The organism is Parabacteroides sp. CH2-D42-20 (assembly GCF_003670185.1).
Lineage (GTDB): Bacteria > Bacteroidota > Bacteroidia > Bacteroidales > Tannerellaceae > Parabacteroides > Parabacteroides distasonis.
Window position 1 is genome coordinate 1 of the sequence record NZ_RAYG01000009.1, and the last position, 57,671, is coordinate 57,671.

General features: G+C 42.7%; 49 protein-coding genes and 1 pseudogene (1 of these 50 running past the window's edge). 20 read left to right on the plus strand and 30 right to left on the minus strand.

Annotation, left to right across the window (positions count from 1 at the left end; translation table 11 throughout):
* Positions 1-107: 107 nt before the first annotated feature.
* From D7V92_RS06920 to D7V92_RS06945, 6 genes are all read right to left on the minus strand, one after another.
* Entirely contained in the window at positions 108-1,676 is a 1,569-nt protein-coding gene (locus D7V92_RS06920; RefSeq protein WP_121772593.1) for a PAS domain-containing sensor histidine kinase, read from the minus strand.
* A 141-nt stretch (positions 1,677-1,817) separates the two neighbouring features.
* Complete coding sequence (locus tag D7V92_RS06925) at positions 1,818-2,699, minus strand: helix-turn-helix domain-containing protein (protein ID WP_005855873.1); 882 nt, start codon at positions 2,697-2,699, stop codon at positions 1,818-1,820.
* A gap of 680 nt (positions 2,700-3,379) precedes the next feature.
* On the minus strand, positions 3,380-4,069 hold the full coding sequence (locus D7V92_RS06930) for a hypothetical protein (protein WP_005868012.1): 690 nt from the start codon (positions 4,067-4,069) through the stop codon (positions 3,380-3,382).
* Positions 4,070-4,088: 19 nt separating this feature from the next.
* Positions 4,089-5,051, minus strand: a complete 963-nt coding sequence (locus D7V92_RS06935; RefSeq protein WP_005868009.1) for a glycosyltransferase family 2 protein — start codon at positions 5,049-5,051, stop codon at positions 4,089-4,091.
* Between the two features lie 245 nt (positions 5,052-5,296).
* Positions 5,297-6,172 carry an NAD kinase gene (locus D7V92_RS06940; protein ID WP_005855867.1) on the minus strand — a complete coding sequence of 292 codons (876 nt, stop codon included), beginning with the start codon at positions 6,170-6,172 and terminating at the stop codon, positions 5,297-5,299.
* A 15-nt stretch (positions 6,173-6,187) separates the two neighbouring features.
* Positions 6,188-6,847, minus strand: a complete 660-nt coding sequence (locus D7V92_RS06945) for a CBS domain-containing protein (protein WP_057318866.1) — start codon at positions 6,845-6,847, stop codon at positions 6,188-6,190.
* Positions 6,848-6,931: 84 nt separating this feature from the next.
* On the opposite strand from D7V92_RS06945, the gene D7V92_RS06950 reads away from it, so the two are divergent.
* The 5 genes from D7V92_RS06950 to D7V92_RS06970 all read left to right on the plus strand — a co-directional run bounded on the left by D7V92_RS06950 (position 6,932) and on the right by D7V92_RS06970 (position 10,322).
* Positions 6,932-7,648: a pyridoxine 5'-phosphate synthase gene (locus tag D7V92_RS06950; RefSeq protein ID WP_121772566.1), complete on the plus strand. Its 717-nt coding sequence runs from the start codon at positions 6,932-6,934 to the stop codon at positions 7,646-7,648.
* 46 nt (positions 7,649-7,694) lie between these two features.
* Positions 7,695-8,405 (plus strand): MotA/TolQ/ExbB proton channel family protein, encoded by a 711-nt coding sequence (locus D7V92_RS06955; RefSeq protein WP_005855862.1) that lies wholly within the window; start codon positions 7,695-7,697, stop codon positions 8,403-8,405.
* Between the two features lie 91 nt (positions 8,406-8,496).
* Complete coding sequence (locus tag D7V92_RS06960) at positions 8,497-8,907, plus strand: biopolymer transporter ExbD (RefSeq protein WP_005855860.1); 411 nt, start codon at positions 8,497-8,499, stop codon at positions 8,905-8,907.
* 5 nt (positions 8,908-8,912) lie between these two features.
* A complete protein-coding gene (locus D7V92_RS06965) occupies positions 8,913-9,767 on the plus strand; it encodes an energy transducer TonB (protein ID WP_008771765.1) in 855 nt (284 codons plus the stop codon).
* A 9-nt stretch (positions 9,768-9,776) separates the two neighbouring features.
* Complete coding sequence (locus D7V92_RS06970) at positions 9,777-10,322, plus strand: DJ-1 family glyoxalase III (protein ID WP_008771764.1); 546 nt, start codon at positions 9,777-9,779, stop codon at positions 10,320-10,322.
* A 127-nt stretch (positions 10,323-10,449) separates the two neighbouring features.
* Here D7V92_RS06970 and D7V92_RS06975 read toward each other — a convergent pair whose 3' ends face one another.
* Positions 10,450-11,526, minus strand: a complete 1,077-nt coding sequence (locus D7V92_RS06975) for a linear amide C-N hydrolase (RefSeq protein WP_121772594.1) — start codon at positions 11,524-11,526, stop codon at positions 10,450-10,452.
* 99 nt (positions 11,527-11,625) lie between these two features.
* Here D7V92_RS06975 and D7V92_RS06980 point away from each other — a divergent pair, with 99 nt between their 5' ends.
* Entirely contained in the window at positions 11,626-12,558 is a 933-nt protein-coding gene (locus D7V92_RS06980) for a DMT family transporter (RefSeq protein ID WP_036613685.1), read from the plus strand.
* Here the strand turns inward: D7V92_RS06980 and D7V92_RS06985 are convergent.
* On the minus strand, positions 12,544-13,434 hold the full coding sequence (locus tag D7V92_RS06985) for a 1,4-dihydroxy-2-naphthoate polyprenyltransferase (protein ID WP_036613683.1): 891 nt from the start codon (positions 13,432-13,434) through the stop codon (positions 12,544-12,546). The genes D7V92_RS06980 and D7V92_RS06985 overlap by 15 nt on opposite strands.
* A gap of 93 nt (positions 13,435-13,527) precedes the next feature.
* Here D7V92_RS06985 and D7V92_RS06990 point away from each other — a divergent pair, with 93 nt between their 5' ends.
* The 3 genes from D7V92_RS06990 (at position 13,528) to D7V92_RS07000 (ending at position 14,516) form a co-directional block, all read left to right on the plus strand.
* Complete coding sequence (locus tag D7V92_RS06990; protein WP_121772567.1) at positions 13,528-13,929, plus strand: hypothetical protein; 402 nt, start codon at positions 13,528-13,530, stop codon at positions 13,927-13,929.
* A 138-nt stretch (positions 13,930-14,067) separates the two neighbouring features.
* Positions 14,068-14,280, plus strand: coding sequence for a hypothetical protein (locus D7V92_RS06995; RefSeq protein WP_036613678.1), 213 nt, complete (start codon positions 14,068-14,070; stop codon positions 14,278-14,280).
* A gap of 41 nt (positions 14,281-14,321) precedes the next feature.
* On the plus strand, positions 14,322-14,516 hold the full coding sequence (locus tag D7V92_RS07000; RefSeq protein ID WP_008771760.1) for a hypothetical protein: 195 nt from the start codon (positions 14,322-14,324) through the stop codon (positions 14,514-14,516).
* Positions 14,517-14,662: 146 nt separating this feature from the next.
* On the opposite strand, the gene D7V92_RS07005 is transcribed toward D7V92_RS07000, so the two are convergent.
* Complete coding sequence (locus D7V92_RS07005; RefSeq protein ID WP_005867995.1) at positions 14,663-16,027, minus strand: MFS transporter; 1,365 nt, start codon at positions 16,025-16,027, stop codon at positions 14,663-14,665.
* 127 nt (positions 16,028-16,154) lie between these two features.
* Entirely contained in the window at positions 16,155-17,168 is a 1,014-nt protein-coding gene (locus tag D7V92_RS07010; RefSeq protein ID WP_005855821.1) for a LacI family DNA-binding transcriptional regulator, read from the minus strand.
* Positions 17,169-17,368: 200 nt separating this feature from the next.
* Here D7V92_RS07010 and D7V92_RS07015 point away from each other — a divergent pair.
* From D7V92_RS07015 to D7V92_RS07025, 3 genes and pseudogenes are all read left to right on the plus strand, one after another.
* Positions 17,369-20,337 (plus strand): annotated as a pseudogene (locus tag D7V92_RS07015) (SusC/RagA family TonB-linked outer membrane protein).
* Positions 20,338-20,357: 20 nt separating this feature from the next.
* Positions 20,358-21,905, plus strand: coding sequence for a RagB/SusD family nutrient uptake outer membrane protein (locus D7V92_RS07020; protein WP_121772569.1), 1,548 nt, complete (start codon positions 20,358-20,360; stop codon positions 21,903-21,905).
* A 28-nt stretch (positions 21,906-21,933) separates the two neighbouring features.
* Positions 21,934-23,043 (plus strand): SusE domain-containing protein, encoded by a 1,110-nt coding sequence (locus D7V92_RS07025; RefSeq protein WP_005855818.1) that lies wholly within the window; start codon positions 21,934-21,936, stop codon positions 23,041-23,043.
* A gap of 275 nt (positions 23,044-23,318) precedes the next feature.
* Here D7V92_RS07025 and D7V92_RS07030 read toward each other — a convergent pair whose 3' ends face one another.
* Positions 23,319-23,540 (minus strand): winged helix-turn-helix domain-containing protein, encoded by a 222-nt coding sequence (locus tag D7V92_RS07030; protein ID WP_005855817.1) that lies wholly within the window; start codon positions 23,538-23,540, stop codon positions 23,319-23,321.
* Positions 23,541-23,735: 195 nt separating this feature from the next.
* Between D7V92_RS07030 and D7V92_RS07035 the strand changes: the two genes are divergently transcribed.
* The gene (locus D7V92_RS07035; RefSeq protein WP_008778253.1) at positions 23,736-24,605 is read left to right on the plus strand and encodes an AraC family transcriptional regulator; all 870 of its coding nucleotides are present in this window, start codon (positions 23,736-23,738) and stop codon (positions 24,603-24,605) included.
* Between the two features lie 7 nt (positions 24,606-24,612).
* On the opposite strand, the gene D7V92_RS07040 is transcribed toward D7V92_RS07035, so the two are convergent.
* Together D7V92_RS07040 and D7V92_RS07045 are read right to left on the minus strand one after the other, a co-directional pair.
* Positions 24,613-26,205 (minus strand): alpha-galactosidase, encoded by a 1,593-nt coding sequence (locus D7V92_RS07040; RefSeq protein ID WP_121772570.1) that lies wholly within the window; start codon positions 26,203-26,205, stop codon positions 24,613-24,615.
* A 146-nt stretch (positions 26,206-26,351) separates the two neighbouring features.
* The gene (locus tag D7V92_RS07045; RefSeq protein ID WP_121772571.1) at positions 26,352-28,394 is read right to left on the minus strand and encodes a M13 family metallopeptidase; all 2,043 of its coding nucleotides are present in this window, start codon (positions 28,392-28,394) and stop codon (positions 26,352-26,354) included.
* Between the two features lie 182 nt (positions 28,395-28,576).
* On the opposite strand from D7V92_RS07045, the gene D7V92_RS07050 reads away from it, so the two are divergent.
* Positions 28,577-30,112 (plus strand): alpha-N-arabinofuranosidase, encoded by a 1,536-nt coding sequence (locus tag D7V92_RS07050; protein WP_121772572.1) that lies wholly within the window; start codon positions 28,577-28,579, stop codon positions 30,110-30,112.
* A gap of 82 nt (positions 30,113-30,194) precedes the next feature.
* Positions 30,195-31,097 carry a nucleotidyltransferase gene (locus D7V92_RS07055; RefSeq protein WP_005855808.1) on the plus strand — a complete coding sequence of 301 codons (903 nt, stop codon included), beginning with the start codon at positions 30,195-30,197 and terminating at the stop codon, positions 31,095-31,097.
* A gap of 215 nt (positions 31,098-31,312) precedes the next feature.
* On the opposite strand, the gene D7V92_RS07060 is transcribed toward D7V92_RS07055, so the two are convergent.
* On the minus strand, positions 31,313-32,587 hold the full coding sequence (locus D7V92_RS07060; protein WP_121772573.1) for an MBL fold metallo-hydrolase: 1,275 nt from the start codon (positions 32,585-32,587) through the stop codon (positions 31,313-31,315).
* A gap of 195 nt (positions 32,588-32,782) precedes the next feature.
* Between D7V92_RS07060 and D7V92_RS07065 the strand changes: the two genes are divergently transcribed.
* The 3 genes from D7V92_RS07065 to dinB all read left to right on the plus strand — a co-directional run bounded on the left by D7V92_RS07065 (position 32,783) and on the right by dinB (position 35,378).
* Positions 32,783-33,454, plus strand: a complete 672-nt coding sequence (locus D7V92_RS07065; protein ID WP_005867983.1) for a peptidylprolyl isomerase — start codon at positions 32,783-32,785, stop codon at positions 33,452-33,454.
* 7 nt (positions 33,455-33,461) lie between these two features.
* Entirely contained in the window at positions 33,462-34,226 is a 765-nt protein-coding gene (locus tag D7V92_RS07070; RefSeq protein ID WP_121772574.1) for a peptidylprolyl isomerase, read from the plus strand.
* Positions 34,227-34,292: 66 nt separating this feature from the next.
* Complete coding sequence (gene dinB, locus D7V92_RS07075) at positions 34,293-35,378, plus strand: DNA polymerase IV (protein ID WP_121772575.1); 1,086 nt, start codon at positions 34,293-34,295, stop codon at positions 35,376-35,378.
* A gap of 8 nt (positions 35,379-35,386) precedes the next feature.
* Here the strand turns inward: dinB and D7V92_RS07080 are convergent, their stop codons facing one another.
* Both D7V92_RS07080 and D7V92_RS07085 read right to left on the minus strand, forming a co-directional pair.
* The gene (locus tag D7V92_RS07080; protein WP_005867978.1) at positions 35,387-37,945 is read right to left on the minus strand and encodes a DUF5686 and carboxypeptidase-like regulatory domain-containing protein; all 2,559 of its coding nucleotides are present in this window, start codon (positions 37,943-37,945) and stop codon (positions 35,387-35,389) included.
* Positions 37,946-38,167: 222 nt separating this feature from the next.
* Complete coding sequence (locus D7V92_RS07085) at positions 38,168-41,080, minus strand: bifunctional fucokinase/fucose-1-phosphate guanylyltransferase (protein ID WP_080708864.1); 2,913 nt, start codon at positions 41,078-41,080, stop codon at positions 38,168-38,170.
* A gap of 145 nt (positions 41,081-41,225) precedes the next feature.
* Between D7V92_RS07085 and D7V92_RS07090 the strand changes: the two genes are divergently transcribed.
* The gene (locus tag D7V92_RS07090; RefSeq protein WP_005855789.1) at positions 41,226-41,855 is read left to right on the plus strand and encodes a master DNA invertase Mpi family serine-type recombinase; all 630 of its coding nucleotides are present in this window, start codon (positions 41,226-41,228) and stop codon (positions 41,853-41,855) included.
* A 224-nt stretch (positions 41,856-42,079) separates the two neighbouring features.
* The gene (gene ndk, locus D7V92_RS07095) at positions 42,080-42,541 is read left to right on the plus strand and encodes a nucleoside-diphosphate kinase (protein WP_036613649.1); all 462 of its coding nucleotides are present in this window, start codon (positions 42,080-42,082) and stop codon (positions 42,539-42,541) included.
* A 195-nt stretch (positions 42,542-42,736) separates the two neighbouring features.
* Here the strand turns inward: ndk and D7V92_RS07100 are convergent, their stop codons facing one another.
* The 14 genes from D7V92_RS07100 to D7V92_RS07165 form a co-directional block, all read right to left on the minus strand.
* The gene (locus D7V92_RS07100) at positions 42,737-43,927 is read right to left on the minus strand and encodes a glycosyltransferase family 4 protein (protein ID WP_121772576.1); all 1,191 of its coding nucleotides are present in this window, start codon (positions 43,925-43,927) and stop codon (positions 42,737-42,739) included.
* A complete protein-coding gene (gene wecB / locus D7V92_RS07105) occupies positions 43,924-45,084 on the minus strand; it encodes a non-hydrolyzing UDP-N-acetylglucosamine 2-epimerase (RefSeq protein ID WP_121772577.1) in 1,161 nt (386 codons plus the stop codon). Before wecB ends, D7V92_RS07100 begins: the two co-directional genes overlap by 4 nt.
* A 29-nt stretch (positions 45,085-45,113) precedes the next feature.
* Positions 45,114-46,319 (minus strand): UDP-N-acetyl-D-mannosamine dehydrogenase, encoded by a 1,206-nt coding sequence (gene wecC, locus D7V92_RS07110; RefSeq protein WP_121772578.1) that lies wholly within the window; start codon positions 46,317-46,319, stop codon positions 45,114-45,116.
* Positions 46,320-46,380: 61 nt separating this feature from the next.
* A complete protein-coding gene (locus tag D7V92_RS07115) occupies positions 46,381-47,958 on the minus strand; it encodes an alginate lyase family protein (RefSeq protein ID WP_121772579.1) in 1,578 nt (525 codons plus the stop codon).
* A gap of 18 nt (positions 47,959-47,976) precedes the next feature.
* The gene (locus D7V92_RS07120) at positions 47,977-49,119 is read right to left on the minus strand and encodes a glycosyltransferase (protein WP_121772580.1); all 1,143 of its coding nucleotides are present in this window, start codon (positions 49,117-49,119) and stop codon (positions 47,977-47,979) included.
* Positions 49,116-50,126: a polysaccharide deacetylase family protein gene (locus D7V92_RS07125; protein ID WP_121772581.1), complete on the minus strand. Its 1,011-nt coding sequence runs from the start codon at positions 50,124-50,126 to the stop codon at positions 49,116-49,118. Before D7V92_RS07125 ends, D7V92_RS07120 begins: the two co-directional genes overlap by 4 nt.
* 84 nt (positions 50,127-50,210) lie before the next feature.
* Complete coding sequence (locus D7V92_RS07130; protein WP_121772582.1) at positions 50,211-51,197, minus strand: glycosyltransferase; 987 nt, start codon at positions 51,195-51,197, stop codon at positions 50,211-50,213.
* Positions 51,194-52,447 (minus strand): hypothetical protein, encoded by a 1,254-nt coding sequence (locus tag D7V92_RS07135; protein WP_158598881.1) that lies wholly within the window; start codon positions 52,445-52,447, stop codon positions 51,194-51,196. The genes D7V92_RS07130 and D7V92_RS07135 overlap by 4 nt, the downstream gene beginning before the upstream one ends.
* 46 nt (positions 52,448-52,493) lie before the next feature.
* Positions 52,494-53,420, minus strand: coding sequence for a glycosyltransferase (locus D7V92_RS07140; protein WP_121772584.1), 927 nt, complete (start codon positions 53,418-53,420; stop codon positions 52,494-52,496).
* Positions 53,410-54,711, minus strand: a complete 1,302-nt coding sequence (locus tag D7V92_RS07145) for an O-antigen translocase (protein ID WP_121772585.1) — start codon at positions 54,709-54,711, stop codon at positions 53,410-53,412. Before D7V92_RS07145 ends, D7V92_RS07140 begins: the two co-directional genes overlap by 11 nt.
* Complete coding sequence (locus D7V92_RS07150; RefSeq protein WP_121772586.1) at positions 54,699-55,802, minus strand: DegT/DnrJ/EryC1/StrS aminotransferase family protein; 1,104 nt, start codon at positions 55,800-55,802, stop codon at positions 54,699-54,701. The genes D7V92_RS07145 and D7V92_RS07150 overlap by 13 nt, the downstream gene beginning before the upstream one ends.
* Positions 55,799-56,995 (minus strand): formyltransferase family protein, encoded by a 1,197-nt coding sequence (locus D7V92_RS07155; RefSeq protein ID WP_121772587.1) that lies wholly within the window; start codon positions 56,993-56,995, stop codon positions 55,799-55,801. Before D7V92_RS07155 ends, D7V92_RS07150 begins: the two co-directional genes overlap by 4 nt.
* Positions 56,992-57,408 carry an FdtA/QdtA family cupin domain-containing protein gene (locus D7V92_RS07160; protein WP_121772588.1) on the minus strand — a complete coding sequence of 139 codons (417 nt, stop codon included), beginning with the start codon at positions 57,406-57,408 and terminating at the stop codon, positions 56,992-56,994. The genes D7V92_RS07155 and D7V92_RS07160 overlap by 4 nt, the downstream gene beginning before the upstream one ends.
* Positions 57,408-57,671, minus strand: partial view of an FdtA/QdtA family cupin domain-containing protein gene (locus tag D7V92_RS07165; protein ID WP_121772589.1) — the 3' portion only. It continues 225 nt past the right edge of the window; 264 of the gene's 489 nt are visible here — the last part of the coding sequence; its start codon lies beyond the right edge, outside the window; its stop codon occupies positions 57,408-57,410. The genes D7V92_RS07160 and D7V92_RS07165 overlap by 1 nt, the downstream gene beginning before the upstream one ends.

The window sequence follows — 57,671 nt, forward strand, 5'->3', positions numbered from 1 at the left end:
AGGTTTTATGTTATGTAGCATAATATTTTATTTGCAAATCTCATTTTCTTAACCAGATTTAACAAAACCATGCTTTAAAACATATCCGTAAAATAATATATATCCCCTTAGAACTTAGGTTCATTCTCTTTAATCTCCTTCAAAGGCAAGGTAAACCAAAAAGTGGAACCTACTCCCAATGTAGATTCTACCCCGATTCGTCCCCCTAGTTTCTCGATAATATTTTTGCAAATCGCCAATCCTAATCCGGTACCTTGTTTGCAAGCGTTCAACTTAACAAAGCGATCGAATATAGTTCTACAATCGTCATCCGAGATTCCCATTCCCGTATCCGAGACCGAAACTCGTATTTCATCATTCGATACCTTATAGGCTAATTTGATCTCACCTTCCGAAGTAAACTTAATCGCATTTGTCAAGAAATTAGAAATAACCTGTACGACTCGTTTCGGATCTGAGAAAACGGTCACGGGTTGTGAGCCCCGGTCGAAAACAAATCGAACGTTTTTCGGAATCTTCAAGGCATGTACCGCATAAGTTTCCTCACAGATCTCCTTAAAATCAAAATTTCTCTTCGTAATGTCAAAGGTTCCCGCCTCAATCTTTGAGAAATCAAGGATATCCTCAATCAATTGCAGAAGCAATTCACTATTCTTGTCAATGATATCCACATAAAACTCTCGTTCCTCCTCCTCTATCTCCTTGGTCTCTGCCAGTATATTCGCGAAACCAACAATAGCATTTAAAGGCGTACGGATCTCATGACTCATATTCGCCAAGAACATAGACTTAAGCCGATTCGCCTCTTTAGCCTTAGCTAACTCATATTCTTTCCGTTGACGCTCTCGTTCCACCCAGCGCAATTTATCTTGCATGGCGGTCTCATCCGTTATGTCCATCAAGTAATAAAGGATTTTCGCAGGTCTTCCCGCCTCATCATATTTATAAGGGTACGCATACGCTCTCACCCAAACATATTGCCCCTCAAAAAGCTGTCGGTATTGAATACTATATTCACCGATCTCACCCGTAACAATCTTTTCAAAGCCTTGTACAAGTACCCTTTCCCGATCTTCCGGATGTACGATCTCACAAAAATCTTTTTTCGTTGTCAAGTTACTTGCTCTCAATCTGGATTTATTACCTAAAACACGTAAATCCAGATCGATATGCATCTTATCGGTTTCAACATCATATTCCCACAGCAAGGAATCACTGCAACGCATAACCGTTTTCAACTTCGTGAACAGTTCCTCTACTTTCTCCGACTTTTGATATTCTTCCGTCTCATCCGTAAACATTAGTACATATCCACAGATCTCTTCAGCCTCTCCTTTCAACGGCACACATTTAATAGACAGACGTAAATTTGTACCTTCCTTTTTTGGGTCTATGTTATAGTACTCATTCGTTTGTATATTATCAAATTCATAATTACAATCGAACACAACCATTTCTCCCTGTTTCAGACGAGCGATCTTGTCCTCTGGAAAATTAGGATTCTCGAAAAGATTTATTCCCATAATATCCTTCCGGCTTATAGCGAACAAATTCTCGTCCGTCCTATTGAGATCCACTAGCTGCCCCCTCTCGTCATAAACTTCAATTCCAACAGGTAATTTCTGGAATAGGGCATTAAAGCTCATTTCCTCTAGCATTTTATTACATTGTCCCATCGTCATATTAAATTATAACCACTAATTCCCAACTTTAAATCAATCAAGCAATCTCCTCTATTATTTATACAACAAATGAACTATAATAACGATTGCAGTAGAAGTTTAAAGTTATAGAAATAATATGAAAATCAAACATAATTATGTTGAAAATATATGTTTTCGATATTGAGAAAGAGTCATTCCCGTCCGTTGACGAAAAAAGCGATTCAATGTCGATTGAGACGGAAAATTAGTCAATATAGCGATCTCCTGTATATTTAATCGAGAGTCACGTAGCAACGACTTTACCTCTAACACTATATAGATAGATAAAAACTCCTTGGCTGAAATGCCACACCTTTCATTCATGATCGCACTTAAATAAGTTGTCGTTATATTCAATTTATCCGCATAAAATCCGACATTCTTGTGATTCTTGAAATTCTCTGCCACGAGACTACAGAAATCATAGATCAATTGCTCTTTTCTCAAACTAGTCCTGAAAGGGATTTTCTTACGCACTTTCACATAATAGTCGTAAACATCCATGTAAAAAATCCCCAAGTAACATATAATCCGCTCCCTCAGAAGCCCATTACCCCGATACCGCTCAAGCTCATTCTCTATCAATTTGCAAAATGATTGAAAACGCTCAATACCATTATTATCCTCTATATTATAGTAAAAATGATCCTTCACGAAAAAATGAAATCCCGGATCAAAATGACGTAAGGAACTTAATACATCCCCATGTAGTACATGTGGTATGATGATAAACTTCGCCGAGAAGTCCTCACTCACGTTCCGCATTGAGCATAACTGTCTCGGAAATAAGAAAATCAATTCATTCTTATTCCATACATGCTTATTATCAAGCAAATGAATGATCGCACTACCTCTATTACATACTGCTATTATCCCGTAATCCAAAAAAGAAGGTTCTGAAGTCAATGGACTATCTTCAATCTGTTCCGTAATAATAAAGTCTTTTTCTAATCCGCCTAAAAAACGATCACATGTATTATACCTATTCTCTTGCATACACTCTTATAAATTAAGGGAATACGAAATCTTACCTTCAACAACAATCAACAGAATAATATTATATTTTGTTCTGTCCGTTAAGGTCCCAAGTATATTCGTTTGATATTTTTCTTTCCTTACCCCCTCTTCTATTAGCCATCAAACCTTATATATCAATTGGTGCTAACAGCTAACCAAGGAAATCATAAAAAAACACAAGACAAAATTATATAATAAAAAATTGACTATTAAATGCATACCTAAACTAAAAGCGTACAAAAACACATCAATTGTATACAAAATCGAAACAGACAAAGAATAACCGAAAAAGATCATAAAAATACAGTTAGCTTCATTGACAAAGTAAGTTAACTGAAACACCAAAGCAAGTCAACTTACTTTGCTGATGAAATTAGCTTACTTTGAAAGTATGGATGTTACCCTCGGAAAGGGGCGCTTAAGCAGTGTTCTCAAAAATTCGTGCATTCATGCCTCTATACAAAAAAAGGCTATCCGTCACGGACAGCCAATCTCAATTGTTAACCTTAAATCTAATACCATGAAAAACACAGTGCAAATATAGGCGGTTTTATGTTATGTAGCATACTGAATTATTTGCAAAATTCTTTCACTTAACTCGATTTAACGAAATCATGCCCTAAAACATAGTTATTAACAAGAAAACTATTCGTTCAGATCTAATAGCTTCCCAAGAAATCGTCGAGGGAACGAGTATCATCATCTGGCATCAATTCTTTTTTCAAACGAAATTTGCGTTTATAGATAGCATCCTTCGTCACATTCAAGACTGACATCAGCTCCGCCGAAGTTAGCCGCAATTTGATCAAGCAACAAAAACGAATGGCATCCTCCGTCAAATCCGGATAAGCGACACGTAAACGACTTATAAAATCATCATAAAGAGTATTTACGATCTCGATCAAGTTTCTCCAATCTGAATCCGGCAATATCGTTTCCGATTTAGAAAGTATCTTCAGCTTCTTGAACGTATCCAACTGTTCCAGCAAACACTTCGCCAAACGCTCCTTTTCCTTGATCAAGGATTCCACGTCACGATGCGCTTTCCACTGAGCCGCATGCTGGTATTCCTTCAAACATTTCTCCTTCGCTTCCAATTGCTCCTTGATGTGCGACATCTCACGACTATAACGTTGTATCAAGATTTCATTTTTATCCACAAGACTCGCTATTTCTCTCAGTTCTTTCTCCTTTTTTGTCTTATAAAGGTGATAACGCAAAAAAGATAACAGAAGCAGGGTAAAAGCGACGATGATTAAAATGATCAGATAATAAATATCTACATAGAAATGCTCCGGCTCCTTTAGAACCGAGCTTATGGCAGTAGATGTGTGCAGCGCAAACTTCATATAAATAGTATTTATTATCTTAATACTTCTTTCTTAGAATTCCCTCTCTCCAAATCGCTTCCAAAAAGCCTGTCCCATATCCGATCAATTGGACAAAAGCCGCTATGATAGATAACAACGCAACGATTCCGTTCTTATTTCTCACTAAAGCGTCAAAAAAGATCAGCGAAATATAAAATAACAATAGCCCCCATACCTTTGGAACGAAAAAAGCGGAAATACATACCCCCAGCAGACCTACCACAAATAAGGCCGGCAGGCAATGTACCCATTTCAATGATTCCGGGTACTTCTGGTACAAGATAATCCTAGCGTACCCCGAATGCCATACTTGCCGGAAAAACTGGACGAAATTTGTTCTTCGCTTATGATAGACCCAAGCGCCCGGAAAATAACGGCATTTATAGCCTGCCGCAAAAATCCGGATACTAAAATCTATATCCTCTCCATAACGCATATCAGAGAAACCACCCAAGGCTTCATACACCTCTTTCCGCATTCCCATATTAAAACTCCGGGGATAGAATGCATCTAAATGCCTCCGGCTTCCTCGGATCCCTCCTGTCGTAAAAAAAGAAGTCATCGAGTAATTGACCGCTTTCTGTATAGCGGAAAAAGAAGAATGCGCCCTGTCAGCACCACCAAAGGCATCCACCTTATAACGCATTAAGGACTCGTGTACTTGTTCCAGATAGCTGGCCGGAACGATACAATCCGAATCCAAGACAATCACGATCTCTCCTTCCGCATAACGTACCCCTTGATTGCGAGCCAAGCCTGGACCTGAATTCTCTATATAGAAATAGCGAATCCTCAAGCGGTTATTATAGGCATTGACTATGGGCTCACAAGGTATAGAAGAACCGTCGTCCACTACGATAACCTCAAAATGTACATATGTCTGCCGGGTAAGGCTGTTTAATAAATCGTCTATCTCCTCCGGACGATTGTAGACAGGAATAATAATTGAAAATACTTCCATTAAGCTAGATTTAATCTGCCGACAAAAGTAAAGAGTTAAAAAGCGTGTGTCAAAAAAGGGCACTGGACAAATAGAGGACATAGCTGGACATCGAATACCCCCTATTTTTTACCCCATAATAGAAAAACTGGACAAAATCCATAAGATACGCTCAGTTTATCCATACGGAAAAGTCTATTTATCAACAGATTACAAAATACAATACTATCCGCTACTATTTGGACAAAGACTGGACGCACACAATATTATTTCATTCGCACATCTGCCCCCCACATTAATTTTTCCCGAAGCGTCTGATAAAAAGTATGGTTATAGCGTTTGATGACTTTCGTCGTATAATCGGCCTTGCTCATCTTTAATTCGATACCTGCCGGGAATATTTCCGAACGTCCATCCAAAGAGATCAGAAAATATTTATTCCGGCTCTCTACCCGAAGCGTTATTATATCTGAATCCGGAATCACCAACGGACGCACGTTCAAGGAATGCGGAGCGACCGGACTCAAGACAATGCTATTACTTTGCGGGACTATAATCGGCCCATTTACGCTCATCGAATAGGCTGTGGAACCGGTAGGTGTAGCCACTACCAAACCATCCGCCTGATAAGAAGTCAGATATTCCCCATTCAAGAATGTATGAATCGTAATCATCGAGGAACTATCACGCTTCAGCACGGCGATCTCGTTCAAGGCGTAATTATATCCGCGAAACGCACGGTCTTCCGTATATAAACGCAAGAGGGTTCGTTCCTCTACCTTATAGTAATTCTTAAAAATCTCGTCCAGCGTATCCTCAACCTCATTACTGCTGACATCCGCAAGGAAGCCTAGCCGTCCGGTATTAATACCTAAAATAGGAATATCTTGTTTATTTACCCGGGCCGCCGTACGAAGGAACGTACCATCTCCTCCCACGCTAAGCGCTATATCCAGATCAAACTCATCACCCACTAATAGCCCGCTCACCACTGGCTCAAAACCAAAAGCATCGGTAAGGAATGTATAAAAAGGGCTGTCCACATAAATATCAGCCTCTTGTTCACGAAGCTTCTCGAACAAGCGTTTAATCAGATTCTGTCTCTCGATCTGATATTCACTTCCAAATATTCCAACTTTCATTCTACGCTCCTTACTTTACATATTCATATAATGTAATAACTCATTCATCCGCTGCTGCAACATATCATCCACCATCCCCTTCTCCATAAAATGATAAAGCACCGTATAATTGAAACGCTCGAAACTACGGATCACGGGAGAGGCATCTTCCAAATCAATCTTAAGGGTTATAAGCAGACGGCCCGTATCTTTATCTTGATGGGATAGCAAATTAAGGACATGGGCATTATTCGCCTCTACCAAACGGGCGATATCCGTTAATGAATAATCCTGTGGCATCATTTCCAATACGATCACGCTTCCAGCCGCCTCCGCATTACATAGCTCGGATAAAGCATCCACCAAACGATCCCGGGTAATCGCCCCCAAATAAGTTCCGTCCACGGAAACCACAGGCAACAGGCTCAATCCATATCGGGTTATCATTGCCAACGCTTCATGTAAATGTCCATTTTCCGAAATCGCCGGAGCGAATAAAACCGGCTCACCGATCGTAGCCGAAGGATCCGGCATCGCCAATAAGTCTTTTTCCGACACTAAACACTGGTATGCGTTATCACTCAATAACGGAAGATGCTTGAGTTTAAAATCCTCCATTAACGCCAACGCATATTCCGCTGTGTCAAAACTTTTTAACACCGGAATTTCCTTTGTTATGAAATCTTTCACCAACATTATTCTGTTAATTCCCTAAATCCTGCTAAATTTGCCGATACTTTTGTGCAAATGTAATGAAAGAAAAAAGATATACGATATACAATGACAAATTTAAGTGTAAACATTAACAAGGTTGCTACTATTCGTAACGCGAGAGGTGGCAATATGCCAAACGTGCTGAAAGTAGCGCAAGACTGTGAATTATTCGGGGCACAAGGAATTACGGTTCATCCCCGTCCGGATGAACGACACATACGCTATAGCGATGTTTATGGACTAAAACCTCTTATCCGGACAGAATTTAACATAGAAGGTTATCCTTGTGATAAATTCATCGACTTGGTATTGAAGGTAAAACCGACCCAAGTCACACTGGTTCCGGACGCTCCGGATGCCATCACGTCGAACTCAGGTTGGAACGTAAAGGACAATTTCGATTACTTAAGCGAATTGGTAGACACTTTTACCTCACAAGGAATCCGTACATCCATCTTCGTCGGAACAGACTTGGCGAATATCGAACTAGCGGCGAAAACAGGTACGGACCGTATTGAATTATATACGGAACCTTATGCGACCTATTATCCGGAAGATCGTGACAAAGCGATCGCTCCTTTTGTCGAGGCCGCGCGATTAGCTAAAAACTTAGGATTAGGCGTAAATGCCGGACACGACTTGAGCTTAGAAAATCTGGCTTTCTTCAACAAGAATATCCCTTGGCTGGAGGAGGTTTCTATCGGCCATGCCTTGATTTGTGATGCGCTCTACCATGGTTTGCAAGAGACGATCGCTTTATACAAGGCATGCTTGAACAATTGAGAATTGAGAATTGAAAATTGAAAATTGAAAATTATAATTCGAAACGATGAGTATTTTACTTTCACTACAGGCCGTGGGCTCTCAAGCGGCAGATCAAATGCCGGATTTAACGGCTGTAACCCTTCCTACGGAAGCGGAAATCAACGTGATAGACCTTGCCTTTAAGGGAGGTTGGATTATGGTGGTATTGTTACTGCTCTCTCTGATGGCTATTTATATTTTTGTTCAACGTCTGATCATCATTCGCCGTGCGGGAAAAGAAGACGAGACGTTCATGAATCGTATCAAAGACTATATTCACGAGGGAAAAGTGGACTCGGCTCTCAATTTATGCCGGAGCACCAACACGCCTTCCGCCCGTATGATCGAGAAAGGTATTACCCGTTTGGGCCGTCCGATGAACGATGTACTCGTAGCGATCGAGAATGTCGGAAATTTGGAGATCGCCAAGCTGGAAAAAGGTTTCCCCTTGATCGCGACAACCGCCGCCGGCGCTCCCATGCTTGGTTTCCTTGGGACGGTAACCGGTATGGTACGTGCTTTCTTCGATATGGCAAACGCAGGCACCAATGTTGATGTCTCCCTATTATCCGGCGGTATCTATGAGGCCTTGGTAACAACCGTTGGCGGTCTGGTAGTTGGTATCATTACATTGTTCGCGTACAACTATCTGGTATCTCAAGTAGATAACGTCGTGAACAAGATGGAGGCTCGTACGATGGAATTCATGGATTTATTAAATGAACCGGCTAATTAATTGAAAATGGAGAATTGAAAATTGAAGATGAGCCAACTCTCCTCTATTTAATTTTCAATTCTCCATTTTCAATTTTCAATTATAAAAAATTATGGCTCTAAAAAGAAGAACAAAGGTAAACGAAGCGTTCAGCATGGCCTCTATGACCGACGTCATATTCCTCTTGCTGATCTTCTTCATGGTTACCTCTACCGTAGTAATCCCGAACGCCATCAAGGTTACCTTGCCGCAAGCGCAAAAGCAGACAGCGGCGAAACCTCTTACGAGGGTAACGATAGACGCGAACTTGAATTACTACGTGGCATTTGGAAAGCAAAAAGAGGTACAGGTCTCATTTGATGAGATCACTCCTTTCTTGCAAGATAGTTACGCGAAGGAACCGGAGATGTTCGTCGCCTTATATGCCGACGAGACCGTGCCTTACAAAGAGATTGTAAAGATACTGAATATAGCGAACGAGAATAAATTCAAGATGGTGCTTGCCACCCGTCCGCAGAAATAACAGATATGAGACTGAATAAGGATGACATATACAGTTTGATCGGTACCGTTGCTTTTCACGGTGTCATTCTACTGATACTTTGGTTTACCGTATTGAAAACCGAGGTACCGGACGAAGACGGGGGTGTACTCGTTAATTTCGGGAATGTAGATGCCGCCGCCGGAATGTTCGAGCCCAAGTATACCGGGCAAGAACCGCCTCAGGAAACGACCACTCCCCCTCCTCCCGTACCGGAGCCGCAAGTGGAAACGCCCAAGCAGGAACTCATCACTCAAGATATCGAGGAAAGCGTAGCCCTTGAGGACGCTAAAAAGAAGAAAGAGGAAGAGAAACGCAAGAAACAAGAGGCTGAGAAGAAACGGAAAGAAGAGGAGGAGAAAGAACGTATCCGCCGGGAAGAAGCCGAGAAGAAACGTCTGGCTGAGGAACGCCGCAAGAAGGAACAAGCCATTAGCAACAAGGTGGCCGGAGCTTTTGGTATGGGAAACGCCGAGGGTAACAGCCAAGGTGACGCTGAAAGCGGAACCGGTAACCAAGGAAGTCCGTTCGGTAACTCTGATCATGGGGCGAATGAAGGCGTAGGCGGTTACGGATCATTTAATTTGAACGGCCGTTCCATTGGTGCCGGAGGTCTCCCTCGTCCCGCTTACACGATCCAAGAGGAGGGGCGTATTGTTATCAATATAACCGTAGATCCGAAAGGCAACGTTATATTTGCCGAGGTAGGCCGGGGAACTAATATCGACAACGCCTCCATGCGTAAAAGCGCTTTGGACGCGGCTCGAAAGGCGAAGTTCAACAGTATCAGCGGCGCTAATAACCAGAGTGGTACTATTACTTACGTGTACAAATTTAAATAATTGAATCTTATGAAGAAAGCGATCGTATTCTTAGCGAATGGCTTCGAGGAAATGGAAGCCACGGGAACCGTAGACATTTTGCGTCGCGGAGGTATAGACACGAAAACAGTCTCCATCACAGACGACCGTAAAGTGGTGGGTGCCCATCATATGGAATATATGGCAGATGCCCTACTTTCCGAAACTGATTTTTCAGGTATAGACGCCTTGATCTTACCGGGAGGTATGCCCGGAGCATCCAATCTAAACGAGTCTGAGGCGGTAAAGGAGGCCTTATTGCAACAATATCGCCAAGGAGGTATCGTAGCCGCTATCTGCGCCGCTCCAATGGTATTGGGCGGTCTTGGCTTATTAAAAGGCCGTAAAGCGACTTGCTACCCCGGGTTCGAACCGAAATTGATTGGTGCCACGGTAACAGGCGAGGCTGTCGAGGTAGATGGAAATGTGGTAACCGGTAGAGGACCGGGCTTGGTATTCAATTTTGGCCTAGCTTTAGTATCTGTACTAAAAGGTGACGCGGTTGCGGAGGAAGTTGCGGCCGGATTACTATTATAAGATTTAGATCATCAGTCGAAACCCAATAGAATAGGGAACGTAATCCATTGAGTTATGTTTCCTATTCCATTGAGTTTTATCACCTATCCTATTGACTTACGAGATATCCCCCAAAGAGCTCCCTGCCCTATTCTATTTTGATCGTTTCAACCGCTTGTCGCTTCGTCCCATCCATGGATACCGCACGATAACGAACCGTCGAGAAATCAATGGAACGTAAATCTATATTCCGAATAACGCTATTGTACATCGTACGGTAATAAATCACATGGTTTCGCATATCCGTAGCCGAAGTCCATTGAGTAGCGCTCGGTATATCGCAAGGTACTTGCCCTAATGGGAATTCGATCCCTACGGGAATATCAAAATTATTCAATATCTGGAAACACTGGAAGACCGTTTCCAATGCGGTTTCTTGTTGTGGGGCCGAAGCTTGGTAAAAAGCCGCACGAACGAAACGTGACGGTGGAGTTACGTCGCCCGGAATCCCAAGGAAACCGCTTCCCGCACCAAATGAAGACAACTCGATATTTCCTAATTGTTGATTGGGGGCCGTACCCGGGAAAAGATTAACATAATTATTCAGGTTCGTCAGATGCCACTCGAAACTGGGAGAATTAGTCAGAACTCCTAACGTATTCTCATAGAAGTGTAGCTCACCCTTAATAATCTCAAGAACCAGTTGACGCCCCGACGGCTCGGCAAACCGCCAATGAACGGTAGACGCACGGGGATCTATATTGATAACATGCACTTTCTTAACAGCCTCTTTCACCTCCTCTACATTTGAACATTCCCCCAACAGCCAAGACACTAATTGCAGATCAGAGATACTTTTATCCCGAACTGCGGCATTATATTTCTCATATTCACCGTACTTTGGAAAATAAAACAATCCAGCCGATAACCCAACCTCATTGAGTCCTTCGGCGATAAATTCCTTTTGCTCCACTGCCAAGCCCACATATCCATAACGTGCCGTGAAAGTCATTCCATCAACCCCATCCGGGGTATACGATCGTTCGGTGTATCCTCTTGGAACCACGACATACTGGCTGTTCAAATTACTTCCACCCCATTCTATCGTACGTGCTACAATAGTCGTACTGTCCTTGCTTTTTAAGGTAATACCGGTGCAAGCCTCTGCAGCGGAAGGATTTATAAGCAAGCCGGCAATCGCAAATAAAATAAAGAAATGTCTCATAAACATCATTTTTGATAAAAACAAGCGACAGGAGAAGGTTGTTTTCAAGATTTCAAGACTTTTTTGTATGTTTGCGGTCATTTTATCAAAAAGTATAATATGAATAATAATCTAAAAGGTTTCGCTTATGGAATAGCGACTTCTGTTACATTCGGTTTAATCCCTTTGTTTACATTGCCTCTTATGGAGAAGGGTATGCGGTTTGATTCGATATTGTTCTATCGTTTCTTATTCGCAGCCATCGCCTTATCGGGTATGCTTCTAGCGAAAAAGGAATCTTTTAGAACAGAGATGCGAAACCTACCGATATTGATTTTATTAGGCGCTTTCTATACAGGTTCGGCTATGTTCCTGTTTTGGGGATATAATTTTATGGCGGCAGGAATCGCGACAACTCTACATTTTACATATCCAATATTTGTAACCCTTTTCATGCTTTTTGTATTTAAAGAAAAAACATCATGGATCACGCTTTTAGCGATCGGACTCGCTATTTGTGGAGTAGCCCGCCTATCAATCGATGGAGGCGAGATGCAATTAAACGGGTTAGGCGTGATCATCGTATTACTTTCCGCGGTCGCTTATGCCCTCTATATCGTAACCGTCAATAAATCAAGGGTACATGATATGCCGGGACGAAAACTTACGTTCTATGTATTTATCGTCAGTACCTCTTTATTTTTCATAAAAGCACAGGCAGGAACAGGAATCCAACCCATTCCAGACCTGCCCTCTTTTATTAACCTCGTCTTATTAGCCTTCTTGCCAACCGTAGTATCTAACATTACATTGGTACAAGCCGTACACCATATCGGTTCCACCCTAACTTCCGTACTGGGAGCAACAGAACCCGTGACAGCCGTCTGCGTGGGTGTTTTAGTCTTTGGAGAGCCTTTCACCCCTCACCTCGCTTTAGGAATCTTACTGATTATCGTAGCGGTTACATTGATTATCCTGTCCAAATACATACAGAAAAATCTCCATGAGGCCAAGCGATTGTTCAAAGCACGGCACATCTTAAGAACCAAATAACAATACAACTGAAAGCAATACGGCATAGATAAATACATTCCGTGCCGTATGCCCTAAAGTTCTATTAAGCTCACGGCCTTGATACTGTTTCATCTCCAGCCATGTGGCGGCAAACAGCACGCTAAAAGCCGCGAATAAACAAACAAGCCAAGGTGAGGCATCCATCAATAAAGGAAGAGTTATCAAGACAGCCAATATACCGTTCAGCAAATAAGTTACCAACCCGAACGTACGCCCGAATAGCACAATCGTAGTCCGTTTACGAGCCGCCTTATCTTGCTCATAATCCCGGTAATTATTCACGATCAAAATATTAGCGGACAACAACCCCAATGACAACGAAAGCAAGAATGACAATAAGGAAAACGATAATGCTTGTACATAATACGTAAAACAAACCGGAATAATCCCATAAAACAATACGACACACACATCCCCCAGCCCGTTATAAGCCAAAGGAAACGGCCCAGCTGAATAAGCCAAGACACAAATCGCGATAGCAATTCCTACACCGATGAGCTCCCAGCCGGCAAAGAACAACAAGAAACAGCCACATAGACAAGAAAGCCCCAACGTGATAAAAGTCCCCCATAGCATTGCCTTAGGAGTTATCCAACCGGAAGCCACCGCTCGCTCCGGGCCTAACCGGTCCTCCTTATCCGCCCCCTTCTTAAAATCAAAATAATCATTGGCAAAATTACTGGCTATCTGGGCGAGTAAAGCCACCAAAACACAAAGGATCGCCGGAGCCAATTTAAATACTCCATCCCTGTAAGCCAGCGCACACCCAACTAATACCGGACTAAATGATGCCGGCAACGTTTTCGGACGTGCCGCCTCTAACCAAGCTTGAATTCTCGATCTGTTATTCTCCATTCTATTGTTTTATTCTTAAAATAACTACAAAAATAAAAAACAAATAACATATACTGTTGTTATTATCTAAAGAAATACTTGTATATTTGCGCCATGAAGAATTTTCTATTCATATTAGGTCTGTTGATTAGCTTCATGCTGTTTGCTCCCGAAGAAGGGACAAAGAGTATGGATGAGGTTATGTCTGCGACTAAAGAGGCCGTTATGAAAGAAAAAAACACGGCAGATGCCCAACGTCGTTTCGAAGTATTAAGTAACGAGCTGAAAAGCAGCAACTGCTTAACTCCCCGCAGGATTTCACAAACGACAAACAACACTATCGAAATACGGATATGGAAAAATATGGAGAAATCCCTTCAAGACATGCGTTTGAGAGGAGTAAATCAACTTCATAGAGTATCTCAACATATATCCACTTATCAGATCATAAATTTATCCACACTTCTGTGCCGTATGGGAGAGCATATCTTTATCCTGCGGAAACTCATTATTTAGTTTTTAATTGTTTCATATTTTTATCTTTCGGTAAGTCATTGATATGTCTTATCGGTAGGAATATTGCATTTATTAAATCAATATTCCCAGGGAGTTATTGCCCATTTACATTATTATAAACAATTAAAAATTACAATTATGGCAACTAATAAATCAGGTAAAATACGTATATATCTTTATGTTCTTCTAACAATCGCAGGTTGTGTATTCGCATGCAGCTCCATCATCCCTAACGACTATATTAAATTAGTAGTAGTTATGGGCACTTTATGTGTTGGTCTATATGGCATAATGAAAGGACTGAGTAGTACCGGGACGTCATCGGAAGAAGAAGTCTTGGAAAAAGAATAATAAATACAACAATTATCGAACCCTAAAAAATCAAGAAGATCATGAAAATAAATAAAGACTTGGTAGATGCGGTCATGATGGTTTCATTTATCGTATTGGTATTAGTAGGAACCACGACATTTGACAATGAGGTTGCTAAAGATGTAACCATGGGATCCCTCGGTGTGATTACGGTAGCGATGTTAGTTCTTCGCGTCATAGGATCACGCCAAAAGGAAGAGGAAGAAGCCTTTTAGTAGTTAGTCCATTGGTTTCCTGTTGTTGTCCCGGGGTGACCCGGGATTATCTGAGATACGTTTTTCTACCTACATTATAATAACTTGCTGTTTGACTTGGGTATAGCGTTTTTACGCTTGACAACAGGAAACCGGACTTATATACCTTACACTTTTCGACTGAACTTTTTCTCTTTGACAAGACTAACTGCGGCAGCGGCGAAAAACAAGAAAACACCTCCCGTTAACAAAGCGAACACGGCATGCCCATGATAAACATTACGTACAATCCATCCATGAATGATTCCATTCGTGATCTGAGGTATCGTTATAAAGAAATTAAATATACCCATATAAGTACCCATCTTATCTGCGGGAAGACTATCGGAAAGAATAGCATAAGGCATCGCCAATATACTTGCCCACGCTATACCGATGCCAATCATGGAAAAGACCATCATCCCTGTACTATTCAACAAATAGAGAGAAACCAGCCCTGCCCCTCCTAGGCATAAACAGAGGGCATGAGTCATTTTCCGACCTAAATGACGGGCAATCGGGATCAATAATAAAGCGAATAACATCGCCACAAAATTATAGATACTGAATAACTCACCTACCTTATCGCCAGCCATCGCATATTCGGCGGAAGCAGGATCTGTTGCCCCATATACATGTTCAGCGATAGCAGGCGTAGAATAAACCCACATGGAATACAAGGCAAACCAAGCGAAAAACTGGCATAGACCTAACTGTAACATTATTTTAGGCATATGAAAGATATCATGCATGATCTCCATAAAGCCATTGCTATCCCGCCTTTTTTCAATGACCTCACCACCGGAAAGCCGAAACTCAGCCATCTCTTCCGGGGAATATTCCTTTGTCTTAAAAATTGTCCATAATACGCTCGCTAATAAAATCGCCGCACCGGCATAAAAGGCGAATTTAACATTATCGGCAACCTCACCAGCAACCGCCGTATTAGATAAACCAAACACCTTATTCATAATACTCGGCAACAAGGAACCAACGACAGCACCGATGCCGATCAAGAAAGTCTGGATCGAGAAGCCAGTCGTATGCTGCTCATCGGGTAGCATATCCCCTACCAAGGCACGGAAAGGCTCCATCGTTACATTGATGGAAGCATCCATGATCATCAACATACCCGCACCAATCAATACGGGAGATAAAATAGCCGTCTCTGTACCGGGTGACAAGAACAATCCCGCATTCGGCATCAATATCAAGGCAATCGTCGTAAAGATAGCTCCTACCAGAAAAAACGGACGCCGACGTCCTAAACGGCACCAAGTTTGGTCGGAATAATGACCAATGATAGGTTGTATGATCATACCTGTCAGCGGAGCCGCTAACCAAAATAAGGATAGTTGCTCTACATCCGCTCCATAGGTTTGAAGTATTCTACTTGAATTTGCGTTCTGAAGGGCGAAACCGAATTGAATGCCCAAGAAACCGAAAGTTAGATTCCAAATTTGCCAAAAACTCAAAAATGGTTTTGTTTTCATGAGAATTATGTTTTTTAAGGTATTTATTTGTTTGGTGACAAACATACGGAATTATTCCGAAACAGGACGTCGTCCCTATTCAAATTCATGCAAAGAAGTAGAGCAAACGTTTTCGGAAGCCACTTTTTTAACGGGTAGACTGTCTCACCACCAGATTTGTCTTGATAATCTTGCTCACGATACGATCCCCGTCACGCACGCCATTCAAACGTTCTATCAGTAAACGCATAGCGATAGCTCCCAACTCATAACCATGTTGATCCACGGAGGTCAGCAGGGGATCGCTAACTTCCGCTAAGCTATTATTCGTAAACCCACAAATCGAAACCTCATCGGGTATCCTCAATCCCTTGGCCTTTACAACATTCAGCACCCCAATAGCGGTCTCATCATTTACGGCGAAGAACGCATCCGGACGATTGGGTAACGACAATAATTCCGGGGTCAACCGAAGCGCCTCGGTATAATTATCACAAATCTTGATTAACTCTTTATCTACCGGTAATCCATTTTTACGCAAAGCATCCTCATACCCCATCCTACGATTATTAGAGATCGCTAAATGAGAAGGAGATCCGAAAAAGGCGATTCGCCGGCAACCGCTACGAATCAAGTATTCAACAGCGGAGCAAACCCCGGCATAATCATCAACGACCACCCGGTCTGTCAAGATCCCCGTGCATATACGATCGAAAAACACCATGGGTATATCGCTATCGATTAGTTCTTGAAAATGATTGTAGATCGTCGTCGTTTTAGCGACAGAAGCCAAGACACCGCAAACACGTGCTTCCAATAAAGCTTGCGCACCTTTTACTTCTTTCTCATAATTCTCATTACTTTGACAAATAATAACACGATACCCTCCCTTTTCCGCCTCATCCTCTATACCGGATAAAACAGAAGAAAAGAAATAATGTACGATCTGCGGTAAAATAACACCGATTGTTTTCGTATTATTTGTCCGTAAACTCAAGGCTAAGGCATTGGGCTTATATTTATGTTCACGAGCGTAAGCATTCACTATATTCTTGGTTTCTTGGCTGATATCCGGATGATCAGCCAAGGAACGAGAGACTGTTGACGGGGAAATATGCAAGGCTTTCGCTATATCCTTTATCGTGATTTGACGCTTTTTCATGGTTCTCTTTTTTATAAAATCAAAGATATGTATTTAGGTCATACAATGCAAACGTTTGCGAGAACGTTTGCGTAAATTTATAGGGGTATCGACAAACATTTTAACAACATGAGAGGTTTGATAAACATACATTTGCATTCATATACTATGGCTAAAATTCAATAAATATAATAGAGTATTAATCTTAAACTGTCTAATGCATGAAACAAAAAATGTATTCTTGCGACGCAAGAGTAATCTTATCTATCTTGATAGGATTGTTTCTCTCCTGCAATGTTTTCGCACAAGACGTCACGATCAAAGGCAACGTGAAAGACGCGAAAGGTGAACCCATCATCGGGGCTAGTATCCTTGAAAAAGGAACTACGAATGGAACTGTTACCGATTTCGACGGTAACTTTATGCTCTCGGCGCCTAAAGGAAGTACGATCGGTATTTCTTACATAGGCTACAAATCACAAGACATTATCAACCAAGGACAAAGTAATTTAATTGTCGTATTACAAGAAGATACGGAAGTATTGGACGAGATTGTCGTAATCGGTTATGGTACGGTGAAGAAAGATGACGCTACCGGTTCCGTGACGGCCATTAAGCCAGATAAGATGAACCGGGGTTTGACCACCACCGCAACCGATATGATCAACGGTAAAATCGCCGGTGTAAATATCACGACTGACGGGGAGCTCCGGGTTCGGGAGCCAGTATCCGCATCCGTGGTGGTTCTTCCTTATCGGCCAGCAACAACCCGCTGATCGTTATCGATGGACTTCCGATCGACAATGACGGTATCAAAGGGGTATCCAACCCGTTGAGTACGATCAACCCGAACGATATCGCAACATTCACCGTATTAAAAGACGCATCCGCCACAGCGATCTATGGTTCGCGTGCCTCTAACGGTGTGATTCTTATCACCACTAAGAAAGGTGAGAAAGGCTCCCGCCCACGGGTTACGTACGATGGAAACGTTTCTATCAGCACGAAGACCAAATCAATCGATGTTATGGGAGCTGACGAATATCGTAATTTCGTAACGGATCGTTTTGGGGCGGAATCAAGCGCCGTTAAGTTATTAGGAAAAGAAAATACGGATTGGCAGAAAGAGATCTTCCGTACAGCAGTGGGAACCGATCATAATATCACGGTATCCGGAGGCTTGAATAATATGCCTTATCGTGTATCCGTCGGATATACAAACCAAAATGGTATATTAAAAACCTCTAAGTTCGAACGTTATACTGGATCTGTAAACCTAGCTCCCAGTTTCTTCGAAGATCATTTAAATATTAACTTCAACGCCAAGGGAATGATCTCAAATAATCGTTTCGCCGATACGGGAGCTATCGGAGCGGCAATCGCATTCGACCCGACTCAACCAGTCATGAACGGCAACAGTAAATACGGAGGTTATTTCGCTTGGGAAAATGCCGGTGAATTTATCTCAATCGCTACAAAAAACCCGGTAGCGATGCTTCAACAGAAAAAAGAAGAGGCTAATTCTAAAAACTTGGTCGGTAATATCCAAGTTGATTATAAATTCCATTTCCTTCCCGAATTACGTGCGAACTTGAATTTAGGTATGGATATGGCTACCGGTACACAAGATATTTACTATCCGAAAGAATCTCCATTAGGTTACGTGGATAACGGCAAAACAGGTTATGAGACGATCGACAAATACAATCACCTATTGGATTTTTATTTGCAATACGCTAAGGATTTCAATGAAAAGCATCATTTTGATATCATGGCTGGTTACTCTTGGCAACATTTCCATCGTTCCACAGAGAACGCATACAATAACTTAAACGGAGATAACCCGACTTCTTATATTTTCAAGACAGAAAGTTATTTGATCTCTTTCTTCGGACGTGTCAATTATTCATTCATGAATCGCTATCTTATCACCGCTACCTTACGTAACGATGGCACTTCCCGCTTCTCTAAAGACAACCGTTGGGGATTGTTCCCTTCCGTGGCTTTAGGATGGAAGATCAAGGAAGAGGGCTTTATGAAAGACGTGGACGCTGTATCGGATTTAAAACTACGCTTGGGTTATGGTATTACCGGTCAACAGGATATCTCGCAAGGAGACTACCCGTATATGGCGACTTATTTCGCAGGACAAGACGGAGCCTACTATCAATTTGGCGACCAATTTGTTCCTATCGCCCGTCCCGACGGTTACAACCCGAACTTGAAATGGGAGGAGACTACTACTTGGAACGCCGGATTCGACTTCGGATTCTTAGATAACCGTATCACTTCATCCTTGGATTATTATTACAGGGAAACTAAGGACTTGATCAATGTGATCGACGTACCGGCCGGAACAAACTTCAAGAACCGTATCGTCAGCAATATCGGTTCTTTGAGAAATCAAGGTGTTGAGTTCTCCATCAACGCTAAAGCGATCTCAACCCCTGATTGGAAATGGGATCTAGGCTTTAATGTCGCTTGGAACAACAACGAGATTACCAAGCTAACCGCACAGGATGACGCCTCATCCATCGTATTGACAGGAACCGTAGAAGGTGGTACCGGGACCATGATACAGGCACAAGGCGTGAATCACCCGGCGAACTCATTCTATGTATACGAGCAGGTATATGATCAACAGGGAAATCCGATCGAAGGATTATACGTGGACCGCAACGGAGATGGCGTGATCAATGACGAGGACCGTTATTTCTGCCATAAACCGGCGGCCGATGTAACGATGGGCTTTACTTCTAAATTGGTATGGAAAGCATGGGATTTCAGTTTCTCACTTCGTTCCAACCTCGGGAACTATGTATATAATAATGTAGCCTCATCCAATGCGGCATTAAGTGAAGGTAGTATTAACAATAAAGGCTATCTATCCAACCGTCCGCTATCCGCTTTCGATACGAATTTCCAGAACATGAACGTATTGTCCGATTATTATGTACAAAACGCATCCTTCTTACGCTGCGATAATATCACGTTGGGTTACTCTTTCAACAAATTATTCGGCGTATTGGGCGGACGTATCTACGGAACCGTACAGAATCCTTTTGTTATCACGAAATATAAAGGATTGGATCCGGAGGTAGCGAACGCAGCTGATAAGACCTTCGGTATCGATAAGAACGTATATCCTCGCCCATTGGTAGGTATACTCGGTGTAAGTCTTAACTTCTAATTTTAAATCAGGATATCTATATGAATACGAAATTCTTTAAATATATAATACCGGCTTTATCGCTGGTTTTCAGCGTAAACTTCACCTCTTGCCTAGGTGATCTCGATGTTACGCCTATCGATCCGAACCTAAACGTAGAGTTCGATCAGAACGCCAATTTCGCCAAGATCTATGCGGGATTAGCCATCACAGGAAATAAAGGTCCCGACGGACAAGGAGATATCGCCGACACGGATGAGGGAGCGTCGGGTTTGATGCGTATGCTATTCAACCTGAATGAGCTTCCTACGGACGAGGCGATTTGCGCTTGGTCTGGCGACGTGGATGTATATCCCTTGAACTTCGCTAAGTTTACCGCCTCGAACGGTGTGGTATTGAATATGTTCAACCGTCTGTACATCCAAATCGCTCAGTGTAATAACTTCTTAATACAGACAGAGGGCAAGGATGACGAGGAAAGTCTTACACAGCGTGCTGAAGTTCGTTTTATCCGTGCCTTGGATTATTATTATTTGATTGATTTATATGGCAATGTCCCGTTCGTTGATGAGAACACGGGTATCGGTACCTATGTTCCCGAACGGATTACCCGGGCGAATCTCTATACCTATATAGAGAAAGAGTTGAAAGAAATCGAGCCACAAATGAAGGCTCCCCGTGCAAATGTATATGGACGTGCCGATCAAGCCGCCGTATGGATGCTACTTTCTCGCTTATATCTGAACGCAGAAGTATATACAGGTACCCCTCAATGGTCTGCCGCCGCTGAATACTCAAAGAAAGTCATGGACGCCGGTTTCTCTCTGGCTCCTAATTATGGAGATAATTTCCTTGCAGATAACAACACCTCTCCCGAGATGATCCTGCCGATTTGTTATGATGGCGTACAGACCCGCTCTTGGTCCGGATTGTTCTTTATCGCCAGCTTTATCAGTGGTGACATGAACGCACTGGTTGATTTCGGAACTAAAGAAGCATGGGGTGGTAACCGTGCCCGCATGGCATTGGTGAAAAAGTTCGCTTCTGACGGAGACTTATCGAAAACAACTGATACACGTGCCTCTTTCTGGACTACAGACCGTACATTCGAGATCAATAAGCCGACCGAGTTTACAGAAGGTTATTCTGTAACTAAATTCAAGAATATCACGAAATCCGGACAAATCGGTCATGATCCGAATCAGCAGTTCCCGGATATGGATTTCCCATTGTTCCGTTTAGCCGAGGCTAATCTGACCTTCGCCGAAGCCACATTACGGGCAGGAGGCGATAAACAAGCCGCTTTAAGCGCTATTAACCAACTACGGAAAAGAGCGAAAGCCACGGAAATTACGGCAACCGATCTTACTTTGGATTTTGTGCTTGATGAGAAGGCCCGTGAGTTCTATTTTGAGGCGCAACGCCGTACGGATTTGATCCGCTACAATAAGTTCACCTCCAATTATACTTGGGATTGGAAAGGCGAGACAGCGGGAGGTACTTCAATCTCCAGTCACTTCTCATTGTTACCGATTCCTTCGACCCAACTCGTGGCAAACAGTAACTTGAAACAAAATCCGGGTTATTAATCGTAAAACCTATTAATAAGTAACAATTATGAATAAAGTCAATATATTATCCATCGTGTTTGCGGGCATCTGTGCTTTTTCTGCCTGCACGGACGATAAAGATCCGGTTATCAATGACCTAAAGGACTCAGAAGGTAATAATATATCTTTTACCCTCAATGCTCCGAATAATAGCTCATATACTTTAATGCCGGAAAATGCCAGTAGTATCATCGATATTTTTACCTGTGAACAACCGGATTACGGTTTTGCGGCAGGTGTAACGTATACCGTACAAGTCTGTGAAGGAGGAACTGAATTCGAGAAATTCGAGTCGCTGCCGACTACCGGTTCCGGCGAAAAAGTCTTGATCAAGACATTCGAGCTGAATGATGCCATGAACAATTTGGGAATGGTTAATCCTACCGTAGCTTATAATGTGGACTTCCGTCTTAAAGCATTTATTAACGACAGTGTTCCCGAACTTTATTCGAACACGGTAAACATGGCGATCACTCCATATAGTGGCGCCCGTACCCAAGTTTATTTCGTGGGTGACATATTCGACAACGGATGGAACAATAACGACCCATCGATGCGTATATTCGCCGACGACGATGTTAATAATATGTTATTCACTTACACGGGTTTCGTAAAAGCCGGTAGCGCATTCAAGATCATTCAAACCCCGGGTGATTGGGGCATTCAATGGGGTTACGACAGCGACGGAGCATTAAGCAATGACGGCGGTAGCGGTAATATCGAAGGCTTCACGCAGGATGGCTATTATACGATCACGTTAGACTTGGCTGGTAACAAATACAGCATCGAACCTTATACCGGAGCGACAACCGAATACAAACAAATCTCCCTGATTGGAGACTTCAATGATTGGGGTGGTGATCTAGATTTACAACAGGCTAGTTACGACAAGCACATCTGGATCGGCGAGAAAATAGAGATTCCGTCCGATGGCGGTTTGAAATTACGTGCGGATCATGACTGGGCCGTAAGCTTCGGTGGCAGCAATAGTTTATGGAACGATAAACAAGGACAATTCGCCAAATTTGACGGAGGTGATAATGTAAAGGTTTCCGCCGGTACCTATTTTATCAAGTTTAATGACTTAACGAAACATATCATTCTACTAGCCGAATAAGGCATTACTTAAATTACCATCCTTTACTTGATTTAAAAGTCAAGTAAAGGAGGTAACAGATAAAAGTAACGCTTGTGTTTATGAATTATGTCTCAAAAGATATGTTTTAGAACATGATTTTGTTAAATCACGTTAAGCAAATGAGATTTCCAAACTATCCGTTATGCTACATAACATAAAATCTCTATATTTGCACTGTGTTTTTCATGGTATTAGATTTAAGGTTAACAATGAAGATTGGCTGTCCGTGATGGATAGCCTTTTTTTGTTTCCTTCTAATAGTACATATTGGATTTGATGCCATTGCTGACATACAACAAACCATTCTTTCTCGTGATATAAATATTGTTTTCTCTAGCCAACCAGCCAATAGCCAAGGCTAGGTCCTCAATACTTAAAGACAATTTACGGCTTAACTCTTGCGTAGATATTTCATTTACCTCGTTTAGCGCATGCCACACTTTTCCTGCGTTTAGTCCAATTCTTCCTTTTTCCATAATCAAAATACTTTTCTAGTAAACGAACTATATTCTTTTTGTTTCCTCTTTCCTACGATTAGTAGTCATTTGTAAAGTTCGCCCTTAAATTTCAGGGAATCAATATCCATTCTTTCGTTTCTATGTTCTATTTTTATTATCTTGAATAATAAGTATTTATTAATTCCTATATTTGAGACGAATTACCGATTAGATATGGAAAAGGAAATGCTCACATTCGATATCACGAACGATTTTATCGTCGGAGATCGTATCACAAAAGAGACGCTAAACAAATACAGCAAGCTGCCTCATAAGATAAAGGCAGGTTTGTTTCTCCTTTGTGTAGAAGGTTCCGTGCAGGCTTCTATCAATCTAGCGAAGTATACGATTAACAAATATGATTTCGTGACCTTAGTGCCCAGCAATTTTATCCAGTTCCATGAAATATCGGACGACGCACGTTTCTATTTCGCCGGATTCTCTTCGGAGTTTATGACAAACATCAATTTTATTAAATCAACCATGAGCTTTCTTCCCGTTATCACGGAACATCCGATCATGCCGCTGGAAGAATCTGTAGCTCAATTATATATTGACGGATACCGTTTATTGATACGTGCGCAATCCTTATCCCCGTCTTATTCTATGGTAAATAAAAACCTAGTCATCGCTTATCTCACGATATTCATGCAAGGAACGGCTGAGTTATATAAAAATCATAGCCATTGGACAAATGGAATCCGTACGCGCACCAATGAGATTTACCGTAAGTTTATCCAACTTGTCGTAGAGCATTATACCACCGAGCACAGCGTTTCTTTTTACGCCGCTCAATTAAATTTGTCGTTACCTCATTTCTGCACGACTATTAAGAAAGCGATCGGACTTACTCCCTTGGAAATCATTTCCTCCATTATCACGATGGATGCCAAGGCACAATTAAGATCGACAGACTTAACCGTAAAAGAGATCGCTTTCTCTTTAGGCTTTAACAACCTGTCTTTTTTCAACAAATATTTCAGGCAGCATACGGGAATGACACCTCAAGAATATAGAAGAATGAAAATTCCCTCAAGCACGTAGCCGGCAATCACTTCTTTTGTAAAACCATACGATCGATATCGGGCATCCATGAGTTTCCATTCGATAAGCGTATGCGATTCATACCGGGTTTCAGACGGATCTCTATTTGCTCGCTAGTGACCTCATGCGCAGGATGAGCCTCTACATTTTTTACGACAACTCCATTAACTTGACAAATTAATTCTCGATTCTCCGCACACTGATAATCCACGGACATCAAGTATAAACCTCCCTCACGACTGTATACATTATGCCATTCCAGATAATTGCTATCACGATTACCTAATCCCGTAACCTTCGCACCTCCAGAGCAATTCCCGTCATCCTCATAAATCGCCGTTCCAAACGCTTTGTGATTTTTTATTTCTTGATAGTCTTGCAGCCAAGCACATTCCGCCTCATAGACCGTCCGTTCTCCCCTTTCCAGTCCATCCAGACGGAAAATACGTGTCCCATGCGCAGGTATGGTTACGGAAAAATCCCGATCCTTGTACTTTCCAAGATCTCTCCTTTCAAATAAGTCCCGTACACTCACGTCGCCCCGCAAATAGAAATCGGCAAAATCCAGATGAATAGTCCGTTCCTCATCCGTAGAGTTATAGACGGCGACAGCGCATGTATTCCCATTCACTTCTTCCAGATCCTTTGTCAAGATATACACTCCATCCATTTGCTTAACGACATAAGCTTGCAAGCCTAGTACGTCTTGATTTAACGCTATCAGTTCCTCGTTTTTCAATAGCCGCAAAGCTTTCTCAGAGATGGTAGTCAGATCACAGCCGATCAATAAAGGGGAGCTCATAATACACCACATTCCAAAATGAGTTTTATCTTCTTCCTCACTCATTCCACGGCCGATCTCAAGCATATCCATATCATTATATTTTCCTTCGCTCGCATAAGCGGACAAATATAGATTCTGCCGGATAATATTCTTCACGGACTCCCAGCTAGGATTTATATCTTGCGAGATACGCCATGAGAAGGCAACGTCATGCACCCACGTACCGGGAAAATTCCAACGACATACATTCATACGCACATCTTTACGGCCGGTAGCTAGTATCGCATTATGGATCGCCGTGTATCGCTCTTGCTCATCCAGACCTAATTGATCGAAATTCTGTTTGGCGTCGCCGCCACAAAAGTCGATCTTAATAAAATCGAATCCTATTTCCTTAAAGAAGTAGTCCGCATCCTGACGATCGTGCCCATAAAAGCCGACATTGATCCCTAAAGAATCCTTATCCCAAAAGGAGCCGCAAGTATTCCGGCCCGCATCGGAATAAATACCCGCCTTAAACCCTAACGCATGGATATGATCTACCGTCTGCTTCAAGCCATTCGGAAAACGGACCGGATGAGTGATTAACTCCCCGCTCGCATCCCGTCCCCCAAAATACCCGTCATCAATATTGATATATTTATATCCAACCTCTTTCAAGCCATTCCGCGACATCGCATCAGCTTGTTTCATTATCAGTTTGTCGCTGATATTCACTCGATAGGTATTCCATGAGCTCCATCCCATCGTGGGAGGATCATACGCAAAAACAGAAGATGCCAAGAGAAGTAAGGCGATTGATATATAGTTTCGCATGGTATAAAATTTTCATGTATAACGTTCTTAATCAAACAAAAATAAGAAAAGTGCATCAGACCGCCAAATCGGGATAAACGAAAAAAGGGAAGTATGCCTTTTTGACGTGACATACTTCCCTCACTTATATAAACTCTGTATTTGGGTTACCAGATAACCACCCGATCAGCCGGAGCCATAAACATCGGATCGCCCTCTTTAATGTCAAAAGCGGCATAGAACGGGGCGATATTACGCAAGGCAGCGTTCACACGCCATTTTCCCAATGAATGCGGGTCGATCTTGGTACGACGACGGATCTCCTCGGGACGGATATTTTGTCCCCACAACGTCGCATACCCCAAGAAGAAACGTTGCTCATTCGTGAAGCCATCGATCGGGGCCGGAGTCTCTTTGCCCTTCAAGCTATTCAAATAAGCTTGGTGAGCGACCAACAAACCTCCGTGGTCGGCGATATTCTCACCCAACGTAAAACGTCCGTTGGCATGAAGCGTATCTATTACGATAATCTGGTCATATTGATCAACCAATTTATCAGCACGCTCCGTGAAACGGACAGCATCCTCGGCAGTCCACCAATCGATCAAATTACCATCCTTATCGTAGTTACGTCCCTGATCATCGAATCCATGCGTCATCTCATGGCCGATTACCACGCCGATAGCGCCATAGTTCACCGCATCGTCGGCATCCGGATTAAAGAATGGAGGCTGAAGGATCGCAGCCGGGAAACAGATCTCATTCGTAGTCGGATTGTAATAAGCGTTCACGGTCTGCGGATTCATATGCCAACGAGACTTATCGACCGGCTTATCCACGTCCGCCAATTGATAGGCCATATCGAAGATGTTAGAACGGCGAACATTCGCCCAATAAGAATCGTCCTTGATCTCCAAACCACTATAATCACGCCATTTGTCCGGATAACCAATTTTCACCGTAAAGGTAGCCAATTTCTCTTGAGCTTTCGCCTTAGTCGTATCGCTCATCCATTCCAAACCACTGATCCGCTCGCTCAAAGCAGTCTGCAAATTCCCTACTAGCGTCAACATCTTTTCCTTAGAAGAAGCCGGGAAGTATTTCTCTACATACATCTCGCCGACAGCCTCGCCCAACGCACCGTTTACCGTATTCAACGAACGCTTCCAACGAGGTTGTTGTTCCTGCTTTCCGGACATTACCTTTCCATAGAACTCAAAATCAGCGTCTACAAAATCATCACTTAGGTACGGAGCCGCCGCGCTCAATAAATTAAACGCCAAATAATATTTTTGCTCATCGACCGTCGTATTCCGCAAAGCCTCACTCATATCCTTATAGAAGTTGATTTGCTTCGCGTCCAACTCTTTCAGCCCGGCTAATCCCATGGATTCAAAATATACATCCCAATCCAACGGAGACTCTATTTTCTTGAAATCCTCGTAAGGCAATTTATTATAGTTTTTCTGGGAGTCACGCAAATCCTCACGGCCATAAGAGATCTCGGCGATAGCCTTCTCTATTTTCATCACGGCATCCACCGCCGCATCCGCTTGCTCCGGACTTGAGCCGGCCAATGTAAATAATTTATTTATATAAGCCCTGTAAGCATCACGCATCTTGGCGGAGCCTTCATCTTCCAACAAATAATAATCCCGATCGCCCATTCCGATACCAGCCTGATACAGCTGGACGATATTCATGGCACTATTCTTCTCGTCAGCGTCCACGAACAAAGCGAAGAACGGAGCCATGCCTTCCTTATGAAGCGTAGCCACCATCTTAGAGACATCCGATTTCGTTGCCAGCGCATTGATAGCGGCCAGTTCCTCTTTGACAGGAGCCACTCCATCGGCATTCAACTTCGTGCTATCCAATCCCATCGCATACAAAGCGCCGATCTTCCCGGCGACACTGCCCGCCTCATGGGGCGTAGCGCTAAGTTCCTCGATCAATACCCGGAGCTGTTCTTGGTTATTCTCTAGTAATTGGTCGAAAGTTCCGAAACGAGCGTATTCCGGTTTCAATGGATTATTCTTTATCCATCCACCACAAGCGTATTCATAAAAATCCGTACCTGCGGCAACCGTGGTATCCATATTCGCAGGATTAATAGCAGCGATCTTCACTACCTCTTTCTGAGGAGTGTTACAACTCGCTAAAGCGACTATCCCAGCCGCTAAAAACGGAAACATTTTTCTCTTTCTCATTTTGTTTAGTCTTTTGCCTTAAAACCTTACAAAGATACGATAAATACACAAAAGAAAAAAATGTACGTGTTTCTTTTAAAACATGTACGACTTTTTCCGAAAACACGTACGTGTTTTTCGAACGATAAAAGGATTCATGTATTCAAGAATAAGTGTATCTTTGCCAACAAATCATTTATATCATGAAGAAACTAATAATCAGCGTTTGGGCATTTATCGCCCTTCCCTTATTCGCTCAGCGAGACGCGAATATCCGTATTTATCCGGAGCAAGGTAACCAACAGATCAGTAAACATATTTACGGGCAATTCGCCGAACATCTAGGGAGTTGTATCTACGGTGGCTTATGGGTGGGGCCGGAGTCCGACATCCCTAATACCCAAGGATACCGTACGGATGTCTTGAACGCGTTGAAGAAACTACAGATCCCGAACTTACGTTGGCCGGGCGGTTGCTTCACCGACGAATATCATTGGATGGATGGAATCGGCCCCAAGGAAAATCGCCCGAAAATGGTGAATAATAACTGGGGAGGGACGATCGAGGATAATAGTTTTGGAACCCATGAGTTCTTGAATCTATGTGAGTTATTAGGTTGTGAGCCTTACATTAGCGGAAACGTGGGAAGCGGTACGGTTGAGGAAATGGCTAAATGGGTGGAATACATGACCTCGGAAGGAGACAGCCCAATGGCCAACCTACGCCGGAAAAATGGCCGGGATAAGGCATGGAAAGTCAAGTTTTTCGGCGTTGGGAACGAGAGTTGGGGATGCGGGGGCAGTATGCGACCGGAATATTATTCCGACCTTTACCGTCGTTACTCTACGTATTGCCGTAACTATGATAGCAATGTCTTGTTCAAGATCGCCAGCGGTGCCAGCGATTATGATTACAACTGGACCGAGACGCTGATGAAACAAATCGGCGGACGCATGGATGGTATCTCTTTACATTATTATACAGTAGGAGATTGGAACAATAAAGGCTCCGCTACCGATTTCAACACGGAGGATTATTACTGGACCTTAGGAAAATGCCTTGAGATAGAGGATGTCGTTAAAAAGCATATCGCTATCATGGATAAATACGACCCGAAGAAAAATATAGCCCTCATGGTAGACGAATGGGGCACTTGGTGGGATGTGGAACCCGGTACGATCCCCGGCCATCTGTTCCAGCAAAACACGATGCGCGACGCTTTCGTGGCCGCTCTTACCCTACATGTTTTTCACAAATATACGGACCGAGTGAAAATGACCAACATCGCACAGATTGTCAATGTATTGCAATCCATGATCCTCACAAAAGGCAAGGACATGGTGCTTACGCCTACTTACCATGTGTTCGAGATGTACAAGGTTCATCAAGACGCTACCTTTTTGCCGATGGATCTAATCTGCGACAAGGAGAAAGTAAGAGACAACCGGGAAGTGCCGGTCGTAAGCGCCTCCGCATCCCGGGACTCGCAGGGTAAAATCCATATCTCGTTGGCAAACGTAGATCCCCGGCAAAGCGAGAACATCCATATCGACCTGCAAAACGTAACGATAAAGAGCGTGAACGGGCGTATCCTGACAGCGTCCTCCATAAACGACTATAACACATTCGATTCGCCGGAGAAGGTCAAGCCGGAAGTTTTCAAGGGAGCCAAGGTGGAAAAGGGAAAGTTAAGCGTCAGCCTTCCTCCCATGTCGATCGTCGTATTAGAAGTTTTATAAAAAGACGGACAATAACATGGCAATGTTTCTATAATTATTAACTTTGCCCGAAGAATTAAAAAACACATTAAAGAAACGCATTATGAAACCTACATTATTTGTATTGGCAGCCGGAATGGGTAGTCGTTATGGAGGATTAAAACAATTGGACGGCCTAGGTCCCAATGGCGAGACCATCATGGACTATTCTATTTTCGATGCTATTCGTGGCGGGTTCGGTAAACTTGTATTCGTTATCCGCAAATCTTTCGAGAAAGACTTCCGTGAGAAAATCATCTCCAAATATGAGAACCATATCCCGGTTGAAGTCGTATTCCAAGACTTGAACGATCTTCCGGAGGGCTTCACTTGCCCGGAGGGACGTGAGAAACCGTGGGGAACCAACCATGCCGTATTGATGGGCAAGAAGGTTATCAATGAGCCTTTCGCCGTAATCAACGCCGATGATTTCTACGGACGTGACAGCTTCGCCGTATTAGGCAAGCAATTGTCTGAGATGGATGGCAAGAAGAATGATTATTGCATGGTAGGCTACCGTGTAGGTAATACGTTGAGCGAGAGCGGTTCCGTAGCACGTGGTGTTTGCGCCACGAACGAGGAAGGTTATCTGACAGGCGTCGTGGAGCGTACCGCTATCGAACGTATCGACGGAGATATCCAGTTTGTAGACGAGAACGGAAAGAAGGTCGTATTGGAAGAAAATACGCCGGTATCCATGAATATGTGGGGCTTCACTCCCGATTACTTCGAGTATTCCGAGGAATATTTCAAGGAGTTCCTAAAAGCCAATATGGGTAATTTAAAGAGTGAATATTTCATCCCGTTGATGGTAAATAAATTGATCACGGAAGGAACAGCCCGTGTGAAAGTATTGGATACAACCTCCAAATGGTTCGGCGTAACTTACGCAGCGGATCGTCAAGGCGTTGTGGATAAGATCCAAGCCTTGGTAGACGCAGGCGAGTATCCAAGCAAATTATTCTGATTATAAGGTTCTTATGGCTGATTCCTCAGCAGGAAGTAACAGCCGTAGCCTAAGACTCTTATCGTATCACCCTTGTGAAGCGATCTTTTCACCTCTGTGAAGCGATCTTTTCACGGGGGTGATACGATCTTTTCACCTCTGTGAAAAGATCAATACCTCCTTATCCTAGCGATATTTTAGACGTATCTTTCACCTAAAAGCCCCGGACAAGTATTCTAATTAGCATACTCCTTATCCGTCACAGCCCGAAGTTGTACGGCATGATTCTCGATCGCATGTTCCGTAACGGTCATACATACGATAGAGCTACCCGGTGTCGCCCCATTCCAATGGCATACATTAGGAGGTGTCACGATCACATCACCCTTCCGGATCACACGTTTCTCTCCTCCTTCCTCTTGATAATATCCTTCTCCATCAAGTACTAACAAGGTTTGCTCGGCATCCGGATGGTAATGCCAGAAATTACGACTGTAAGGTTTGAATATAAAATGCGCGATCATCGTATTACCAGACTCCTTCAACAAGGAGACATAGACATCCCCCGTATTATACTCCGACGAAGCCTTTGCGTCGGCAGGGAAAATCAAGGTTTCGGCACATTGTTCACCCTCGCTAGAGCTGAGAGCTACAAGGTCAAAAGCTTCTCCCGGGGCTAAGACATGAACACGTTCCGGATTACGGATACGCCCTTCTAGCATTTTAGGGTCAGCATTGAATGGTTTCATATTGGGAGCATCCACCGTTCCCCAATGAGACAGGAGAAGCTGCGCTTTAGGATAAGCATTTGCGATCTTTATGGCTCCTTCCAATCCTATATGCCATGAATCATCCGAGAAATCAAAGAAAATCACGTCCGGGGCAGGTAATTCCAAGAACTCAGGAAGAAAGCGGGAATCTCCCGGTGCCCAAATTAAGCCATCCGGTGTTTTCATGAGGAAACCACAATAATCTTCAACCTTAAATTCACGCGTATATCTCGGATACTCATTTTGCCACGTATGGTAAGCCGGGGTTAACTTGATAGAAATCGGACCGACATTAAAAGTCTCCCCGATACGATGTCCGAAAGAGTTCAAACCCTGTGTTTCCATCAAAGAATCCACGTAGAATGTAGAATGATATTCCCGGCATACAGAAGACATTTCCGTACAAGTAGGAACACTGTAATGATCATTGTCGCAATGAGTAATCAATACCGCATCCAAATGGGGAACATCTTTAGGGGCGATCGGCATATTTATTAACAAAGGCATATCAAATCCCTTCAACATAGGATCGACCATCAAACACGTACCACGGCTATTAATCAGAAAGCCAGCGTTCCCCAACCAGCGTACAACCGTATGCCCGGTTGGCTCAAAAGCCTCTTTGCCGAAAGGTTGTGATGCAGGAGGGATGGCTTGACCCTTTTCATTATAAGAAAACTGAGCCTTTATGTTTAAGACAATCCCCCCTAAAATTAAAATAGCTAAGATACTTGCTCTCATAGTATATTGAATTTAGAGTTTTATTTCTATGACAAAATTACCTAGATTCAACATAAAACGATGTGCATATATTACAGATGTTTGTAACGCTATTACGGTTTCCTACCAAAGAAATCATGTTTAGACCTATTCCTTTGATCATAGATATCGATATTTATTCTTATTTTTGTCCATCTAAAACTAATAGAAATAAATATGAGACGGATTCTTACGATGTTGTTTGTTTCGGTATTTATGCTTTCGCTATGCCCGCTGCATGCGCAAGAGACTGAGACATTGGTGCTGATTGATACGGATATGGGTAAGATCAAGGTGAAACTGTTCAACGACACGCCGTTGCACAGGGATAATTTTATCAAGAACGTAAAAGAACACCGTTACGATGGATTATTGTTCCATCGGGTTATCAAGCAATTCATGATACAAGGAGGCGATATCAACTCGAAAGACGCTCCTTTGGATGCGCATCTGGGCGACGGAGATTTAGATTATACCATCCCCGCCGAGTTCGTGTATCCGAAATATTTTCATAAGCGGGGAATGCTCTGTGCCGCACGTACCCCGGATGAGGAGAATCCCGAGAAGGCCTCATCAGCGACTCAATTCTATATCGTGACCGGAAAGTTCTTTACGGAGATGGAGCTAGATAAGATGACCAAGGAGAAAGGCATCGAGTTTACTCCGGAGCAAAAAGAAGCCTATATGCTGGAAGGCGGAACGCCTCATCTGGACGGGAACTATACGGTGTTCGGAGAGGTTATACAGGGTATGAAAGTCGTGGATAAGATACAGTTCGTCGAGACGAACGCCGATGACAGACCCACGAAGAACATAAAGATCAAGTCAATGAAACTCATAGAAAAATAAGTATAAAATGGAAAATCAAGCAACTGAGACAAGGGTGCTTATGCACACCAACAAAGGAGATATAAAGCTGAAATTATATAACGACACGCCATTACATCGTGATAACTTTATCAAGTTGGTACAAGAAGGGCAATATAACGGCTTGCTGTTCCACCGTGTGATCAAGGATTTCATGATACAAGGAGGTGACGTGACTTCCAAGGATGCCCCGATGAACAAGCAACTGGGAGCGGGCGATCTGGGCTATACCGTTCCCGCCGAATTCCGTTACCCGAAATATTTCCATAAGAAAGGAGCCCTTTGCGCCGCACGTACCGGAGACGAGGTGAACCCGGAAAAGGCCTCTTCCGCCTCACAATTCTATATCGTAACGGGGAAAAAGTATTCGGAACAAGAGTTGAACCAGATGGAAAAGCAACTGGAAGGCCGTCTGAAACAAGAGATATTCGCCCGCCTGCAAAACGAGAACAAGCCTAAGATCATGGAATTCTATCGCAGTGGTAACAAGGAAGAACTGGCGATCCTTCGTGATACCTTGATTGGCAAGACCGAGCTGGAGGCCGAGAAGCGGAAAGACGAGGTAAAGTTAAACCCGGAACTCCGTGAGGCTTACAAGAACGAAGGTGGCGTACCGTTCCTCGACAATCAATACACGGTTTACGGCGAAGTGGTAGAAGGCATGGATGTCGTAGACGCCATACAGTCCTCCAAGACCAACAAGCAAGATCGTCCGACCGAGAATATCGTCATTAACTCCGTAGAGATCTTATAATGCGGTTATCGGCTTCATAAACAGACGAAGGGGCTTATCGCGAATAGCAGTAATAAAAGAGCTATCTTGAGAAAGATCATACATATCGATATGGATGCCTTTTATGCCTCGGTGGAACAACGAGACCATCCGGAGTTGCGAGGAAAGCCCCTAGCGGTCGGGCATGCGGAGCAGCGAGGCGTAGTAGCCGCCGCTAGCTACGAAGCCCGGAAATATGGGGTACGTTCCGCCATGGCGTCTCAAAAAGCCAAACGTTTATGCCCGAACCTGATATTCGTACACGGAAGGATGGACGTATATAAATCTGTCTCACGCCAGATCCACGAGATCTTCCATGATTATACGGATATCATAGAACCGCTTTCCTTGGATGAAGCCTTTTTGGATGTCACTGATAATAAACGAGGCATCTCTCTCGCTGTAGATATCGCCAAGGAGATCAAGAAACGGATCTGGGATAATTTGAACCTGATAGCGTCAGCGGGAGTCTCCTACAACAAATTTCTAGCGAAAATAGCCTCGGATTATCGGAAGCCCAATGGATTATGCACCATCCATCCAAGCCAAGCCCTCGATTTTATAGCACGTCTTCCCATTGAGTCCTTTTGGGGAGTAGGCCCCGTAACAGCCCGAAAAATGCATACACTCGGTATCCACAACGGGCTGCAATTACGGGAATGTTCGGGGGAGATGCTTACCCGCCAGTTCGGAAAGGCGGGAATGCTTTATTATGAGTTTGCCAGAGGTATAGACAACCGTCCCGTAGAAGCGGTACGAATCCGGAAGTCGGTAGGTTGCGAGCATACGCTAGAAAAAGATATCTCCCGCAAATCCTCTGTTATCATCGAGCTTTATCACGTAGCGACCGAACTTATCGGCAGGCTGGAACGTTCCGGATTCAAGGGAAACACACTGACCTTAAAGGTCAAGTTCCATGATTTCAACCAAATCACGAGAAGCCTCAGCCGTCCGGAAGAGTTAACAACCTTAGATAAGATCCTTCCCTTGGCCAAGGAATTGCTGAAAGAAGTGGAATATACCGAGCATCCCATCCGACTGATCGGCCTATCCGTATCCAATCCCGTAAAAGAGGAGCCTCATACGAAAGACCGTTGGGAACAATTAAGTTTTGAGTTCAGCGACTGGAAATAACACTTGCCCTAGAAGGATAGCTTCATCATAAAACGTATACCCTTTGTCTGGATGCCCGGATGATCCTTATAAGTCAAACGCCATACATAATCCAAACGCAAGAACTTAAAGATATTCTCGATACCGACACCCGCCTCCATATAAGGAGTAGACGGGTCCATCAGGTAAGAGCCCTGCGGGAATAAGAATAAGCCCTCATTTTGCTCACCGATATACGGATTATTCTTATCCGTCAAGTGTCCGAACATACCTCGGAAAGAAAAGACCTCTCTCCATTTTAACTTCTTGATAAGCGGAATACGGTTCAATAAGGCTCCGTTCATGAAATAAGTAATATCCCACGAAGCGTACTCATCATTGATGAACTCCATCGCGTTCATATTCGTATAAGATTCCGGTTGCACCAAATACGACAAGTTTGCGTTTGGCAAGATCAACAAAGGATAAGGGGCCTTTGTCCAAACTTTACCTGCTTTAGCGAGAATATCCACATAACCGAAAGCAGAGAACCAGAAACGTTTCTGAATACCGAGCTCCGTCTTCTGATAATCATACGAACTACCTAATACATCTTGGAAAGCCATCGTATGGTTCAAGGTGAATACCGGTGCGTCAAGCGTAATCGGATAACGGTAATTACGAGTCTGGTAGAATTTCTCATTCGGGGCGAAACGGAACTTAAACTCCACTTCCGACATCCGGTAGGAATCGGTAGCCGTGATCTGGCCATCCGGACCGATACGGTCGAACGCAGCGTAACCGGTTGAGTATTCCTTAAAATTCCGAAGTACCGCCCCATAAGCCCAGCCGTTATAATGCTCACGGTAATAGGTCAGTTCCATATTCCTTAAATAGGTGGCACGCGTATCTTTCTGCCGCTTCAAGGCCAAGAACATATTATCCTTGTTGGTATACATATACTGCTGACCTAACTGGTTGATATCATATAGGTACTCGAACCGAATAGAATGCACGGGAAATTCTTTCCGATAATCCTTCTTATCGATAAAAGAATATTCTACGATACCATCATATTTCAACTTGCGGTCTTTCGATCCATAAGCCAAATAACCATCCAAGAAAAGACGTTTACTGAACGCCGTTGTCGTGGTTCCACCGACACGGAAGCGGGCCCCCTCAATTGCGTTACCACTGATATAGGTGTTCATCGGACCAAACTCGAACTTGCTCTTCTCCGGAATCTTATTCGTCGCGATATAACCGGAGGTAAGGATCGAAACAACCTTCTCCGTCACATAGAAAATAGGAACGGAACGAAGTTTCGCCATTAGCAACTCCACGTTATTCTGCTTGCGAGTTCCCGCCTCAGTAGGACGATTCTCCTCCCAGAAATCCGCCGAACGGCGATAAGCTTCCATCGGTATAATAATAGGTGCGCTCTCCTCAAAAACTTTAGGATCATCGGGTCCCTCAAACGCTTGATTCGAATAGATATTCAAACGGCGGGCATACATTCCTTTCGATTTCTCCGTCAATTTGAAGTCCACGTTGATATCATCTTTCGTAATGATACGAGTCCCATCCGGGGCACGGTCGAAAGTCTGCTCGATCGTCATTCCACCGACAAAATTCAAGTTGATCTTCTTCGGGACATTCAACTTAACCTTCTGCACGAAATAAGTAGAATCCAACGTGATAAAAAGATGTCCCGTAAAACCGAACGTCTCCGGAGTAAACGGAGCGAAACCCAAATCCACGCACTTCTGTCCGGCGACCTCCACCGTGTCTAGCAAATAATATTTATAGAAGTTAGGCCCCATCGTAGACATAGGACTAACGAAACGGTTCAAGAACAAAGGAATATCATTCTGGAAGATATTCACTTCCCGGAATACCTCATTCAAGAACTGTTGCATACCGTCTCGTGAGAAGACCTCATCCACACCAGCCGCTTTCGTAGCCAGAACGACCCTCTTTTCCGTCTTCGGGTCTTTACGGTAATAAACGGTCTGGATTTTCTCACGTTCAGATACCGGCAAGATCGTCTTTCCCACCTCCAACGTATCGATAAACTCAGTCAAGAAGTCAAACTTTCCCGCCTTTCCATCCTTTTTCGGTTTCGGTTGGTAATCGTTCATAGCGAAGACCATCTTCTCGTATTGATCATACCGAAAATAATCATGATTACGAGGATCGTTGCTCTCCCGACGTGCGATAGCGTTTTTGATAAAGGTAACCGCAGGATTATCCTTCTTCCGATATCTTTCCTTTCCCGGCTTGATGATCACCTCCGACAAATTAATACTTGTCGGAGCTAACTGAATCTTCAAATGTTCCGCTTTACCCGGAACGAATTTCAATTCTTTCTCCGTATAACCCAAATAAGAGACCTGTAAAGTACGTACCTTAGATGAAGAGGAGAGCGTAAAAGCCCCATCCAGATCTGTCGTAGCACCTATCGTAGTTCCCTTCAAAATCACAGCCACATAAGGCAAAGGTTCTCCCGTAATGGAATCAGTCACGATTCCTTTTATCATGTAGTTCTGGCTCTTCGCTACCCAAGCGAACGCCAATAAAAGCCATATAAAAACAATTCTCTTCCCCATCAGATCTGACACCTTATTAAACTCCGCAAAAGTACAACAGGATCATTTATATAAATGTTCCAAAACACATGCAATATATTCCAATTAGCAACAAAACAGGCAAAAATACACACGTATATACGCAACGCCCCTCAGCAGTATAGGCATAGGCCTGTATCTATACCAGCGTAAGCCAACACCTATACTGGCGTGTGCCCTCGCCTATACCGGCGTGGCACGAACCTACGAACGACTAATCTGAAGCCCCTTATTAGATAAGCTCATCTCCACGAACCGGGCGTTCGAATTGGGTGGAGAAAGAGTCAATATCTTTCGGATTTGCAGGGCTGCACCCGGGTCTTTCGCTACGATATATAAGTAACCACCACCGCCTGCTCCCGGAAGTTTATATCCCAAGGCATAAGCCTGTATCTTGGAGATAATAGCTTCCACCGCCACCGGATTCGTTCCGGAATCGAGTGCCTTATTTTGCTCCCAAGTCTTTCCGACCAATTTACCATAAGTCACGAAGTCTCCGCATTGGATCGCCTCGTACATATCGAGCGCATGGGCTTTCATCTCAGACAAAATACCTAAATGCGCCTCGCTATTCAAGAACATACCTCGTACGATTTCCGACAAAATATCTTTCGCCGTACGAGTAATTCCCGTATAATAAAGAAGATGACAAGGCCGGTATTCCGGATCAGTAAACAAGTATTCCGGCAGCCAACGTACCAAAGGATTCTGATTAAAACCCTCGTTCGTTTGCAAGAGTTTCAAACCGTGCAATACGCCACCGTATTGATCTTGCCATCCCCCGCCGGTAGTCAGCAATTGTTCTAAAATCAAGGTGCGGTTTCCGATCTCATTCTTATCCCAAGCCAAGCCACAAAAATCAGAGATAGCGCCCAGCACGGTAGCCGCGAGGATCGAGCTAGTGCCTAAACCGGAACCCGCCGGTATCGCCGCCAACAAGGTAATCTCCAGCCCGCTACCAAAAGCTTCCAACTGGACATCCAAAGAAGCATAAGCCTCCGCCGAGAATTCCGGGATAAATCCCGCCAAGGCCAAAGCCGCTTTCGGAATGGAAAACGGCGACCCTACCTTATTATAATCACGAAGCTCATCCCATGAGGAGATAACCTCCATCGCTCCCAGATCGATCGAGCGAAGGATAATCTTATGGGTATCGGAAGGCTTGATATAGACTTGTAGCGGTGGTTGCCCGTTTAACTCGATCGCCACGTTCACCACATTTCCACCCGCATATAAGCAATAGGGCGGCGTATCTGTCCACCCACCTGCCAAATCGATACGTACCGGACTACGTCCCCATACGATCTGGTCCCGATAGACATTCAAACACGGCTGCTGCTTACTTCCGAGGACGGAACCGACCAGCCCCTCCCGCAACAAAGCGAAAGCCTTTTGCTCCTCCTCCTTATACGTTTCCCCCAAGATCTTCATCACCTGAGAGCGGAACATATGATTATGTATCCTTTTCATCAACGGATTATCCTCGGAAAGAGCTTTCGGTAAGACAATCTTGTCTTTGGCGAAGCTTTCCGCCGCATCCGAAAGATCCAATTGATAGAATACACTTTTCTCATGATTAGCGGCCAATAATGACCAGTCTTTTTTACGGAAAACTTCTCGCTGAGCTACTAAACGGCGTAAATTCGCTTGATCGGACAAATCATTCGCTGATAATTTTCGGGCGGAAAGCCAAATAAACTTTCCCTCTTCCCTATCCGGCTCCGTAATCATCCAGCGCAGCACTTTTCCCAGCTCATCCACGGTTTGGCAAATAGGGAACAAAGGTGCGTTTTGTATATCCTCATTCCCTCCCAAGGTGATCCCTCGCTCCATCGCCCAAGTCAAGATAGGTTTCCCCATAAACAAGGTAGACACATCAGACAAGGCCCCTTTAAACAAGTCATTAAAACCATAGGGCCTTGCCGCCCAATTAGCTTCCCCTACCGGGACAACATCTACACAGACACCTTCCGGAAGAGATAAGTTCCAATTATTCTCCGGAACACCCGTTATAATTTGCTGGCCACGTAACGTCCAATTCTCACCGATATAACTATTCTCTATCCATAATTCCGAATTCTCAGCGGTCAATTTCTGGTGTAACACCGCATTCTGCACAAACATGGCGGGATGTGGTTTCACCTTACGCTGCATGATCGCACGTTGATCCCTAACTAAGTTCTGTACCGCCAATGTAGAGGAAATCAACTCACGGCTAGTTCCATAATGATAGAACTCTCCACCCGGAAGCGGCAGAATCGCTACTGAAAGCTGATTTAACTCCGAGTCCGTGATACGTGGATTCTTCCCCAAGGCCAACCCGAACTCAGCATATAAATCATACGCCTTCATCGCCTTGCCATCTTCGGTATAGGAATGTTTCATTAATAACCGCACCGCCTTGTCGCTTAGCAGCCAGATACCGATATCCATCAAGAATAAATGACTACCCGCCAATTCCCCCAAAGTTTCCAACGAAGGCTTCTGTAGCATGAAGTCCAGAGTGTCCGGAGACTTACGGCTCGATACAAAAACCCCGTGATTCTTGGCCAACGAAGGCTCGACCCATAAACCGTAACAAACCACGTCTACCTCAGGAATCTCCTGCAAAGGCTGGTTAGCACGGATATATACGTCACCGCTAGCGATCAAGGTATGAAGCGATTCCGGCGCCTTTTTCATGATCCGTTCATAAAGAGGTAATTGCAAGGACAATAAGTTCTGGGATAGCCTCTGCCCTCTTGCCCAGCGAAACACAGGGATCGGAGTTAATATTTTCCCGGATGGCGCATATCCGGGCAAACGGCGGCTTTGCCCTCCGGCATGCAACAAGATACGCTTCTCCTGTCCCAACCACTCTTCCGTCGGTACATCCGGAGCCTCTTTTTGCCGGGAGGCCTCCAACAACCAAGTTGTTCCTCCCCCGGACCCTAAGCGGGCGCCTACCGGATCCGAGGTGCAAAACCATTCCTCTGTACTTACATGCTCTACCGCATGGAAACAATCTACCAAATTTGGAGGTAAAGACAATAACTTTTTCATACCCATGATCATTCTAAGACTCCATCTTATTTTTCGAAAGCAAAAGTAACTTAAATTTTCTATACGGATATCCATTAACCCTTTTTATTACAATTTGTATGGAGTTCAAACCCACTCAACTTCTTTAACACACCCATAAAAAAGTTTGTTTTTACTAAAACGCACTATCAATCAATCCGTTTCCAGTATCTTGGTTGTTGTTTAATTAAATATAGGACATATGGTATACGGTTATGTAAGAGTCAGTACAGACAAACAAACTACTGAAAACCAGCGATTCGAGATTGAGAAATTCACAAAATCGAGGAACATGAGAATCGACAGGTGGGTAGATGAGACGATCAGCGGGACAAAAGTAATCGCCGATCGCCAACTTGGTAAATTATTAAAGCAAATACGTAAAGGCGACATCCTGATCACGACGGAACTGTCACGTCTCGGACGTAATCTTATGCAAGTTATGAGCTTCCTTCATCAATGTATGGAAAGAGACATCATTGTATTTACGGTAAAGGAAGGTTACGAACTCGGAAATAACATTAACAGTAAAATCTTGGCATTCGCATTTAGCCTAAGCGCCGAAATTGAACGCAACCTGATTTCGCAACGAACGAAAGAAGCGTTGGCTCGGAAAAAAGTGCAAGGTGCCAAACTGGGCCGTCCAAAAGGAGAGCGACCGGAAGCCTGTAAGCTAAAAGGTAAGGAAGAGATGATCTTGCAGTATATTAAAGAACATAAGACTAAAGTATATATCAGCAAGAAACTGGGAGTAAACCGGCAAACCTTGAGGGAATTTCTCAAGACTCATCCGGAAATTCCACGGAAATGGAAAAGAATACAGAAGGATTAACAACTCAAGCAATAATTAACGTATGTTAAATTAGTTTAGTTTAGCAGACTTATCGCTCGTTTATTTGTTTATTCCCATTAACTTGCGGAGGAATAAGATAGAAATATACTTGAAATATCCTAAAAAACATTTCATCCTTTATTCCTCTATCATTCATAAAACGCCGCAAGGTTAACATGTATTCAAGACATCAAACATTTGTTTAATCTTTTAATATAAATCTTATGGAAAAAACATTGGTTATTTTAAAGCCTTGTACCGTTCAGCGAGGGCTGATCGGTGAAATCGTAAACCGTTTCGAGAAGAAGGGACTCCGTCTGGCCGGCATGAAGATGGTTTGGCTAACTGACGAGATCTTGAGTGAGCACTACGCCCACCTGAAAGAAAAGCCTTTCTTCCAACGTATCAAGGACGCGATGAGTGTATGCCCAGTGATCGTATGTTGCTGGGAAGGGGTAGATGCCATACATGTAGTAAGAACCTTGGCCGGCGCTACCAATGGTAGAAACGCCGCTCCCGGTACGATACGGGGAGATTATAGTATGAGCGTACAAGAGAATATCGTACACGCATCAGACTCACCGGAGACAGCCGAGATCGAATTGAAACGCTTCTTCAAGAATGACGAGATATTCGATTATGAGCTGAAAAACCTATTGAGTCTTTACGCCAATGACGAGTTTTAAATAAAAAAGAATAGCCGGAAACGAGAGAAATCATTCTCACCTTTCCGGCTCTCATATTTAGAAACCAACATCCTATTCTCCCGAACTGAATGAACAACCTAATTACTAATCTAAAAATCTAATACCATGAAAAACACACTACTGTATCTATAACAGGGCATCCCTGCAAAATGTTTAAGGGATTTCATCCTGAAATTAGAAAGCCGATAAAAAACGTTTGTACACCTCCAATTGCCTTTCAAAACAGAAAGTCGTCTGGGATAATCTTAAGCAGTTCGCTTTTAGCTGTCGATACTCCTCATCCGGCAAGTGGCTCATGGCTTGTATATTTTTAGAAAGTCCCTCATAATCTCCGGGGGCCGAGACAAGGCCCAACTGATTCTCCTTTACAATCTCCTCGCCCTCGCCGCCTCCGCAAAACAAGATAGGAACGCCTAACGGCAGCAAATCAAATAATTTAGAAGGTACGGCTCCTCTTATACGGACCGTCAAGGGAATAATGGAGGCATGGTAACGTGTAAGCTCCTCACGCATCCGTTCCTTGGGCAAAGAGCCATGATAAAAGACCCCTTTATCATGTGTCCTCACATAATCCTCTATCTCCAAGGCTTGATTGCCCCCTCCAAATAAATGAAGCTCCGCTCCCATCCCTTTAAAATCGACACGCTCTATCAACTCCAATATATTCTGCGCCACGCCCAGTAAACCGGCATAGACGATCTTGAAAGGCTTTCGAGAAGAAGGGGGTTGATTCGGTAAAACAAAACGATGCTGCAAATTCCGATACAAGAACGAGGCCTTGCCCGGCTCATACCGCTTTATATAATCCACGATCTCCTTACTCTGCCCTTGACAGGCCGTGGCCTTACGATAAAGGAACCGCTCGATACGCCCCATCACCCCATGATAAACGCCCCCCTCTTTCATGGCCCCCAGCTCCACGGCCGACAACGGCCAAAGGTCTGAGACGTTCAGCACCACCTTTTTCCGGTAGCAACAACGAAAAAGCAACATGGCCGAGGCCGCCGCCAAAACAGGAGGGGTCTGGATGATCACCTTATCATAAGATTTTATACGCTTACGCTTGAGAGCGAAACACCAAAGGGTCGTGGCGAAAGCGCACATACTCACAAGACGGACCAACGGCCTCCTCGAGATCGAGGCATACGTCCAGTACCTGAAGACCGTTATCCCGTTTACATCCTCTGTCTTGGAAAAAGCCCCCCTATATCCATCAAAGATACGTCCCTTGGGATAATTGGGTAGGCAAGTCAACACATCCACCTTTATCCCTAAGCCGGACAGTCCCTCCGCCATGTTCGTAATGCGTGAGGGTGCCGCACCGATCTCTGGAAGATAAGAGGGAGAAACGATCAAGACCCTCATTCCTTCCGGTTCAAAAATTCCACGATCCTTCCGCAAGCCAATCCATCGCCATAGGGATTGACCGCCTTGCTCATCGCATCGTAATAAGCCGTATCATCAAGCAACGCCGAGACCTCGCTCACGATCTTGTCATAGTCCGTACCGACCAGCTTCACGGTTCCCGCCGAGAGAGCCTCCGGACGCTCGGTCGTATCACGCATCACCAACACGGGCTTGCCCAAGCCGGGGGCCTCCTCTTGGATACCGCCGCTATCGGTCAGCACTATCGTTGATTTCTCCATCAGATAGACAAATGACAGATATTCCAATGGCTCAATGAAGAACATATTCTCCAAATGAGAAAGATCCTCGCCGAATACCTCGTGAATCGGTTTGCGCACATTGGGATTCAAGTGCATAGGATAGACAAAATCCACCTCCGGATATTTCCGGGTCAAGTCCTTGATAGCCGTACACATCTGGATAAATCCATCACCAAAGTTCTCCCGGCGATGACCCGTGATCAACACCAGTCTCTTACCCTCAACCAGACGGTTCACGTCATACCCCGAACGCAAAAGCACGCCTTCCAGCTCCTTGTCCAGCTCAGCGTCCGTCTTTATCTTAGTCACCACTTGACGCAAGGCGTCTATCACCGTATTGCCGGTAACCAAGATTGAGTCCGGATTCACGTCCTCCCGCATCAAGTTCTGTTTGCTCAACCGCGTGGGTGCGAAATTATACGTGGCGATACGCCCCGTAATCTGCCGGTTCATCTCCTCCGGCCACGGGCTATAGATATTGTGGGTACGAAGGCCGGCCTCTATATGACCTACAGGTATCTGTTGGTAGAAAGCGGCCAAGGCGGCCGCCGTGCTCGTGGTGGTATCCCCATGTACCAGCACGACATCTGGCGCCGCCTCACGTAATACGTCACGCATACCGGTAAGGACACGGGCGGTCACGTCATATAAGTCCTGACCCTGCCTCATGATATTCAAATCATAATCCGGCGTGATCTCGAACAATTTTAACACTTGATCCAGCATTTCCCGATGCTGTCCGGTAACGCACACGATGGTCTTGAACGACTCCGGATGTTTCTGGAACTCCTTCACCAGCGGAGCCATCTTGATCGCCTCGGGACGGGTCCCGAAGACTAACATTATTTTCCTCATTACAGTGTATTCTTCTATTTAGCGAACGATTATTTCTTGAATGTCCCGCAAAAGTCCAGCACCTCCACGTCATCCCGATAATTCAACCCCGCAAACTCCCTATGATTCACCAAGAAAACCACGATGTCGGCTTTCTCATAGGCCTCCTTATAAGGGGTCAACTTAAACAGCTTATGCTCCGAAACATTCGGCTCCACCACCATGATGTCAGCGTTGTTGCACGATTGCAGCACCTTCGTCGTTATTCCCTTGGCCGGAGACTCGCGCAAGTCATCGATATCAGGCTTGAAAGCCAAGCCCATCATTGCCACCGCCGGCTTGCACCCATGCTTCAGCTCAAACCGTAGCATGGCGTTCCTCACTTTCTCAGCGCACCAGAAAGCCTTGTAATTATTCGTCTCACGGGCCGTCGAGATCATACGGCTCTCCATCGGAAACTCCGCCGTGATGAAGTAAGGGTCCACCGCTATGCAATGACCGCCAACACCGCAACCCGGCTGTAAGATATTCACACGGGGATGCCTGTTCGCCAAGTTGATCAACTCCCACACATTGATTCCCGCTTTATCGCAGATAAACGACAATTCATTGGCGAAAGCGATCTGTACGTCCCGGCTTGAGTTCTCGGTCAATTTACACATCTCGGCCGTCTTGCTATTCGTTGGGTGAAGCGTCCCCTTCACGAACTGGCCGTAGAACTCCATCGCCTTGCGGGTAGAGGCCTCATCCATGCCGCCGATGACCCGGTCGTTATGCACCAACTCATAGATCACGTTACCTGGAAGCACCCGCTCCGGACAATAAGCGATATAGATCTTGCCCTTCAGCTCCGGCCGTTCCGAGAAAATCAAACTAGCCATCCGTTCGGTCGTCCCCACCGGCGAGGTAGACTCGATCACGTACAAATCCCCCTCCTTCAACAAAGGAAGCACCATACGGGTAGCCGACTCCACGAACGATACGTCCGGCTCATGATCCCCCTTGAAGGGAGTGGGTACCACCATGAAATAAGCGTCGCTCACCTGAGGCTCGGTGTAAGCCTTGAAATGCCCGGAGGCCAGTACCTCCCGCAACATCTCCTCCATACCCGGCTCAATGATATGCAATTTCCCTTGGTTGGTAACCTCCACCACCTGGGCGTTGATATCCACTCCGGCGATCTCCACCCCGTGCTTTGCGGCAATAATAGCCGTGGGCAGGCCAATATAGCCCAAACCCATGAAACATGCTTTCATAAGAATTATGTGTTATTTTTTAAGTAAGATATTAGGCCGATCAAGAATGGTCCAACAACGATCAACCTATTGTATAAGAAAGTTTCTTCATAAAATGAATACGAATTGTCTTAGATAGATGAAAACGGTTATACGTAAATGACACTTCTTCATCTACAACCTCGACAGAGGATGCGCCCACCACTCTTATCGCTGCGATATTCGTCACGATCTCATTTCGTGAACAAGACATGATCTCCACGTCCGGAGCCAGATGGATCAAGCTTACGGCTTTCACGCCAGTTGAGACAGAGTCCTCTATCCCAAAACGATCCTTATCAATCGTAAATTTTCGCTGATGCTTACCCAGTGAGCCAAAGCCATCATGCCAAGCCTCTACCTCATTCGGAGAATCTTTGAGAAGCGTCACCCTTGCCCGTCTCCCCACACGAAAGCCTCCCCATGCCTCGCTAGAGTTCTTATCCCCTAGCGCTACCGTATTATGGGCTGCCGTGCCACGCTCGTATTGCCTACGGGCTGTTTTATCATACGTAGAAATTCCGGTATCTATAACGAAAGGCTTACCCCCTATTCGCAACTCATAATTGAACGTATCCGCATGCGAATGGCCGGGTTGGTAAGAGGCCCTTATGTCTCCAACATCCACGATAGCCTCCCAATGGCCCGCCATCAATTTTCGGTAGCCACACGCTCCCATCGGAAGCTTTTCCCAGTCCATATCCAATCGCTTAGCGTATGCAAACAATTGAGTCGGAGAAGGCGCGATTCCCTCAGCGGAATCATTCAGGAGAGGTATCGTATTATCATCATAAACGACAGAGGCTAAATGTCCCAACATGCTACTAGCCCTCTCCCGTAAGCGTTCATTCAGACCTTCCTGCCCTATAAACCTCAAATTATTCATAGAGACATTATAGCAATCCAGCAATCGATCCAACAATATACAATGATACATCGGTGATTGCTCGTAATGAGCACCATCCGGAAGGAGTTGTTCTTCCAGCTCTTTAAATAATAGGTCTTTCGCCTTTTGATAGATCGACTCATCCTTAAAATAAAGCCCGGCCCATAACAAGGAGAAAGCGTCTTCCAATAAGTGATTCCCTAAAAGATGATATTCCAGATTATCCAGTAAAATCTTATATTGGGCATACAAGGAGGAATCCCATTCTCGCTTATTCTCTGCCGGAATATAAGGATGATATCTCGACAGGAACTTGATCCAATTGATGCCTCGTAAAGCGATCGGATAAGGTTCCAGACCATTCTTATTCACACTTATCTCATCAACAAACTTATCAATCCAACAAATAGCCTGCTCAAAAGATATAGCTTCTTGATGAAGATAGTCCATATAATTTAAATTATAGGACCATAATTTGCCAAAACTCTCATCGTTCCATCCTTGGAAGGCGGATTCCTTACCTAAGAACGAGAAACGTCCCGTAACACTATCCAAAGATGGATATTTTGGGATGAATGGGAGTAATCGCAATGGATGCCCTACCTTTGGCAAGGATCGCACATATTGGAAACCCGTAAACTTTCGAACAAAGGCCTGTAATCGATACCTAAGTTGGTAGCGAATTTGGGTAGGCTTCAAGTAGCAAAAGGTAAAAATGTATAAAAAGACAGACATGGTTAATTTGGCTAATACTCAAAAACAGTTAGTTTCAAAAAGTTCTTGAATTCTATTCTTTAATTTATCGGAATATAAAGACATATCCATCTCGTTTTTCCTTTTAAAACAATTATCCGATATTCGATTTCTTAACGACATATCATCTCGTAATCTTTCCAAACAAGCAGCCAAATCATTGACCGAGGTGTGAGAAGTACAGACTCCGACCCCCCAGGATTCTACCAATCGTTCCAAGTACGTATTTTTTGCCACTATAATAGGCAATCCACAATACACACTCTCATACAATTTATTAGGTAAAGCAATCCGCACATTAGGATTATCAGCATCATACACTGAATATATGGCATCAGCTTTACTATACAATGTTTTAATATCACGAGTATAGTTATACTTACCTAAAATTTCAATCCAAGGTTTACCCTGTGTACTTCTAAGCAGCCACTCTTCTTCCTCTACACTACCTCCACCTGCAAAAAAAACCTTCACTCCAGCTTTTTCTGAAGCATCAATTAAAAGCCTCATTTGAGATAAATATCTGATAGCACCAATAAAGCCTATCGTAAATTCACCCGTAGTTTTTCTTTCAAATCCTTTAAAGGCAGATAGATCCGGGACATTGGGCAATTCAAATAATTTTTCCTTTACCACAAATTTCGTATAATGCACATTATAAAATTCTCTCGATGTAACAACTAATGTATCTATACAAGAAAAATATCTTCTTTCCAATGTACAGATACAAGAATCCATTACTCTCCTACAGAAAGATTTAGGTACATTATTTATAAAACTCTCTCGTAAGTCAGCGACCTCATAGACAACCTTTGCTTGATGCTTTTTGGTGTAAGTATATACAATTTGAAGATTATCCAAGCCCGCTGTATAAATAATATCCGGTCGTATCTCGTTCAATGATTTAGTAATAAATGAAGCGATCCTCCTATTTACCCACATTCTTCTCATTGTTTTCGAAAAAGGTGGCACAATTAGCTCTTTAATCCTAAACTCGACATTCTCTATATTTATTAAGCTATAAACATCCTGATTCAACCGTCGAACACAAATGACAGTTATATCACCTAATTCCTTTAATGCATTAATACGTTTATACATTCTTGGATTAGGAACGTGAGACAAAACAAATGCTATTTTCATTGATTATATAGTAATGATTCATCTATTTTTTTAAAACAAGCACCTTGCGCTTTAGCATATTGAATAAATTTTTCGGTCAATTTTAACGATGCATCTGTAGTACATTTAGGATGACCAATAACTACCATATCATCATTTTCCTCACAAGACTTGCGATAAATATTAATCAAATTCGCTGCCATTAAGCCATCCGTACAAGCATGGAAGGATTGTTTTTGGAAGAGTTTCAAAAACAACTCTTTCAACCTATTCAATCTATTTATATGAGAAAGTCCATCATTATAAGAAAACAGAGGAGAATATTTTTTTTGTAACATTCTTTTTAAGTAGATATATTTCAATGAATAATAGGGGCCTATTGCTTTTATACGATATTCATGGAAATATCCATTCAAATCGGGAGTTAGTAAATTATCATTAAAACGCCAATATGTATATGTAGGTGCTTTAGTATAGTCATATTCATGCAGTTTTGTTATTCTTCTACCAGCCGTAACCGATGAATCTATACGGATATCATTAGTTTTGAGCAATTGTATATAATTTTTATAGGACATCAATGAATAACCCCCAGCACGAAAAGCAACTATATTTTTTCCTATAATTGATTTAAGCAAATCAATGCCTTCTTTAAAAGTCTGTTTCAAATAAGATTCATCCATATCACTCATTTTATAATGATCAAAATCAAGAACCCATTTATCATCTATATAATCAGAATATAGCCATTGAGGATGAAAATGATATTGTATACTATGTCCATTATCTTGCAACATTTGGATATTTTGAACGATATTATCGTAGTCTGTTTTCAAATTGTCGTATAATTCACTCAATTCCTTTAACTTAAGCAAATATGCACAATCAATAAAGAATGTCGCACACACATTATACTTGTTAAACAATTCAATATAAGCCTTCGTTGAACTAATTAAACAAGATTCTACCGAGCCAACAACATCACCCAAGACTAGTTCATAATCAAATGTAAAATAAATACAATTCATACTATTACTAAATTATCAATCCACCAAAAAACAACTCAAGTAAGTATATATCATTTTATTAACTCAAAAATTCCAAAAATGTATTCAGAATACATCTTTAATACTATATTTCAAAACAACTACATAGAAATACAAAGAGAAACAGTGATTTAACAACCAGACTTTATAGGATCCATTCCTAGTGGGATTATGTTCTATTGGCAATACATCTCTTAGATTCAATATTTTTTTTAATTTAAATGGATTAAAACAACTTGAATTCATACAAACATAAATAGCATAATTAATTAATCTAAATTTAGTATAATCCAAAATAGATAGTTGTTCGAAAGACAGATTTTTATGAGCAATAATATAATTCTTTAAAAAATTAAAATTTTGGCAATAGAGATAACAACGATCAAAATCAAATTTACGAGAAGCACTTCCTGAGCGAATCTCAACACAATAAAGAGGAGTTTCATGAAATATAATAGCTTGTGAATAAATATAAACAAGAGAAATAAACACAACATCTTCACCAAGAACTACCTGCTCAGGGAAACGCAAATGAAAACTATTCAAAAAATCTCGATTAAAGACACAGCCACATGCACTTCCACGATTAAAACCTTTCTGATATAATTCTATACCTGAATAAAACTCATGATTTTTAATACCTAAATGATTCCATGGATAATAATTAACAGATTGATTATCATTACTTATTGATTTACAAATCAAAACATCCCACGATTGATTTATAATATCAAGGGACAGGAGTTCGGATAAAGACCCTGTGTACAAACAATCATCAGAATCTAAAAAAATAATCCATTTCCCGCTTGCCATTTGCAAACCATTATTCCGAGCAACAGAAACTCCACTATTTTGCTGATCTATGACATATATATTATTATGAATCAACAAATAATCATATACAATATGCATAGAACCATCGGTGGATCCATCATTTACAACAATGATTTCAAAAAATGAATCATCCAAACCTTGATTAAAGACAGAGGATAAACAGCGATCGATATATCCCTCTGTATTATAGACTGGTATAATTACAGAAAATAGCTTCATACTTCTTTAAGGTTTAATTTAGGATATACTTCAGAATATATAAAAATAGTTGACAATAAGGTAAGATCAATATCTCCTTTTAAATTCAATATAATAAAAAACAAAAATAAGGTAATTGAATACTTTCTACAATTCGTAAAATTGCATTTATAAAATATTGTTTTTAAAAACAAATACTGAAAATAGATAAAAGACATAAGGCCTAATACTCCAAAATAAAATATATTTCTTAAATAGCCCACATCCGTATGTTTATAATAAAAAATTCCACTTGAATCCATCCATTTAGCATCTCCAATCAGCCAAGTTTTCATATTATCAGGAATAGTACTATACATATCAATAAGCGTATTAGTAGAACTTGATTCAAAACTACCTGATTCGCTATAATTTTTAAACATCTCAAAACCAAAAGAGGAAAGAACCTCCAAATCTACAGAGTTATAATTAGAAACAAAAAAAAGAACTGACAGACATATTACACAAGAAGCAAAAACAGATAGCACCAACTTGAAAAAACGATGTACAGAGTGAATTCCTGCTGAAAAGATAAAGAAAAAAGCTATGCAAGCACCTACTAGTGTAGTTCTAGCCATAAAAGTACCTCCCAGTAAAACACAAAAGAACGTAGTAAAAAACAGTATATTTTCTCCTATTGATTTTATTCTATAACGATAATAAAAAGACATTACAATCAGAATAAATCCATGAATTATTCCAGAACTAAAAAATCCTGTACCGAAGCCTATCAACCTAAATCCTTCACTTTGTTCTATTCCAAATTCAGCAATTTCGTCATATCGTATTAAAGATGTAAACAAATCATGAAAACTAGAATTAGCAAACATAGCAAAGGAAATTAACATCTGAACAACTGCAACCGCTACGAAATACTTAACTACAGTAAAAAAACACATTCTCCCATAAATACGGGAAAATAGCAAAGCGATAGGATAAGTTCCAAATATAGCTAAAAAAAAGCTAAAACCTAACCGTATATAAGGCATCTCATAGGATCCATTCAGAAAAATGGAGACAATAGAGAAAAACAACACCCACAAATAGGGCTTCATTAATCTAGAAACATTACTTAACACCGCAAACTTAGGTCTTCCTCGAACACTATGATATGCATACAAAAACATACCAAAAATACCGAACAGTTTATTCACAGTTATCGGGAGAAATACCAACTGAAGTTGGTATACATACAAGAACATCAGCACATATAATATAGATTTTTTTATCATATACGATCCTGCTTAATCACTAAAACGAGATAGTTAAACAATAAATTCAATCCTCTCTATCGTACCATGCTTTTATTGATAACGCCGTAATTATTTTGCTTATCATAGAAGTATATTTATTTTTTTTATTTCGGCAAATACTATACAAGATATAATGACGCACTCTATCCACCCATTCATTTTCCCAATATAGAATATTCCAAAAAGGAATTTGTCCATAAATCTCCTTTTGCAAAAAAGCCTTCCTGCACTGATAGAATCTTTCGTTGTAAAACACTCCTACATTTGAAGTTATACTACCATGTCCTACTCGGTAATAAACCATTTTTATTGGTAAATAATCAAACTTATGGTTATTATAAAGGCACTTATAGGCAAAAGGATAATCCTCCATATAGCGATATTCCTCATCGTATCCACCTATCTCATCGAACAAACGATGACGAATCAATAACGCAGGGGTAACTATAAAGAAAGAAGTGAGAATGCTTTTTTGCTGAGTAACCAAATCAAAGTGTAACATTTTCCGCCGCTTTTCATTAGGATAGATGCCTCCATATATTTTCCCCCCCGTTTCTTTATCCACATGAAACCTCTGTAAGTCACAAACCACCAAATCTCCACCACCTTCGTACTTCTTAACAAATTCCTCTATTCCTGTAGAAACAAGAATATCATCTCCGGCGATAAATTTGATCCATTCACCTTTACACTCCGCTAAGCCTCTGTTCGCATTAGCAGGAACACCACTATTAATTTCGGCTTCTACCATTATAGTATTAACAAATCGATCCTTGTTTGCTTCAAACCATTTTTTACAAATCGAGACCGTTTCATCCGTGGAACAATCATCACTAACTATCAACTCAATGTTTGTATAAGTTTGTGCTTTAGCGCTCTCCAAGGTTTCTAACACATACTCCGAAGAGTTATAGGTAATTACTACTATCGAAACTAACGGTTTATTTTCCATATATCAATTTTCTAAACAAAATGACCATACTTCCCATATACAATATATAATTCACAAAATAAGCTTGCGTAAGTCCAACAACTCCATTCCATCGCATAAACAAAAAACCTAGAAGAACAAATCCCATAGAAAAAAAGATCTCCGTACTGATAAATGTCTTGGTCATTGATTTTGCGACCATCAAAAAGGCCAAAAGCCAGCTACAGATCTTAAAGAAATCACCCGCCATTTGCCAAGCAAAGAGATTCTCCATAGGAAGAAATTCCGGGGTGAACAGGATACGGATAACCACGTAGCGCAGCAAGTAGACCAGTGTAAAACCAGCCAACAACATTGGAACGATCACCTTATAGGCCTTGAATATCTCACGACGCAACTCCAACCTATCGGTCAGCTCAGAGAGGCGAGGAAGATAATAGACAGAGAAAGAAGAGGTGATCACCATCAAATACATACCAGAAATACGATTCATTCCCTCCCACCAACCAGCCTCCACCGGAGAAATCTCCGAGATCACGTAGCCACGAAGCAACATCTGAGATGCGGGAACCGTAGCTGCGGTAGTCAAGGTCATCAATGTATAACGGAAATATTTCCGGGCAAGGACACCATCCAGCTTGTTCTTGAAATAATTAAAATTCACCCAAGGTAATTTCCGTACCATCCAAAGGGTGATAAAGAGCATCACGCTTTGGTAAGTGACAGCACTGATCAATGCTCCAGGTAAACCCAACGTACAGACAAAGCCTAGTGTAAACACCAATCCAACAAGGCTGTTAGCGATATTGATCCTTACATAACGCTTGAACTCCTTAAAGCCGTTGATAATGGAAGTGAGCATCATGTTCAAGGCATAGAGCAACACCGTGAACCCAAATATGACAAACACAGATCCATACTCCGGTGAGAGCATGACATACTCACTCAGATAAGAGTGAAAGAAGATCATCAGTAGCCCTACCGATAATGAACAGACCACCGTAATCCGCAATGCGGCAGATAAACAGTCTCTTACCTTATCCTCATCCTCCTTGTATTCAGATATATATTTAGTGATGCCACTGTTGATACCTCCACTGGAAAGGGACATCACGATTGAGGCGAAATTATTAAGTTGTCCAACCAGCGCCACCCCAGTGGGGCCAATGATGGAGGCGACTACCTTAACACTGATCAACCCGGTTAGCATCTTCACTAAAGTGGACATGGCCGTAAAGGAGAAAACCTTCACAATATCCGCCGAAGTGAAACGCTTACACAGGGAAAGCAATCTTCGGATCAATACTCCCATGCGTTCAGCAACTCAACCACCTTCTCCGCCTCCTCATCCGTCAGCGCAGGACTCATCGGTAAGCTCAACTCCTCCCTATGGATCTGCTCCGTGATGGGAAAAGAAAGATCATTCCATTCCTTATAGCACTCCTGCTTATGAGGTGGAATCGGATAGTGAATGATAGTCTGAACACCATTTTCCAAAAAGTATTTCTGTAGCTCATCCCTGCGCTCCGAACGGATGGTAAAGATATGGAATACATGCGCATCCCAATCCTTCACAATAGGTGTAACGATCCGTGGATTCTTGATATGCTCGATGTAATACTTGGCAATCTGTTTTCGGATAGCACCATCCTCATCCAAATGTCTCAGCTTCACATCCAAGATAGCGGCCTGTATCTCATCCAATCGGCTATTACGCCCCCTGTATTTAAATACATACTTACGCTGTGATCCATAGTTGGCCACAGCACGCACGATCTTAGCAAGCTCCTCGTCATCCGTCGTCACCGCACCTCCGTCACCCAAGGCTCCCAGGTTCTTACCCGGGTAAAAGCTATGACCTGCAGCGTCTCCCAATGAGCCGGTCTTCCGTCCCTTAAACATGCAACCATGTGCCTGCGCATTGTCCTCCACCAACTTGAGACTATACTTCTCGCACAACTTTCCGATCTTATCCGTATAGGCACATTGTCCATAAAGATGCACAATCAAGATCGCCTTGGTCTTTTCCGTAATGGCAGCCTCGATGCGGCTGTCATCAATCTGATAGGTTTCAAGGCTAGGTTCCACTAACACTGGTATCAAACCATTTTCTGAGATGGCAAGAATAGAAGCGATGTAGGTATTAGCCGGCACGATCACCTCGTCACCCGGCTTCATCATCCCCATCTCTACATAAGCACGGAATATCCAGATCAAGGCATCCAAACCATTTGCGCAACCTACCGTGTACCTTGTCCCGATATAAGTAGAATAATCCGCCTCGAACTTCTCATTCTCCTTTCCCTGAAGATACCAACCTGAATCAATCACTCGACTCACAGCCTCATGAATCTCAGACGAGTATCTGTCGGTTATTTTCTTTAACTCTAAAAACTTGATCATGATATATTTTTTTTGATATAATCAGCTAAATCCACGGATTGGTCCTGTAAATAGTCAAATAGATCTTTTGATGAATAATCCCGAATATAAGGATCCGCTTTAAAATGAAGACACAAATCTATGATTGAATAATCCTTATTCCTTAGAGCAGCGTCTTTCGCATACATAAAGACAGTTGTTCCATTATTGTTTTGGACATTAATCTGTGCCCCATTCTCCATCAGATAACAGAATACATCAATCGAATTATTATAAGCTGCAACCATTAGTGGTGTCCATCCATGTACAAGTTCCTTCTCACAAACATAATAAGTAATAAAGGGAATTTCTTTCAGTTCATCTAAACGATTCTGTTCGCAACAATCCAATACCAACCCCATGCAATCTTTATAAAGATCTATGTCATAGTCAATGGTAGCAACCGTTATTTTATCTCGGTTCTCAAAAAGAACAGTACCAGGTTTAGCCTCGCTCTTTGTATCTAAAATTACGGCTTTTATAATTGGTATACCTAGCATCTTAGGCAGTTGATAATCCCTAAAATGAAATGCCCTAACTTGCAAAGACAATTGATAGGCTGTTGAATGAAAGTTAAGGCACAAATTTGAATAGTCTATACTTGATTTAGAATAATAAGCGGACTCCTCTTTAGGCTGTCTATACGCCTTAACACTATCCTCAATTAAATACTGAAGATGGTTCTTTACTAACAGTGTACCTTGCTCAATATATTTAAGGTAAAGATCTTTCGCTGTATCTGTCGGATTTATCTCAATGACTGATTGAGCGATAATATCGCCCGTATCAATACCCGAGTCGATATAGTGCAACGTAACTCCAGTCTGTTTCTCTCCATTAAGGATTGGAAATGCACTAGTATACATACCTTTGTATGCGGGTAACATAGAAAAATGTATATTAAACAACCTTCTGCTGACAAACAAAGAAGGGTTAATAATCCGATCAAACTCCAAAGACAAGAACAATAAATCACTATCAATATAGACTTTTTCTAGAGTCGTTATCTCTATTCCATTCTCCTGTGCATATTTCAAGAATGATCTTTGAAAACCGTCAATACCCTTATCATTCCGATTAGGGATGATTTTTATAGGATACATCGGGTAATACTGTGTTAGATATTGGCATATCTCAACTGCGATATTATTTTTTCCCGCAACGCAAATATTCATTTCTTATATTTTATAAATTCATCATAATCACGTATGTAATCCGCTTCATCATAACCATGAGAAGCCAGTACAAGGCAGACAGCTCCTGTTGAGAAATCATCGAGCGTGCGCCAAATTCCAGGCACGATATACAAACCTTGATAAGGTCGATTCAAGACGAAGGTACGTTTAACCTTGCCATCATCCAGCGTCACTGTAAAACTACCGCTTGCCGCAATAATTAATTGGCTCAGCTCCCTGTGTGCATGTCCCCCACGGCTCTCGCCTCCAGGCACATCATACAGATAATAAGTACGACGCACTTCAAATGGAATGTCCTCCTTATTCTCCACTACCGTAATGTTTCCCTTGCGGTCGCTATGATGCTTGTCCAACTCTATGACAGTACAATCATAAACTTTGCTCTCTCTCATCAGGCCGCCTCCTTTCTGACAGGAAGGCAATATAAATTAATGCATTTTATCCCTCCCTGTTTTATATTATTTAACGTTTTAACATATTGAAGAAAATCATCAGAATCACGAATGTAGTCCTCCTTTTCATAAAGATCTGAGGCCAAGACCAAACAAATGGAGCCAGAAGAGAAACCCTGTTCCGCAGCCCAAATGCCGGGAGGAATATGCAAGCCATAAAAAGGACGATTCAACAAAACGCTACGCTTGTTTACCCCATCATC

Coding starts and splice junctions, on each gene's coding strand:
- D7V92_RS07135 (WP_158598881.1), bottom strand. CDS start 52,447: ATGATAAAAAAATCTATATTATATGTGCTGATGTTCTTGTATGTATAC.
- D7V92_RS06975 (WP_121772594.1), bottom strand. CDS start 11,526: ATGAGACATTTCTTTATTTTATTTGCGATTGCCGGCTTGCTTATAAAT.
- D7V92_RS07125 (WP_121772581.1), bottom strand. CDS start 50,126: ATGAATTGTATTTATTTTACATTTGATTATGAACTAGTCTTGGGTGAT.
- D7V92_RS07145 (WP_121772585.1), bottom strand. CDS start 54,711: ATGGGAGTATTGATCCGAAGATTGCTTTCCCTGTGTAAGCGTTTCACT.
- D7V92_RS06920 (WP_121772593.1), bottom strand. CDS start 1,676: ATGGGACAATGTAATAAAATGCTAGAGGAAATGAGCTTTAATGCCCTA.
- wecC (WP_121772578.1), bottom strand. CDS start 46,319: ATGAAAGCATGTTTCATGGGTTTGGGCTATATTGGCCTGCCCACGGCT.
- D7V92_RS07085 (WP_080708864.1), bottom strand. CDS start 41,080: ATGGATATCCGTATAGAAAATTTAAGTTACTTTTGCTTTCGAAAAATA.
- D7V92_RS07050 (WP_121772572.1), top strand. CDS start 28,577: ATGAAGAAACTAATAATCAGCGTTTGGGCATTTATCGCCCTTCCCTTA.
- D7V92_RS07100 (WP_121772576.1), bottom strand. CDS start 43,927: ATGAGGGTCTTGATCGTTTCTCCCTCTTATCTTCCAGAGATCGGTGCG.
- D7V92_RS07055 (WP_005855808.1), top strand. CDS start 30,195: ATGAAACCTACATTATTTGTATTGGCAGCCGGAATGGGTAGTCGTTAT.
- D7V92_RS06935 (WP_005868009.1), bottom strand. CDS start 5,051: ATGGAAGTATTTTCAATTATTATTCCTGTCTACAATCGTCCGGAGGAG.
- D7V92_RS07010 (WP_005855821.1), bottom strand. CDS start 17,168: ATGAAAAAGCGTCAAATCACGATAAAGGATATAGCGAAAGCCTTGCAT.
- D7V92_RS06955 (WP_005855862.1), top strand. CDS start 7,695: ATGAGTATTTTACTTTCACTACAGGCCGTGGGCTCTCAAGCGGCAGAT.
- D7V92_RS07070 (WP_121772574.1), top strand. CDS start 33,462: ATGGAAAATCAAGCAACTGAGACAAGGGTGCTTATGCACACCAACAAA.
- D7V92_RS06995 (WP_036613678.1), top strand. CDS start 14,068: ATGGCAACTAATAAATCAGGTAAAATACGTATATATCTTTATGTTCTT.
- D7V92_RS06950 (WP_121772566.1), top strand. CDS start 6,932: ATGACAAATTTAAGTGTAAACATTAACAAGGTTGCTACTATTCGTAAC.
- D7V92_RS07025 (WP_005855818.1), top strand. CDS start 21,934: ATGAATAAAGTCAATATATTATCCATCGTGTTTGCGGGCATCTGTGCT.
- D7V92_RS07030 (WP_005855817.1), bottom strand. CDS start 23,540: ATGGAAAAAGGAAGAATTGGACTAAACGCAGGAAAAGTGTGGCATGCG.
- D7V92_RS07045 (WP_121772571.1), bottom strand. CDS start 28,394: ATGAGAAAGAGAAAAATGTTTCCGTTTTTAGCGGCTGGGATAGTCGCT.
- D7V92_RS07065 (WP_005867983.1), top strand. CDS start 32,783: ATGAGACGGATTCTTACGATGTTGTTTGTTTCGGTATTTATGCTTTCG.
- D7V92_RS07060 (WP_121772573.1), bottom strand. CDS start 32,587: ATGAGAGCAAGTATCTTAGCTATTTTAATTTTAGGGGGGATTGTCTTA.
- D7V92_RS07150 (WP_121772586.1), bottom strand. CDS start 55,802: ATGATCAAGTTTTTAGAGTTAAAGAAAATAACCGACAGATACTCGTCT.
- D7V92_RS07130 (WP_121772582.1), bottom strand. CDS start 51,197: ATGAAGCTATTTTCTGTAATTATACCAGTCTATAATACAGAGGGATAT.
- wecB (WP_121772577.1), bottom strand. CDS start 45,084: ATGAGGAAAATAATGTTAGTCTTCGGGACCCGTCCCGAGGCGATCAAG.
- D7V92_RS07120 (WP_121772580.1), bottom strand. CDS start 49,119: ATGAAAATAGCATTTGTTTTGTCTCACGTTCCTAATCCAAGAATGTAT.
- D7V92_RS06965 (WP_008771765.1), top strand. CDS start 8,913: ATGAGACTGAATAAGGATGACATATACAGTTTGATCGGTACCGTTGCT.
- D7V92_RS06960 (WP_005855860.1), top strand. CDS start 8,497: ATGGCTCTAAAAAGAAGAACAAAGGTAAACGAAGCGTTCAGCATGGCC.
- D7V92_RS06990 (WP_121772567.1), top strand. CDS start 13,528: ATGAAGAATTTTCTATTCATATTAGGTCTGTTGATTAGCTTCATGCTG.
- D7V92_RS07160 (WP_121772588.1), bottom strand. CDS start 57,408: ATGAGAGAGAGCAAAGTTTATGATTGTACTGTCATAGAGTTGGACAAG.
- D7V92_RS07035 (WP_008778253.1), top strand. CDS start 23,736: ATGGAAAAGGAAATGCTCACATTCGATATCACGAACGATTTTATCGTC.
- D7V92_RS06925 (WP_005855873.1), bottom strand. CDS start 2,699: ATGCAAGAGAATAGGTATAATACATGTGATCGTTTTTTAGGCGGATTA.
- D7V92_RS07040 (WP_121772570.1), bottom strand. CDS start 26,205: ATGCGAAACTATATATCAATCGCCTTACTTCTCTTGGCATCTTCTGTT.
- D7V92_RS07005 (WP_005867995.1), bottom strand. CDS start 16,027: ATGAAAACAAAACCATTTTTGAGTTTTTGGCAAATTTGGAATCTAACT.
- ndk (WP_036613649.1), top strand. CDS start 42,080: ATGGAAAAAACATTGGTTATTTTAAAGCCTTGTACCGTTCAGCGAGGG.
- D7V92_RS07020 (WP_121772569.1), top strand. CDS start 20,358: ATGAATACGAAATTCTTTAAATATATAATACCGGCTTTATCGCTGGTT.
- D7V92_RS07115 (WP_121772579.1), bottom strand. CDS start 47,958: ATGTCTGTCTTTTTATACATTTTTACCTTTTGCTACTTGAAGCCTACC.
- D7V92_RS07140 (WP_121772584.1), bottom strand. CDS start 53,420: ATGGAAAATAAACCGTTAGTTTCGATAGTAGTAATTACCTATAACTCT.
- D7V92_RS07000 (WP_008771760.1), top strand. CDS start 14,322: ATGAAAATAAATAAAGACTTGGTAGATGCGGTCATGATGGTTTCATTT.
- D7V92_RS06945 (WP_057318866.1), bottom strand. CDS start 6,847: ATGTTGGTGAAAGATTTCATAACAAAGGAAATTCCGGTGTTAAAAAGT.
- D7V92_RS06985 (WP_036613683.1), bottom strand. CDS start 13,434: ATGGAGAATAACAGATCGAGAATTCAAGCTTGGTTAGAGGCGGCACGT.
- D7V92_RS06930 (WP_005868012.1), bottom strand. CDS start 4,069: ATGAAGTTTGCGCTGCACACATCTACTGCCATAAGCTCGGTTCTAAAG.
- D7V92_RS06940 (WP_005855867.1), bottom strand. CDS start 6,172: ATGAAAGTTGGAATATTTGGAAGTGAATATCAGATCGAGAGACAGAAT.
- D7V92_RS07090 (WP_005855789.1), top strand. CDS start 41,226: ATGGTATACGGTTATGTAAGAGTCAGTACAGACAAACAAACTACTGAA.
- D7V92_RS07155 (WP_121772587.1), bottom strand. CDS start 56,995: ATGAATATTTGCGTTGCGGGAAAAAATAATATCGCAGTTGAGATATGC.
- D7V92_RS06970 (WP_008771764.1), top strand. CDS start 9,777: ATGAAGAAAGCGATCGTATTCTTAGCGAATGGCTTCGAGGAAATGGAA.
- D7V92_RS06980 (WP_036613685.1), top strand. CDS start 11,626: ATGAATAATAATCTAAAAGGTTTCGCTTATGGAATAGCGACTTCTGTT.
- D7V92_RS07080 (WP_005867978.1), bottom strand. CDS start 37,945: ATGGGGAAGAGAATTGTTTTTATATGGCTTTTATTGGCGTTCGCTTGG.